40 protein-coding genes (2 of these 40 running past the window's edge) are annotated in these 57,671 nt (G+C 69.6%); 15 read left to right on the top strand and 25 right to left on the bottom strand.

Annotated features, from left to right (window positions below; genetic code table 11):
• Together ygiD and EAT51_RS09490 are read right to left on the bottom strand one after the other, a co-directional pair.
• Positions 1-600 carry the 5' portion of a 4,5-DOPA-extradiol-dioxygenase gene (gene ygiD, locus EAT51_RS09495; protein ID WP_130517298.1) on the bottom strand. 192 nt of this gene lie to the left of the window's left edge, so only the first 600 of its 792 coding nucleotides appear in the window; the start codon lies at positions 598-600; the stop codon falls past the left edge of the window.
• On the bottom strand, positions 597-1,799 hold the full coding sequence (locus tag EAT51_RS09490; protein ID WP_130517296.1) for an aromatic ring-hydroxylating oxygenase subunit alpha: 1,203 nt from the start codon (positions 1,797-1,799) through the stop codon (positions 597-599). The genes ygiD and EAT51_RS09490 overlap by 4 nt, the downstream gene beginning before the upstream one ends.
• A gap of 345 nt (positions 1,800-2,144) precedes the next feature.
• On the opposite strand from EAT51_RS09490, the gene EAT51_RS09485 reads away from it, so the two are divergent.
• Both EAT51_RS09485 and EAT51_RS09480 read left to right on the top strand, forming a co-directional pair.
• Complete coding sequence (locus EAT51_RS09485; protein WP_130517294.1) at positions 2,145-3,440, top strand: MFS transporter; 1,296 nt, start codon at positions 2,145-2,147, stop codon at positions 3,438-3,440.
• Positions 3,441-4,772 (top strand): zinc-binding metallopeptidase family protein, encoded by a 1,332-nt coding sequence (locus EAT51_RS09480; protein ID WP_130517292.1) that lies wholly within the window; start codon positions 3,441-3,443, stop codon positions 4,770-4,772.
• A 49-nt stretch (positions 4,773-4,821) separates the two neighbouring features.
• On the opposite strand, the gene EAT51_RS09475 is transcribed toward EAT51_RS09480, so the two are convergent.
• The 3 genes from EAT51_RS09475 to EAT51_RS09465 all read right to left on the bottom strand — a co-directional run bounded on the left by EAT51_RS09475 (position 4,822) and on the right by EAT51_RS09465 (position 7,391).
• On the bottom strand, positions 4,822-5,472 hold the full coding sequence (locus EAT51_RS09475; protein WP_205953515.1) for a cysteine hydrolase family protein: 651 nt from the start codon (positions 5,470-5,472) through the stop codon (positions 4,822-4,824).
• Positions 5,473-5,620: 148 nt separating this feature from the next.
• Positions 5,621-6,493 (bottom strand): oxidoreductase, encoded by an 873-nt coding sequence (locus EAT51_RS09470; protein WP_130517288.1) that lies wholly within the window; start codon positions 6,491-6,493, stop codon positions 5,621-5,623.
• An 85-nt stretch (positions 6,494-6,578) separates the two neighbouring features.
• Positions 6,579-7,391 (bottom strand): TauD/TfdA dioxygenase family protein, encoded by an 813-nt coding sequence (locus EAT51_RS09465; protein ID WP_130517286.1) that lies wholly within the window; start codon positions 7,389-7,391, stop codon positions 6,579-6,581.
• 330 nt (positions 7,392-7,721) lie between these two features.
• Here EAT51_RS09465 and EAT51_RS09460 point away from each other — a divergent pair, with 330 nt between their 5' ends.
• Both EAT51_RS09460 and EAT51_RS09455 read left to right on the top strand, forming a co-directional pair.
• Positions 7,722-10,070: an acetamidase/formamidase family protein gene (locus EAT51_RS09460; protein ID WP_205953514.1), complete on the top strand. Its 2,349-nt coding sequence runs from the start codon at positions 7,722-7,724 to the stop codon at positions 10,068-10,070.
• A gap of 110 nt (positions 10,071-10,180) precedes the next feature.
• Positions 10,181-10,711 carry a flavin reductase family protein gene (locus tag EAT51_RS09455; protein ID WP_130517282.1) on the top strand — a complete coding sequence of 177 codons (531 nt, stop codon included), beginning with the start codon at positions 10,181-10,183 and terminating at the stop codon, positions 10,709-10,711.
• A gap of 209 nt (positions 10,712-10,920) precedes the next feature.
• Here EAT51_RS09455 and EAT51_RS09450 read toward each other — a convergent pair whose 3' ends face one another.
• The 7 genes from EAT51_RS09450 to olsF all read right to left on the bottom strand — a co-directional run bounded on the left by EAT51_RS09450 (position 10,921) and on the right by olsF (position 21,826).
• The gene (locus tag EAT51_RS09450) at positions 10,921-12,009 is read right to left on the bottom strand and encodes a TauD/TfdA family dioxygenase (protein WP_130517280.1); all 1,089 of its coding nucleotides are present in this window, start codon (positions 12,007-12,009) and stop codon (positions 10,921-10,923) included.
• 115 nt (positions 12,010-12,124) lie between these two features.
• Complete coding sequence (locus tag EAT51_RS09445) at positions 12,125-14,482, bottom strand: TonB-dependent receptor (protein WP_205965172.1); 2,358 nt, start codon at positions 14,480-14,482, stop codon at positions 12,125-12,127.
• Between the two features lie 272 nt (positions 14,483-14,754).
• Positions 14,755-15,726: a PDR/VanB family oxidoreductase gene (locus EAT51_RS09440; protein ID WP_130561552.1), complete on the bottom strand. Its 972-nt coding sequence runs from the start codon at positions 15,724-15,726 to the stop codon at positions 14,755-14,757.
• A 128-nt stretch (positions 15,727-15,854) separates the two neighbouring features.
• Positions 15,855-16,949, bottom strand: a complete 1,095-nt coding sequence (locus EAT51_RS09435) for a metal-dependent hydrolase (RefSeq protein ID WP_130517276.1) — start codon at positions 16,947-16,949, stop codon at positions 15,855-15,857.
• A gap of 220 nt (positions 16,950-17,169) precedes the next feature.
• On the bottom strand, positions 17,170-19,248 hold the full coding sequence (locus tag EAT51_RS09430) for a hypothetical protein (protein ID WP_130554013.1): 2,079 nt from the start codon (positions 19,246-19,248) through the stop codon (positions 17,170-17,172).
• 77 nt (positions 19,249-19,325) lie between these two features.
• The gene (locus EAT51_RS09425) at positions 19,326-20,123 is read right to left on the bottom strand and encodes a UDP-2,3-diacylglucosamine diphosphatase (RefSeq protein ID WP_130517272.1); all 798 of its coding nucleotides are present in this window, start codon (positions 20,121-20,123) and stop codon (positions 19,326-19,328) included.
• Positions 20,120-21,826, bottom strand: a complete 1,707-nt coding sequence (gene olsF, locus EAT51_RS09420) for a bifunctional ornithine lipid synthase OlsF (protein ID WP_130517270.1) — start codon at positions 21,824-21,826, stop codon at positions 20,120-20,122. The genes EAT51_RS09425 and olsF overlap by 4 nt, the downstream gene beginning before the upstream one ends.
• A 225-nt stretch (positions 21,827-22,051) precedes the next feature.
• Between olsF and metK the strand changes: the two genes are divergently transcribed.
• Positions 22,052-23,263, top strand: a complete 1,212-nt coding sequence (gene metK, locus EAT51_RS09415; protein ID WP_130517268.1) for a methionine adenosyltransferase — start codon at positions 22,052-22,054, stop codon at positions 23,261-23,263.
• Positions 23,264-24,327: 1,064 nt separating this feature from the next.
• Here the strand turns inward: metK and bla are convergent.
• Positions 24,328-25,248, bottom strand: coding sequence for a class A beta-lactamase (gene bla / locus EAT51_RS09410; RefSeq protein ID WP_130517266.1), 921 nt, complete (start codon positions 25,246-25,248; stop codon positions 24,328-24,330).
• 168 nt (positions 25,249-25,416) lie between these two features.
• On the opposite strand from bla, the gene EAT51_RS09405 reads away from it, so the two are divergent.
• Positions 25,417-26,304, top strand: a complete 888-nt coding sequence (locus tag EAT51_RS09405; RefSeq protein WP_130517264.1) for a LysR family transcriptional regulator — start codon at positions 25,417-25,419, stop codon at positions 26,302-26,304.
• A gap of 9 nt (positions 26,305-26,313) precedes the next feature.
• Here the strand turns inward: EAT51_RS09405 and EAT51_RS09400 are convergent, their stop codons facing one another.
• Entirely contained in the window at positions 26,314-28,176 is a 1,863-nt protein-coding gene (locus EAT51_RS09400) for an ABC-F family ATP-binding cassette domain-containing protein (RefSeq protein WP_130517261.1), read from the bottom strand.
• A gap of 279 nt (positions 28,177-28,455) precedes the next feature.
• On the opposite strand from EAT51_RS09400, the gene EAT51_RS09395 reads away from it, so the two are divergent.
• The 4 genes from EAT51_RS09395 (at position 28,456) to ybaL (ending at position 35,583) form a co-directional block, all read left to right on the top strand.
• Positions 28,456-30,873, top strand: coding sequence for a TonB-dependent receptor plug domain-containing protein (locus EAT51_RS09395; RefSeq protein WP_130561551.1), 2,418 nt, complete (start codon positions 28,456-28,458; stop codon positions 30,871-30,873).
• A 769-nt stretch (positions 30,874-31,642) separates the two neighbouring features.
• Complete coding sequence (locus EAT51_RS09390) at positions 31,643-32,470, top strand: AraC family transcriptional regulator (protein WP_130517257.1); 828 nt, start codon at positions 31,643-31,645, stop codon at positions 32,468-32,470.
• 102 nt (positions 32,471-32,572) lie between these two features.
• The gene (locus tag EAT51_RS09385) at positions 32,573-33,529 is read left to right on the top strand and encodes a DMT family transporter (RefSeq protein ID WP_130517255.1); all 957 of its coding nucleotides are present in this window, start codon (positions 32,573-32,575) and stop codon (positions 33,527-33,529) included.
• A gap of 326 nt (positions 33,530-33,855) precedes the next feature.
• Positions 33,856-35,583 (top strand): YbaL family putative K(+) efflux transporter, encoded by a 1,728-nt coding sequence (ybaL, locus tag EAT51_RS09380; protein ID WP_130561550.1) that lies wholly within the window; start codon positions 33,856-33,858, stop codon positions 35,581-35,583.
• 36 nt (positions 35,584-35,619) lie between these two features.
• On the opposite strand, the gene EAT51_RS09375 is transcribed toward ybaL, so the two are convergent.
• Together EAT51_RS09375 and clpB are read right to left on the bottom strand one after the other, a co-directional pair.
• A complete protein-coding gene (locus tag EAT51_RS09375) occupies positions 35,620-36,720 on the bottom strand; it encodes a sterol desaturase family protein (protein ID WP_130517251.1) in 1,101 nt (366 codons plus the stop codon).
• A 196-nt stretch (positions 36,721-36,916) separates the two neighbouring features.
• The gene (gene clpB / locus EAT51_RS09370) at positions 36,917-39,502 is read right to left on the bottom strand and encodes an ATP-dependent chaperone ClpB (protein ID WP_130517250.1); all 2,586 of its coding nucleotides are present in this window, start codon (positions 39,500-39,502) and stop codon (positions 36,917-36,919) included.
• Between the two features lie 119 nt (positions 39,503-39,621).
• Here clpB and EAT51_RS09365 point away from each other — a divergent pair, with 119 nt between their 5' ends.
• The 3 genes from EAT51_RS09365 (at position 39,622) to EAT51_RS09355 (ending at position 42,330) form a co-directional block, all read left to right on the top strand.
• Positions 39,622-39,879, top strand: coding sequence for a GIY-YIG nuclease family protein (locus EAT51_RS09365; RefSeq protein ID WP_130561549.1), 258 nt, complete (start codon positions 39,622-39,624; stop codon positions 39,877-39,879).
• A gap of 259 nt (positions 39,880-40,138) precedes the next feature.
• The gene (locus EAT51_RS09360) at positions 40,139-41,446 is read left to right on the top strand and encodes a discoidin domain-containing protein (RefSeq protein ID WP_130561548.1); all 1,308 of its coding nucleotides are present in this window, start codon (positions 40,139-40,141) and stop codon (positions 41,444-41,446) included.
• Positions 41,447-41,622: 176 nt separating this feature from the next.
• Positions 41,623-42,330 (top strand): glutathione S-transferase, encoded by a 708-nt coding sequence (locus EAT51_RS09355; protein ID WP_130535219.1) that lies wholly within the window; start codon positions 41,623-41,625, stop codon positions 42,328-42,330.
• A 29-nt stretch (positions 42,331-42,359) separates the two neighbouring features.
• On the opposite strand, the gene EAT51_RS09350 is transcribed toward EAT51_RS09355, so the two are convergent.
• The 7 genes from EAT51_RS09350 to EAT51_RS09320 form a co-directional block, all read right to left on the bottom strand.
• On the bottom strand, positions 42,360-43,190 hold the full coding sequence (locus EAT51_RS09350; RefSeq protein ID WP_130561547.1) for a DUF3014 domain-containing protein: 831 nt from the start codon (positions 43,188-43,190) through the stop codon (positions 42,360-42,362).
• Positions 43,191-43,328: 138 nt separating this feature from the next.
• Entirely contained in the window at positions 43,329-45,626 is a 2,298-nt protein-coding gene (locus tag EAT51_RS09345; protein ID WP_130561546.1) for a xanthine dehydrogenase family protein molybdopterin-binding subunit, read from the bottom strand.
• The gene (locus EAT51_RS09340) at positions 45,619-46,119 is read right to left on the bottom strand and encodes a (2Fe-2S)-binding protein (protein WP_130528474.1); all 501 of its coding nucleotides are present in this window, start codon (positions 46,117-46,119) and stop codon (positions 45,619-45,621) included. Before EAT51_RS09340 ends, EAT51_RS09345 begins: the two co-directional genes overlap by 8 nt.
• Position 46,120: 1 nt before the next feature.
• Positions 46,121-47,452, bottom strand: coding sequence for a cytochrome c (locus EAT51_RS09335; protein WP_130561545.1), 1,332 nt, complete (start codon positions 47,450-47,452; stop codon positions 46,121-46,123).
• 158 nt (positions 47,453-47,610) lie between these two features.
• Positions 47,611-48,555, bottom strand: coding sequence for an alpha/beta fold hydrolase (locus EAT51_RS09330; protein WP_130561544.1), 945 nt, complete (start codon positions 48,553-48,555; stop codon positions 47,611-47,613).
• Positions 48,556-48,640: 85 nt separating this feature from the next.
• Positions 48,641-50,233, bottom strand: coding sequence for a hypothetical protein (locus EAT51_RS09325; RefSeq protein ID WP_130517234.1), 1,593 nt, complete (start codon positions 50,231-50,233; stop codon positions 48,641-48,643).
• 277 nt (positions 50,234-50,510) lie between these two features.
• Complete coding sequence (locus tag EAT51_RS09320) at positions 50,511-52,232, bottom strand: thiamine pyrophosphate-dependent enzyme (RefSeq protein WP_130561543.1); 1,722 nt, start codon at positions 52,230-52,232, stop codon at positions 50,511-50,513.
• Positions 52,233-52,914: 682 nt separating this feature from the next.
• Here EAT51_RS09320 and EAT51_RS09315 point away from each other — a divergent pair.
• Positions 52,915-55,938 (top strand): TonB-dependent receptor, encoded by a 3,024-nt coding sequence (locus EAT51_RS09315; RefSeq protein ID WP_130517230.1) that lies wholly within the window; start codon positions 52,915-52,917, stop codon positions 55,936-55,938.
• Positions 55,939-55,989: 51 nt separating this feature from the next.
• Here the strand turns inward: EAT51_RS09315 and EAT51_RS09310 are convergent, their stop codons facing one another.
• Complete coding sequence (locus EAT51_RS09310; RefSeq protein ID WP_228257871.1) at positions 55,990-56,451, bottom strand: GNAT family N-acetyltransferase; 462 nt, start codon at positions 56,449-56,451, stop codon at positions 55,990-55,992.
• Between the two features lie 5 nt (positions 56,452-56,456).
• A complete protein-coding gene (locus EAT51_RS09305) occupies positions 56,457-56,933 on the bottom strand; it encodes a DUF3574 domain-containing protein (protein ID WP_130517227.1) in 477 nt (158 codons plus the stop codon).
• Between the two features lie 250 nt (positions 56,934-57,183).
• Here EAT51_RS09305 and EAT51_RS09300 point away from each other — a divergent pair, with 250 nt between their 5' ends.
• Positions 57,184-57,671, top strand: the 5' portion of a protein-coding gene (locus EAT51_RS09300) for a TonB-dependent receptor plug domain-containing protein (protein ID WP_130517225.1). The gene runs 1,948 nt beyond the window's last position; only the first 488 of its 2,436 coding nucleotides appear in the window; the start codon lies at positions 57,184-57,186; its stop codon lies beyond the right edge, outside the window.

Raw genomic sequence — 57,671 nt, 5'->3', positions numbered from 1 at the left:
CTGGCGCACGGCATCGCCGATGTAGTCATGGAAACGCTGCGCCCACGGGTAGGCCGGGGCATCGGCCGACGACCAGTTCATCCGCGGCAGGTTGTGGACCACGTTGCCGGTGCCGACGATCAGCACGCCTTCCTCGCGCAGCGGCGCCAGGCGCTGGCCGATGGCGTAGCGCTCGGCCGGGTCGATGCCCGCGTCCATGCTCAGCTGCACCACCGGCACCGAGGCCTCGGGATAGGCATGCACCAGCACCGACCAGGTGCCGTGGTCCAGGCCCCACTGGCCCTGGTCGGCGAACACCTGGCGCGGCGCCAGCAGGTCGGCGACCCGCGCGGCCAGCGACGGGCTGCCCGGCGCCGGATAGCGCACGTCGAACAAGGCCTGCGGGAAGGCGCCGAAGTCGTGGATGGTGCGCGGCGCCTCGGTCGAGGTCACGGCGGTGCCGCGGGTGAGCCAGTGCGCCGACACGCACAGGATGGCCTTCGGCCGCGGCAGCGTGCGGCCCATGTCTCGCCAGACCCGGGTCAGCGCGCTGTCCTCGAGCGCGTTCATCGGGCTGCCGTGGCCGAAGAACACCATCGGCATGCGCGGCGCCTGGCTCATGCGGCCACCGCGGCGCGCGCCTGCTTCATGCGCTCCCAGCAGGCGCGGTAGCGCGGCACCAGCCAGGTGTTGAACTGGCGCTGCGCGCCCTCCTGCCAGGAGTAGCGCCCGCGCGGGGCGAAGCGCGAGCGCAGGCCCACCTGCACCAGCTCGTCCACGTGCACGTCCTGGGCATTGATCTGCAGGGCGCGCTCCATGATCTGCTCCATCTTGCGGTCGAACTCCGGGTCCTGCAGCGCGCCGGGCGCGAACAAGATGCCCAGGTCCAGCTTGTGGCTCTCCGGGCCGTCCGCGCGCAGGATCAGATAGATCACCGCGTCGGCGGTCAGCACCAGCGACAGGGTCGGCGGCAGGTTGGCGAAGGCCATGCGGTCGCGCTCCTGCTCCGACAGCCCGGCGAACACCGGCATCAGGGCGCGCTGGGTCGGGTTGAAGCTGGCATCGCGGTGCAGGGTGCCGTTGAGCCGGTAGTAGCCGGCGGTCTCGGCCGGCAGGTCGTCGGGGAACCAGGCCAGCTCGCTGGGCACGTAGTCGTGGAACTCGCCATGGTGCAGGCGGTTGGCGTGATAACCGTCGTTGTTGTTCTCGAACATCACCTTCCAGTTGAACGGATACGGCGTGCCGATCTCGGGCGCCGGACCCTCGGCTTCGGGAATGCCATACCCGGCCAGGATCGGATCCAGGTGCTTCAGGCGCGGCGCCAGCGGCGCGGCGTTGTCGTCGAAGTTGATGAAGACGAAACCCTGCCAGGTCTCCAGGCGAAAGTTGGGCAGGCGGATGTCCTCCTTCTGGAACTGGCAGGTGCGCTCCATCGCCGGGGCGCCGCGCAGGCGGCCGTCCAGGCCGTAGACCCAGTGGTGGTAGGGACAGGTGAAGGTGCGCGTATTGCCGGCGCCCTCGGCCACCAGCATGGCCCGGTGCTGGCACACCGAGGACATCGCCCGCAGCTGGCCGTCGCGGTCGCGGACCACCACGATCGGCTCGTCGACGATGGCGGTGGTGAAGTAGTCGCCCGGCTTGGCAGCCCAGGATTCGCGCCCCACGCACAGCCATTCCCGAGCGAACAGGGCGTCCTTCTCGAACTCGTAGAAGTCCCGGTCGGTGTAGCACAGCGGCGGCAGCGATTCGGCCATCTCCACCGGCAGGATCGAGCTCTCCATGCTGTCGAAGAATGCGTCGTTGCGAAAACCGTCTTTCATGCGAGGCTCCGGCTGGGCTGGGTCGTGCGTGGCGGCGGATGACGGCGCGTGTTGCACGCGCGGTGCCTGCAGGATGCTAGGACAAAGCTCGCCGGCCGGATTGATCGCAGGCGCACTCGCGCGTGTCCTCAATCACCGTCCCACGGCCGGTCCGCACGATGGCTCGACGGCCTTCGCCGGCCGGGTTCACCTTCGGGCGCGCACGCGAACGCAGGCGGATCGACCTCCAAGCAACTTTTAGGGCGCGGCCGATCAAGATGGACAACGGCCCGGGCCACACTGTGTCCTGGCCTGCCGTGCCCGGCGGTGCCCCCTCCCCCCAAACGCGTACGCAGGACTCCGCAGATGCAGCGCAGACACGCGATCATGCTGGCGGTTTCGCTGGCTTTCTTCTTCGTGACCGCCACGACGTTCACCTCGCTGGCGGTGGTGCTCTACACCATGGTCGGCCAGCTGCACTGGTCGCAGGCGGCCGCCGGCTTCAGCTTCTCCCTGCTGGGCCTGGCCTGCGGCCTGTCCAGTCCGCTGCCGGCCCTGACCATGAAATGGATCGGCTCGCGCTGGACCATGTGCATCGGCGCGCTGGTGCTGGCGGCGGGCTTCGCGCTGGCCTCGGTCTCGCAGGGGATCGGGCTGTTCTTCTTCAGCACCAGCCTGATGGGCGTGGGCTTCACCCTGCTGGCGCCAGCGCCGGCGGTGTACCTGCTGGCCAACTGGTTCCCGCATAACTGCGCGCGGATGATGGGCTACTACTTCATGATCGGCGCCTTCGGCGGCGTGGTCGGTCCGCCGGCGGTGCGCGCCATCGTGGCGCTGAGCGGGGACTGGCAGACCTACTGGCGGATCATCGCCGCCGCGGCGGTCGTGCTGGCCGTGGTCTGTCTGGCGTGCGTGCGCGACGTGGCGCGCATCCGCTCGGTCGAGGAGGTCCGCAACGCCGGGGCGTCGCTGGAGCCGCAGGCGCAGGTGCCCGCGCCCACGGCCTGGACCGTGCCGCAGGCGCTGAGCAGCCGGCAGTTCGCGGTCATCGCCCTGGCGATGATGGTGGTGCAGACGGTGGTGACCACCATGCACTCGACCCTGGTGACCCAGCTGACCTTCGTCAACGCCAGCCAGACCGCCGGCGCCCTGGCGATGAGCATGCTGGCCCTGAGCGGCACCATCACCAAGGGCGTGGCCGGGCGCATCGCCGAGCGCCGCGACTCCCGCGGGCTGCTGATCCTGGGGCTGAGCCTGCAATGCGTCGGCTTCGTCCTGCTGGCGGCGGTGCCCACGGCCTGGGCCGCGTTCGTCTTCGCGCTGCTGTTCGGCGTCGGCTGGGGCCTGAGCTGGCTGTGCGCCCACGTGCTGATCCTGCGTTACTTCGGCAGCGCCATCTCCGGCACGATGGTGGCCATGGCCACGATGATGACCACCGTGGCCGTGGTCGGGCCCTGGGCGGCCGGCGTGGTCGCCGACCATCTGGGCCGCTACACGCCGCTGTACGCGGTCTTCGCCGGGCTGCTGGCCCTGGTCACGCTGTCGACCTGGCTGTTCCTGCGCCCGCCGCAGACGCGCGACGACCAGGTGCGAGAGCGCGCCGAAGACCCGCCGGCCGCCCCGGACGCCGCGCCGCTGCGCCTGGCCTCCGGAGTGGAATGAATGACGTCTTGCCCCCCGCCCTTTCCGGCCTGCCACCAGGTCACCGCGCAGGAGCGCGAGGCGATCCGCCGCGGCATCGACCGTGACGAACTGGTCCAGCGCATCCTGGAGCTGTGCAACATCCCCAGCCCGATGCGCGGCGAGCGCGCGGCCGGCGAGTACGTGCACGCCTGGATGCGCGAGGAAGGCTTCGCGCCGCGCAAGGTCGGCCTGGTGGAGGACCGGTTCAACGTGGTCGGCCGCTACGGCGGGCACGGCGACGGCCCCAACCTGCTGTTCACCAGCCACCTGGACACCGAGAGTCCGTTCTACTCGGCGGTGGACCGGCACACCTACCGGCCCGGCGGCGTGGACCGGCGCGAGTGGCTGGAGGCCTGGCTGGAGGGCGAGCGCTTCCACGGCTACGCAGTGGCCAACGACCGCGGCCCGATGGCCTGTTTCCTGCTGGCGGCCACCGCGCTCAAGCGCGCCGGAATCGAACTGGACGGCACGCTGTACCTGACCGCCTGCCCGGGCGAGATCGGACCGGAGCCCGAACCCACCGAAGGCCACGAAGGCATCGCCCACACCGGGCGCGAACTGGGCGCGGCCTATCTGCTGGCCCACGGCGGGGTGGCGCCGGATTTCGCCATCGCCGCAGAGGGCACCGACTTCGGCCTGAACTGGGCCGCCTGCGGCTATTGCTACTACCGCATCACCCTGTACGGGGAGGCGATCTTCACCCCGATCCTGGAACACGCCCGCACCCCGCGCGACAACCCGATCGTGCGCATGGGCCAGGCCATCGCCGCGATCACCGCCTGGGCCGCGCGCTACGAAGTCGAGCACACCTATCACAGCCCCGGCGGCGGCACGGTGGTGCCCAAGGTCCAGATCGGCGCGATCCGCGGCGGCAATCCGCAGGCCATCGGCGCCAGCAGCGAAGCCTGCTCGCTCTATCTGGAGATCATCACCGGACCGCGTCAGCGCGTCGGCGATGTGGACCGCGAACTGAAACGCGTGCTGCGCGCCGCCGGCATCGACGACTGCGAGGTGGAGCCCTATGCCGTGCGCACCGGCTTCGAGGCCGACCCGCAGGCGGTGCAACCGCTGCGCCAGGCCATCGACCTGGCTCACCAGCAGGTCCGCGGCGGGCCGGTCCAGGTGGGCCATCCGGTGTTCTCCAGCATGTGGCGCGACCACAACGTGTTCAACATGAACCGCGTCCCCGCGGTCACCCTTGGCCCGGTGCGCTGGCTGCCGAGCATCGAGGACCTGTACCAGTGCACCGAGCTGTACGCCCTGACCGCGCTGGCGCTGTGCGGCCGCCATCGCAGCGGACAGCCCGGCTGAGCCCAGGCCGGGCAGCTCGATCGGCGCCATCCCCGGGGCGGTCGTCGCCCTACCGCCCCGGGGCCCTGGCCAGCAGCGCGATGATCTCCTCGGTGCCGCGCACGTCGGCGAACAGCACCGCCAGGTTCAGCAGCGCCGCGTTGTGCTCGGCGTCGGTGACGGCGGCCGTGGCGTCGGCGGCGAACAGCACCCGGTAGCCCAGCATGAAGGCATCGCGCGCGCTGCTCTCGCAGCAGCAGTTGGTCAGGGTGCCGGCGATGATCAGGGTGTCCACGCCACGCGCCTGCAGCCGCGCATGCAGGTCGCAGAAGCCGGGCAGGAAGGCGCTGTAGCGGAACTTGTCGATCACCGCGTCGGCCTGATCCAGCGCGATGTCCGGATGCAGGGCATGGCCCGACGAACCGGCGCGCAGCGCCGCCTTGGCGGCGTCCACCGCGGCATCGCCCGCCAACCGCCGCCAGTGCGGGTCGGCGCGGTGTGGATCGTCTTCGTCCACCGTCTGCCGGGTCCACCACACCCCGACGCCCGCCGCGCGGCAGGCGCGGGCCAGGCGGTTGACGTTGCCGATGATGTCCAACGCATGCGGATTGGCGAACACCTGACCTTCCGCGATGAAGGCCTGCTGCATGTCGATGCCCACCAGCGCGGTGCGCGCCGGATCCAGGCGATCCAGCGCCTGGATCGGGCGACCCCGCGCCATGGCCCAGTCGGGAAGCTCGATGCGATGCACGGCGGCTACCGGGTCGGGAACGGTGCGAGGGCGATCGCCTCGCGCCTCTCCGGACGCGCGACCGCGAATGACTTGCCCGGGCATCGCGGCGCCATCCCGATTGCGGATGCGATGCGGCTCACGGCACGTGATCCGTCGAGGTCGTCAGCGCCAGCCAGCGCGCCAGTTCGGCCTGCTGGTCGGCCTGCTTGCCCAACACATAGCCCAGCGCGTCGGCGCCCAGCAGCAGCCGCAGCGGCGGCGCCTCGGCTTCCACCGCCTGGCAGATGGCCGCGGCGGCGCGCGCAGGATCGCCGCGCTCGTGGCCGGCGTGTTCGTCCAGCGTGCGCTTGCACGCGCCCAGCGCGCCGTCGAGGTAACCGGGATCGGCGATGACCTGCGTGGCCCGCACCCGCGAGCGTCCGGCGAAATCGGTACGCAAGCCGCCCGGTTCCACCATCATCACCCGGATGCCCAGGCCCGCCACCTCCTGCGCCAGCGTCTCGCTGATGCCCTCCAGGGCGAACTTGCTGCCCGAGTAGATGCCCAGGCTGGGCCAGCCGACCAGGCCGGAGACCGAGGTGATGTTGACCAGCGTGCCGGCGTGGCGGCGGCGCATCGCCGGCAGGACCGCCTGCATCATCGCCAGCGCGCCTAACACGTTGACCTCGAACTGCGCCCGCGCCTCGTCCAGGCTGGCCTCCTCGACCCCGGCCACCAGGCCATAGCCGGCGTTGTTCACCAGCACGTCGATGCGCCCGAAGCGGGCCTCCACCGCCGCCACCACGGTGCGCACGCCCTCGGTGTCGGTCACGTCCAGGCGCAGCGCCATGACCCGGCCCGGTGCCAGGGCCTCCAGCGCCTGCGCGTCGGCCGGGCGGCGCACGGTTCCGGCCACGCAATGTCCACGCGCCAGCACGGCGTCCACCAGGGCGCGGCCCAGGCCCGAGCCGGCGCCGGTGATCAGCCAGACCTGGGGCGCGGTCGATGTGTTGGTGTCGTGGCTGGACATGCCGGGTTCCTTGCTAAGCGCCTGTTACGGGCGACGAATGCCCGCTTCGGGCTTCGCTCACGCCTCACTTTTCCGCACTCACTCCTCAGAACGTCGGTCGCTCCCCCTTGAGCGTCACCCGGAAGCCCGACCGGGTCTGCGGGTAGTAGTCCCAGATGGCCAGGTGGTGGGTACAGCGGTTGTCCCAGAACGCCACCGAATGCGGCCGCCAACGGAAGCGCACCTGGAACCGGGCATCGGCGCAGTGCGCGGTCAGGAAGTCGTACAGCATCCGGCTTTCCGCGTCCGAGACGCCGTTGAAGTGCGAGACGTACTGCGGGTTGAAGAACAGCGCCTTGCGCCCGCTCTCCGGATGGGTGATCACCACCGGGTGGTCGTTGCGCGGATAGGCCTTGTCGTAGTCGTGGTACAGCGCGTGGTAGACGTGGTTGGCATCGTGCTGCGCGGTCAGGCCGTCCAGATAGGCCTTCATCCGCTCGGGCAAGGCCTCGTAGGCCGAGTACATGTCCGCCCACAGCGTATCCCCGCCCACCGGCGGCACCGTATGCAGGTACAGGATGCTGCCCATCGGCGGCTCGGCGTTGCACGACAGGTCCGAATGCCACTGCTCGCCGGCCACATAGGTGGAGTTGGCATCGCCGTGGATGGCCACGATCAGCGGAAACCCCTCGATGCCGGGCGCGCCGGGGTGGACGATCAGCTCGCCGAAGCAGCGGCCGAAACGCATATGGTCCTCGTGGCCCATCGGCTGGTCGCGGAAGAAGATCACGCCGAACTGGAGCAGCGCGCGCCGGATCTCCTCCACCTGCTCCGGCCCCAGCGCGGCGGTCAGGTCCACCCCCGAGATCTCCGCGCCGATGCGCGCCGTGCAGGGGCTGACCTGGATATGCCTGTACATGCCGTGTCACCTTGAGGATGTGTCGCGCCACCCGACGCCGATGCTCCGATGGTGCGGAGCGGCGCGTCGGTCATCTTGCGCGGGTGCGCCCTATTCCTTGGCCGCTTCAGGCCGGCGGAGACCGGGCGCTTGACAGCGCTCGCCGGGCTGTATATCTCGATTGTGCATGTGCAGCAAACCGCGGGTTTGGTTGCGCCGCTAGGGACAACGACGTACGACAGGTGCCGGCCGCGGCGGCCTGTGCGTGGTCGCGGCGAAGACAGGGCCATCGGGCCCGACAACCATTCCGGCGGTGTCCTTCCACGTTCGGGAACCGATGGCATCGCCGCCTTGACCAAGCCGTCCTTCTTCACCGCCGAGTCCTACCCTTCCAGCCATCGCCAGGAGGCCTGGCAGCAGGCGCTGGAACGGATCTCGGTGCGCACGCGCATCACCGCCCCGCAGCTGTTCGGCACCCTGACCACGCTCGAATCGCAGCAGGGGATGAGCTTTTCGCTGGTGTCCTCCTGCCCGCAGGAGATCTTCTACAAGGACCCTGTCCAGGCCGGCTCGATCCAGCTGGCCCTGCACGTGGAAGGAACGGCCTCGCTGCTCGACCGCACCCACCAGACCCGCCTGCGCCCCGGCGACATCGTCTACAACATCGCCGACGCGGTCGGCACCATCGCCCTGCAGAGCAACTTCCGCCACCTGCTGGTGCGGATCCCGCGCTCGGTGTTCCGCGCGCGCCTGCCGATCCCGCTGTCCTCGCGCATGGGCGTGCTGTCCGGGCATTCGGGCATCGGCCACGTGTTCTCCGGCCTGCTGGGCGCGGTGGCCGACACCATCCAGGACCTCGGCCCGGACCAGTTGCGGCCGATCGAGACCTCGCTGTCCGAGCTGCTGATCACCAGCCTGACCGACGACGAGTTCGCCAACGCCATCACCGGCTCGACCAGCACCCAGACCGCGCTGCTGCACCGGATCAGCCAGCTGATCGAGGCGCGCCTGACCGAGGCCGACCTGAGCATCGGCCAGATCGCGCAGCAGGCCGGAGTCTCTCCGCGCTATCTGCAGAAGCTGTTCGAGTCGGCCAACGACAACTTCAGCCACTACGTCCGCGTGCGCCGGCTGGAGCGATGTCGCGCCGACCTGATCAATCCGCTCTACGCCAAGCTGTCGATCTCGGACATCTGCTTTCGCTGGAGCTTCAACGACTCGGCCCATTTCAGCCGCGCGTTCAAGGAGCAGTACGGGGTCTCGCCGCGCCGCTACCGGCGCGAGATCAGCGAGGCGCTGTCCGAGGACCTGCTGAGCCGCTTCAGCCGCGGCTGGCCGGAACTCAACGAGGAAGCCGCCAAGAACCTCAAGGCCAGGCCCAGCCCGCCGGCCAGCCCGCCCGGCCTGCCGACCGCCAGCGCGGTCAACCCGCATCTGCACTACCTGCCGGTCAACGCGCAGACCGTGCACTGGGGCTACTTCAGCTCCGCCCTCAAGCCGGTGCTGGAGGTGGACTCGGGCGACACGGTCGCCATCGAGACCCTCACCCACCACGCCTACGACGACTACGACCGCATGATCAAGGACGATCCGGGCGCCGAAAGCGTGTTCCACTGGACCGCGCAGGGCAAGAACGTGGATCGCCGCGGCTCCGGCCCGGCGGACGCCTCGATCTACGGGCGCGGCGCCGGCGAGGGCTTCGGCGTGCATGTATGCACCGGACCGGTGGCCGTGCGCGGCGCCGAGCCGGGCGACGTGCTGGAGATCCGCATTCTCGACGTCACGCCGCGCGCCGCGGCCGACCCGCGCTTCCATAGCCACACCTATGGCAGCAACGCGGCCACCTGGTGGGGATTCCACTACGACGAGATGCTGACCGAGCCCAAGCAGCGCGAGGTCATCACGATCTACGAGTTGGACTGGGGCACCCAGAAGCAGTACGCGCGCGCCGTCTACAACTTCCGCTGGACTCCGCAGACCGATCCCTTCGGCGTGGTCCACCACACCATCGACTATCCCGGCGTGCCGGTGGATCACCGCACGGTGGTGGAGAACCACGACATCCTGCGCAACGTGCGGGTGCCCGTGCAGCCGCACTTCGGCGTGCTGGCCGTAGCCCCGCGCGAGGCGGAGATGGTCGATTCCATCCCGCCCTCCTACTTCGGCGGCAACATCGACAACAAGCGTGCCGGCAAGGGCGCCACGCTGTACCTGCCGGTCAGCGTGGCCGGCGCGCTGTTCTCGGTGGGCGATCCGCACGCCTCGCAGGGCGACTCGGAGCTGTGCGGCACGGCCATCGAGTGCTCGATGACCGGGCTGTTCCAGCTGGTGCTGCACAAGCGGCGCGACCTGCCGGGCAAGCCCTACTTCGACCTCAACTATCCCCTGCTGGAGACCCGCGACGAGTGGGTGATCCACGGCTTCAGCTACGCCAACTACCTGGCCGAGCTGGGCGAGAAGGCGCAGAGCGAGATCTACAAGAAATCCTCGCTGGACCTGGCGATGAAGGACGCCTTCCGCAAGATGCGCCGCTTCCTGATGACCTACAAGGGCCTGAGCGAGGACGAGGCGCTGTCGCTGATCTCGGTGGCGGTGGACTTCGGCGTGACCCAGGTAGTGGACGGCAACTGGTGCGTCCACGGCATCCTGCGCAAGGAGATCTTCACCGAGGAGGCCGCCTCGGCACGTCCCACGCCGTAGGACGCGCATGCCGCGAAGGTGGTCCGGGCGGTGGCCGCCATGCCGCGGTCCGCAAGAATTGATGCATCCGCCGACAAGATGCCCGCGCGCCCGCGATCCAAGCTGGCGCCATGAGTGCACAAGCCGCCGCCCTGCCCGCGCCCGAAACGCAGGAATCCCCGTTCGATGCCCGCCGCCTGCGCGACGCGTTCGGGCATTTCGCCACCGGCGTGGCCATCGTCACCGCCCGCGGCAGCGACGACCAGCGCCTGGGCATGACCATCAACAGCCTGGCCTCGCTGTCGCTGCAGCCGGCGCTGCTGCTGTGGAGCATCGCCTGCAGCTCGCGCAGCCACGATCGGTTCGCCGGGGAGGTCGGCCACTTCGCCATCCACGTCCTGGGCGAACACCAGCGCGCGCTGAGCCGGCAGTTCCAGCAGTCCGCGCAGGATCGCTTCGCCGGCCTGGCGGTGGTGGACAACGCCCACGGCGTGCCGCTGCTGTCCGGCTGCCTGGTGCGCTTCGAATGCGCGACCGAGCGCATCGTCCCGGCCGGCGATCACAGCATCGTCATCGGCCGCGTCCAGCACATCCAGGAACATCCCGGCGAACCGCTGCTGTTCCATCGCGGCCGGTTCGGCCATTTCCAGGACGCTTCCTGAGCGATTCCGGGGCGGGATGCCGCGCGGTGCTGCGCCAGCATTCACCCGGCTGAAAAGCGCGGGTAGGCCGGCGAGTGAATTTCGGGGATGGTTTGACTGGTGATGGGAGCCACGACGGCGATCACCCGGCGCCGACCGTCCGACGGGTCCGTTGACGAACATCAGAGGCCGCTGCCCGGCGCCTGAGGCGCAGCCTCAATCGCCTCAGGTCACACGCCTTCCACCCTGGGCACCGCGGCGATCCCGATCCGGAAGCGGCCGCCCTCGCTGCCGCCAACGCCGTCGGGATTGGCGATGCTGGCCCGGTCCTCGACCACCGCGTTCTTGCCGAAGCCGTCGATCACCGGCCGATCGCCCGTGCGGCGCAGCCACAGCCGCAGCAGGTGGCGCCGGCGCTGCGGCTCCTCGTAGTCGCTGAAGAAGGTGCGCGAGTGCAGCGCGGCGTAGTTGGACAGCCACTGGATATCGCCCGGGCGGAAATCCATCTCGATGGCCATGCCCGGCTCGTAGGTGATGTCGTCGAACAGCTTGAGCAGCTCGATCTGCTGTGGGCTCAGCCGCGGCACTTCCGGGTAGTCCTGCGCGGTGAAGATGTAAAGCGCGCCGGCATACATGCTGAAGACCCCGTCGGTCAGGTCGATGATCGGCGAGGTGTAGGTGTTGGCCGGGGCGTTGTGGTCCTGGCGCTTCCAGTCCCAGTGGAACGGCTCGAACAGCAGCGGCGCCAGGTCCGGGCGGCGCTTGAGGATCTCGTTGTAGATCTGCGCGCCGGAGACCAGGCACGAGGCGCCGCCCTGCTTGGACGGCCGCAGGCACATCAGCGCCACCACGTCCGAGCTGTCCGAGTGGAACGGCAGCGCGTCGCGGATGCTGGCCGACAGCGCGGTGGGATCGTCCAGCGTCTTGTCCGAGGTCGCGTAGACGTGGCCGACCAGGTCGCCCAGCCGGTTCTGCCGCATCGGCTCGCCCAGGTGCAGGCCCAGGATGTAGTAGATCGCCGCCGACAGCGCGTCCGAGTACAGATGGGTGCGCAGGCCGCGCACCAGCACGAAGCCGCGCCCGGTATCGATATCGCGCCCCCAGGAGGCTACCGCGCCGGCGCAGGCGTCCAGCGGATAGTCGGCAGCCTGGACCAGACGCAGGTCCGGATCGTCCTCCACCAGGCGCGTGCCCAGCGCCTCCAGCTCGGCCACCTGGGCATCGGAGAGCAGGTAGATCCATTCGGCGCGGGTGGCAAGCACATCGCCACGCCAGGCGGCCTCGGTGGTGACGGGTTCAAGCTCGAGGATTTCGGTCATGGCACGCTCGCGGGGTCGATACGTCGGCATCTGAAGTGGCAGTGTCCCTCCCGCGCACCTGGACGGCTTGCGCCCAGATGCACGGATCGTTGCCCGCGCCGGCTGGGCGGCCGGATCAGAACGAATACTGCACCGAGAAGATGTACTGCCGCGGGGCGATGAAGGTCTGGGTGACCTGGGCGCTGCCGTAGGGGTCGCTGAAGCGCGAGTTCACCCCGTTGCGGTTCTGCAGGTTGGTCACCGACAGCGCGTAGTCCCAGTGCGAGTCGTCCGGCGCGTAGCTGAGGAACAGGTTGACCTGGTCGTAGGACGGCACCTTGTCGTCGGCGGCATTGTTGTAGAGCCGGTACTGGTAGGAGCCCCGGTGCAGCAGCTCGGCCCTGGCGGTGAACAGCCCGCTGCCGATCTCATTGGTATAGGTCGCGCTGACGTTGCCCTGGAAGCCGGGGATCTTGGGCACGGTGTTGCCGTTGATGTTCTGCGAGGCGCTCGCGCGCGCGGCGACGGCGGCGGCGAAATTCGCCCAGTACAGCCAGCCCGGGTAGCCGGCGGCGATCTGGGCCGCCGAGGCCGAGGCCGGGTCCAGCGCCTCGTAGTCCTTGTTGAACTTGCCGTGCAGCAGCGCCAGGGATGCGTCGAAGCGCCAGTTCTGCGTGGCCAGCCATTTGCTCTCCAGCTCCAGGCCATAGATCCTGGCGCTGGGGGCATTGCTGGTGCCCTCGCCGTACAGCATGGGGTCCTCGTTGAGGAACTGCATGTTCTTGTAGTCGTACAGAAACGAGGACGCGTTGAGCTGCAGCGAGTTGTCCAGGAACCGGTTCTTGCTGCCGACCTCGAAGGCGTTGACCGTCTCGGGCAGGTAGTGCGGCCCGATCACCGCGGCGGCGCCATTGGCCGTGGACGAGCCGTTGAGCCCACCGGGCTTGTAGCCGCGGGTGAAGCTCAGATAGCCCAGGCTGGCCGGCGTGAACTGGTAATCCAGCGAGAGCTTGCCGGTGGTCTCGTTGCTCTTGTAGCCGGGCGCGGTCTGCGGCTGCAGGTAGGGACCGGAGGTCCACTTGGAGGCGCCACCGCTCATGCTGTTGGCCTCGCCCTCGTACTTGTCGGCGTTGTAGCGTGCGCCTGCGGTGAGGCTGAGCTTGTCGGTCAGCGCGTAGGTGCCCTGGAAATAGGCGGCCCCGGAGCGGCGGGTGTACTCCTCCAGGTCGGCGTAGGTGACCTTGGCCACCTCGGGCGCGTTCCACGCGGTGTCGGCCGGAATCGCTGGGCGGACCAGATTGGTGTCGCTGCCGCGGTACTCGACGATGTATTGCTTGTTGGTGGACTTCAGGAACACCGCGCCGGTGATCCACTGGAACCTGCCATCGCCATTGGAGGCCAGATTGAACTCCTGCGAGTAGGACTTGACGTCGCTCTGCCACTTCGCCGTGTGGTCGTACGTGTAGCCGCTATAGGTCAGCGGGCTGTAGGTCTGCGCCCAGAACAGCTTGGCGGTGAGGGCGTCAGAGTCCCAGGACTGGTTGGAATGCAGCTTCTGGTAGGCGGAGATCGACTTGAAGGTGGCCCAGTCCAGGTTCCACTTGAGGACCGCCGAGTACAGGTCGAAGTCGACCACCGAGATGCCCGGATAGTCCGAGCTGATCACGCGCGGATTGGCGATCGGGTCCAGGATGTTCTTCTGCGCCGGGGCGTTGGTGTCGCTCCGGTAGGTGATCGCGCTCAGGGTCGCCTCGAAGCTGTCGCTGGGCTTCCACAGCGCCATGATCTTGCCGCCCAGGTCGTCGGCCTGATCGGCCTGGTAGCCGTACTTGCCGTAGACGTCGGTCAGCTTGGCGTAGCCGTCGTGGCGGTACTCCTGCCCGGCCACGCGCACGGCGAAGGTCTGGCCCACCGGCAGGTTGATTGAAGCATTGCTCTTGGTCAGATCGTAGTTGCCCACGCCCAGCTTGACCTGTCCGCCCAGGTAGCCCAGCTCGGGCTGCTTGCTGACCACGTTGACGGTGCCGCCGGTGGAACCCTGGCCGAACATGGTGCCCTGCGGGCCGCGCAGCACCTCGACCTGGGCCGGGTCGATGAAGGCGGCGTTGGCGGCGATCGAGTTGAAGATGTACACCCCGTCCACGTGCAGCGACACGCCGGGCTGGGTGTTGGTGTTCTCCGGCGTCTCCGAGCCGATGCCGCGGATCGACATCACCCGCTCGGCGCCGCCGCTCCTGGCCACCACCAGACCGGGCACGCTGCCGTTCAACCCGGTGACGTCGTTGATGTTGGCCTGGTCCAGCTGCTCGGCCGAGATCGTGCTGACCGACAGCGGCGCCTTCTGCTGGTCCACGCTGCGCCGCTCGGCGGTGACGGTGACGGTGGACAGCTGCTTGGTGCCGGTCTGATCGGCCGGAGCGGCCGGCTCCTCGGCCGGCGCGTCCGCCGCCAGGACCGGCCGGCCCAGGGACATACCGAGGACGACGAGGGACACCGCCAACGCCAGACTGCCTCGTGCCGGCCTACTCTTGGAGCTACGCATCGGAGTTACCTCAGTCGATCATGGCTGGATGGGCCGGGCGCTCGGGCAACCCGGGATGACGGCTCCACGATTGTTCACGCGCCTGTCACCTTCTTGATTTGCAGCGCCCTTTTTGTTGTTGCGCTGCAGTAACGGCGTCTGTGCGCGTTCGCCTGCGGCAGACGCCGGCCACGGCGTGGCCTCCCGCTCGGGCCTGATCGCGTCCGCCCACGGTGCGCAAGGTCCTACAGGTCCAGCACCAGCCGCGTTCCCCGGCAGCCGGAACAACAGATCATCATCGAGGCGTTGGTCGCGCGCTCGGCTTCGGTCAGCACGTCGTCGCGGTGTTCCGGGACGCCTTCGAGCACGCGCACCTCGCAGTCGCCGCAGATGCCCTCACGGCAGGTGTAGGCGACCCGGATCCCGGCGCCCTCCAGTGCATCCAGAATCGTCTGCCCGGCGCCGACGTCCACCTGCCGACCGCTGCGCGCGAGCATGACCGCATAGCCGCCGGCGGTGGCCGCCGCCTGGGTGGGCTGGAAGTGTTCCAGGTGGACGTGGGAGGCAGGCCGCGACCGGGTGAGCGCCTTGTATTCCTCCAGCATCGCCTTGCCGCCGCAGCAGTAGAGATGCGCCTGCGTCGGCGCCTGCCGGATCACCGAGCCCAGCGCCATGCGGCCGCCGCCGGCGGCACGACTGAAGTACAGGCGAACCCGTCCATGGCGCGCTCGCGCCGCGAACGGTTCGATCTGTGCCAGCAGCGCCGCGTCCTCGCGGTCGCTCGCGCCGTAGTGCAGTTCCCACGGCCGTCCCTGCGCCTCAAGGGCCTGGGCCATGGCCCACAGCGGCGTGATGCCGATCCCGCCGGCGATCAGGACGCTAGGGGCCGGGTCCGGGGCGAGCGCGAAGTGGTTGCGCGGCGCGCTGGCGGCGAGCACGTCGCCGGGCCGCACCCGCTCGTGCAGGAAGTGGGAACCGCCTCGGCTCTGCGCATCCAGGGCCACGGCGATGCAATAGCGATCGGTCTGCCCGGGCGCGTTGAACAGCGAGTACTGGCGCACGCCGGCCTCGCCCACGGCCAGGTCGATATGGCTGCCGGCCTCGAAGTCCGGCAGCGGCGCGCCATCGACGTGGCGCAGGTCGAACACGCGCACGCCCCGCGCCTGGTCGTCCACGGCGTGGACGCGCACTTGGATCTCCAGTTCGCTGGCCTGCATCGGCACCCTAGTTCCGCCTCGCGCCCGTGCCGCCTTCGCATGCGCATGGCGGCCTCTGCCCTGGAGCTTACGGAATGCGGAGGACTGCGTTTGCCTGGATGCGCCCCAATCCTTGTCGGCGCCTTCGTTCAGCGCTGTGCGCCGCGGCCCGCTGAAGCGGGCTGCGGTTCGTCCAGCACGCGCTCCCGCAGCGGCGTGTCGTCCTCCTGCCAGGTGCGCTGCCACACCGCGCCGATCAATCGCCTGAAGCCGTCAACGCCTGAAATCGGCAGCGGCGCCTGGATCTGCTGCGGCTCCATCGCCTGCCAGTCCTCATCGCGCAGCTCGGCCACGGCGAAATTGAAGGTGTAGTCCGGATCCAGGCCCATGCGCAGGTCCGACAGCACCAGCCGCCCGTCCTGCACCTGGGCGCGCATGAAGCCGTGGTTGAACCAGTCCAGCCGCGTCACCGCCGGGATGCCGATCCGCATCGCCTGCGCCAGCGCCTGGGTGTTGGAGGGATGGCCGCGGAACACCATCGGCCCCCGATCGAACACCGAGCGTTCGGCATCGACATAGCCGGACGGCGTCATCGCCACTACCCGCCACAGCAGGGTGGAGAACGGCATCGGCGTGGAGAAGCGCGGCGCATCGTCCAACCCCATCGCCGCCAGGGTGCGCTCGGCCTCGCGATCGACCCTCGCCTTGGCCAGGCCGGCCACGCCCAGCACGCCGGCGGCCAGCACCAGGCCGGCGATCGCGCCGCGCTGGCCCAACGGCTTGCGCGGCACGCACCAGGCGATGACGCAGCCCAGCAGCAGCCACAGGGTGAAGGCCGGTTCGATGATGAAGAACAGCGACCACATCGTCGGTGGCACATCCAGCGGCCACAGCAGCGAGGTGCCGTAGACCGTGCAGGCATCCATCAGCGGATGGCTGAGCAGGCAGGCCTGGATCAGCCAGAACCAGCGCGCCGGCGCCGAATTGACCCGGGTGCCGCGCACCCGGCACACCCACCATACCAGCGCGCCGATCAGCGGCAGCACGAATACCGAATGCAGGAAGCTGCGATGCCAGGTCATCAGCATCACCGGGTCGTCGGTGAACCACGGCAGCAGCGGCACGTCCAGGTCCGGCAAGGTGTTGAGCGCCGCGCCGGCCAGGATGGCGGCCCGGCGCTGACCCGCCGGGGCGAGGGCCGCGCCGATGGCGCCGCCAAGCAGAAGATGAGTGACCGAATCCATGCCCCATCATGCCTGCTTGGTCGGGGCTGCGGGCTCTATGTGCCGCCGCTTCCATGCCGAGCCGCCAGCGGGCGATCGCGCCGTGCACTGCATTGCACGAGCGGCCCGATGAGATTGCCGATCAAGCCGCCCTGCCCGGATGCCACGCACGCACGGCCCGGTCCCTTGGCTTCAGGCCCAACGCATGCCGATGCCCGCGATCAACACCGGACGAGGCCCCTCACTCCAGGCTCGGATTGCGCACCGGCCGCCAGTTGGCCGGAAGACGATCGCCTTCGCTGGCCTTGACCAGCGCGCGCAGCTGCAAGCCGATGGGATCGTCTGGCGCAAGCTGATCGGCCCCGCCCGCCCAGGCCTTGCGCGCACAGGCGACATCGCCCAGCCGCGCCAGCGCATTGCCGCGCTCGACGTAGCAGCCGGTGGCGAACGGCACCGCCTCGAGGATCTCCGCGCAGCGCGTGGCCACCTGCCGCCAGTCGGGCGAGGGCGTGCGATAGACCTCCTTAAGCACCTCGCGATACAGGCCGCGCACGCGCAGGCGCTTGTCGTCCATCCGGCCCTGCCAGATGCCCAGCACGCCGATCCGCCCGACCTGGTGCAGGTTGCGCATGGTGACGGCCGGATTCCAGTTGTACTCGGGCTCGGGAATGGTGCTGCTCAACCGCATCACGAACAGACCGGCGTAGCGCCCGGCGAGATTGGTGTCGTCCACGCTCTCCACGTATTCGCGCAGCGGCGAGCCGCTGCCGCGCACCCATTCGGGCATGTACATATAACTGTTGTAGAGCGTGGTTCCCGGCGGCTGGTGGGTCTGCATCCAGCGGCTGATCTCGGGCAGGCGCTGGCCAAGGTCCACGCCTTCATCGGAGAAGTTGCGCCAGCCGTCCGCGCTGCCGCCGCCCAGCTCGTTGAAGTACTCCCACAGCCGCGGCTCGCGTGCGGTCATCACCAGCGCCAGCGCGGTGGGCGCGAAGGCCAGCGGCAGCAGCCAGCGCCGCCGTACCGACACCGAGGCACGCCAGGCCAGCGCGCCGGCCAACGTGGCCAGCGGCAGGAACAGCAGCAGCGCATGGCGCACGCCTGCATAGGTACCGCGCGAGCCGAGCAGGCTGGCCCAGTACGCCGCGCCGAGCGCGCCCATGGTCAGCAGCAGGTGCTTCTGCCCGCTCGACAGCGGCGCGCGCCACAGCGCCAGCAGGCCCAGCAGCGCGCCGGCCAACAGCGGCAGCGGCAGCTTGGCCGCCAGCTCGCCGGGCCAGAAGAACCACGGCGGCGCGCCCTTGAAGTCGTGGCCGAACAGCTTGTGTTCGCGCTGGCCGCGGCCTTCCACGCCGGCGCGCAGCGTGTCGGCCATGCCCCACAGATAGGCCCGCGGCAGCAGGCGCGCGTCGTCCAGCGCATGCAGCACCCGGCGCTGCACGGGCGAGGCCAGGTCGTCGATCTTGGGCGCCATCGGCCGGTTGAAGGCGTCGCTGCCATCGCGCCCGGCATGGAAGCGGAATCCGTACAGCGACCACAGCACGGCCACCGCGACCAGGGCGGCCAGTGCGACCGCCGCCCACCGCGCCAGCAGGGTCGCGCCGCGCTCGTGCGCGCCGGGCAGCGCGTCCCGACGGCTGCGCCAGTGCCGCCAGGCCGCGGCCAGCAGCAGCGCCACGCCGATGCCGGCCACAGCGCCGGGCGCCGAGTGCTTGGAGCCGAGCGCCAGCCCCGCCGACAACGCGAAGGCCAGCCAGGCCGGCCAGCGCCAGGTGCTGGCCAGCCAGGCCGCGCTGGCCGCGCTCATGCCCAGGGCGAGGGCCACCGGCAGGTCGGTCATCAGCACCGGCAGGTGCGCGCCGACGGTGGGATCCACCGCCAGCCAGGCCAGCAGCCCGGCCGCCCACCACAGGCCCGCCACCTTCCACACCAGCAGCGCCAGCGCGGCCAGCAGGAGCAGGTTGAGCGCGAACATCGCCACGCGGATGTGGTGCTGGGAATCGGCCGGCGCGTTGTCCAGGTAGGCCATGGACTGGGTGTAGATGCGCTCGTCGTCCTTCTCGTGCAGCGCGCGCAGCGGCGGCAGCACCACCGAGGCAGGCGCCAGCCAGCCGGTCCACAGCTTGGCCAGCGGCGGATGCTCGGGATTGATCCGGTAGTCGCCGAGCCGCGCGTAGGACACACCGGCGGCGTAGTGGTAGGGCTCGTCGAGGGTCAGGCCATCGCGGGCGGTGCCGACCATCGCGCGCGCAAGCGCCAACGCCAGCAGGGCCGCGATCAGCAGCAGTCCGGGGAATGATGCGCGCAGTCTTGGCTCCATGCCCAGCACACGCAGCCCACGGCGCCACCCGGACAGGCGATGCGCGGAACGAAAGCGCGGCTACATCGAGCGCGCGCTCAGGCCGCCTGCGGCAGCGCCGGCTCGTCCGGTACCAGGCGCAGGCGCGCCGGCAGTTCGCTCAGCACCTGGCCGGCGTGGGACACCAGCTGCAGGCTGCCGTCGGCGGTCTCGCACAGCGCGGTGAGGCTCTCGACCCAGTCGCCATCGTTGGCGTACACCAAGCCGTCGCGTCGGATCAGCGCGGCGCGATGGATGTGGCCGCAGACGATGCCGTCCAGGCCGCGCCGGCGCGCGTCAGCCAGGCCGGCCTCGACGAAGCGGGCGATGTAGCGCTCGGCCGCCGCGCTCTTGCGCTTGAGGTATTCGGCCAGGGACCAGTAGCGCAGGCCGAAGCGCCGCCGCATGCGGTTGACCAACTTGTTGCCGGTGAGGATGCGGTAGTACAGCCAGTCGCCGAACTGCTCCTGCAGCCCGCCGAAGTGCGTGGCCGCATCGTAGTCGTCGCCGTGCACCACCAGCAGGCGGCGGCCGTCGGCGGTGGTGTGGATCACGCGGCGACGCACCTGCATGGCCGGCAGCATCAGCCCGCAGAAACGGCGCGCGGCGCGGTCGTGGTTGCCGGGCACGTAGATCAGCTCGGTGCCGTTGCGCGCCAGCGCGTGCAGCGCCTCGACCACGCGCTGGTGGGCGGCGTCCCAACGCGCGCGGCGCCGCGACATCCACCACAGATCGACGATGTCGCCGACCAGATAGAGCTGTCTGCACTTGAGCCGGGTCAGGAAGTCGGCGAACTCGGCGGCATGGCAATGGGTGGAACCCAGATGCACGTCGGAGACGAACACGGCGCGGTTCATGCGGCTTGCTCCTGCGTGGGGGTGTGCAGATAACGCTGGCGCTTGCGCGTGTGCATGCGCTCCAGGTCCAGTTCGATCAGCCCGTCGACGCAGCCGGCGAAGTCGGCGTCCACGCCGAAGGCCAGAAAGCGCGCGCCGCCCGGTTCGCACAGCTCGGTGTACTGGCGGAACAGCATCGGCACCTGGGCGCCGAGCGCGGCGAGGTTCTCGCGCAGCACGGCGAAGGCCGCCTGCGCATCCAGCGTCTCGAACGCCGCCGGCACCGCCTGCAGTACGAAGGGATGGCGCGCGGTGGCGCCGGCGTCCTGGCCGTGGAAGCGCTGGTAATAGGCCACGATCTGCTCGCGCGCGGCCTGCGGCAACGCCGCGCTCATCGACACCGCGCCGAACAGATAGCGCACCTGCGGATGGGCCACCAGGTAGGCGCCGATGCCCTGCCACAGCTGGTCGATGCTGCGGCTGTTCCAGTAGTCGGGCGCGACGAAGCTGCGGCCCAGCTCCATGCCCTGGGCGATGCGCGGCAGCGCGCCCTCGGACCAGTCGAACAGGCTGGCCGTGTACAGTCCGGCCAACCCACGCCTGGCCAGCACCTGCGCCCCGCGCGCCACGCGGTAGGCGCCGGCGACCGCGCCGGCCTCCTCGTCCCACAGCACGATGTGGTCGTACCAGGTGTCGTAGTCGTCCACGTCCAGCGCCCGGCCCGTGCCCTCGCCCACCTTGCGGAAGGTCAGCTCGCGCAGGCGGCCGATCTCGCGCAGCAGCGGCGAGTCGGCGGCCAGCGGCCCGGCGACGATGCGCCGGCCCTCGCTGGTGCGGCCGAAGCTCGGCAACGCCGCGATCGCCGCGCGCAGCTGCGCCACCGGCACCGGCGCAACCAGCGCGGCCGGAGATTCGGCCCCGGCATCGGCGCGGCTGCCGAGCGAGTACAGCGCGCGCCGCAGCTGGCGCAGCACGGTGGTCTCGTCGGCGTGCGTGGCCAGGGCCTGCGCCTGGCCCACGTACAGGCGCAGCGGCTGCTGGCGGCGCGCGAACATCTCGCGCGGCAGCAGCACCGTGCCGGCCGGCTTGAACACCGCAGAGGCGCCATAGAACAGCGCCGAGTTGCGCGCCTGCACGCGCACCGGCAGCACCTGGGCGCCGCTGGCCCGGGCGAAGCGCACGAAGCCCGGCCGCCAGCGCGTATCGCGCACGCCCAGCGGCGACAGGCGCGACACCTCGCCGGCCGGGAACACGATCACGCACTGCCCGGCATCCAGCGCCGCGCGCACCGCGCGCAGGCTGCCGGCGGCCGAGCTGCCGCCGAATACGCGCACCGGCAGCAGCAGCGGGCGCAGCGGCGCGATGTGGGTCAGCACCGCGTTGGCGACGATGCGCACGTCGCGCCGCACCTGGCCGACCAGATGCAGCAGCGCCATCGCATCGCGCGCGCCGGAAGGATGGTTGGCGACCACCAGCAGCGGGCCGCTGGCGGGAATGCGCGCCAAGGCCTGCGCATCGAAGCTGCCGTCCAGCTGCAGGAAGTCCTGCGCGGCGGCGACGAAGTCCCAGGGCGTGCTGTCCCGGTGCGCGTTCAGGAAGGCCAGCGCCTGGTCCAGTCCGGACCAGTGGCCGTAGCGGCGCAACAGCGGCCGGGTCAGCAGGCCACGGCGGCCGCCGAACCAGCGCGGATAACGTTCGAGCAGGGTGTCTTCCAGAGGGCGCATGGTCGGGTCCCATCCCGGTCAGCGGCGGATCTGGAACGCCAGACTGGGCCGCGATGGCGTCAGCCGCGTTGCACGCGTGCGGCACGGCGATGACACCGCCCGGCCGCGGGCCGGGGCGCGGAAAGTAACGTCCCGGCAACACGGGGCACGCCACCATGCGCGGCCGGCGCCGCGCGTGTATCATGCGCGGCCATCTTTTCATCCGAATCAAAGGATATAAGCCTGATGTCCAGCTACCTGTTCACTTCCGAATCGGTCTCCGAGGGCCATCCGGACAAGATCGCAGACCAGATCTCCGACGCCGTCCTGGACGCGATCCTGGCCCAGGACAAGCGCGCCCGCGTGGCCTGCGAGACGCTGGTCAAGACCGGCGTGGCGATCGTGGCCGGCGAAGTGACCACCAGCGCCTGGATCGATCTGGAAGCCCTGACCCGCAAGGTCATCCTGGACATCGGCTACAACAGCTCCGAGGTCGGCTTCGACGGCGAGACCTGCGGCGTGCTCAACCTGATCGGCAAGCAGTCGCCGGACATCAACCAGGGCGTGGACCGCAAGAAGCCCGAGGAACAGGGCGCCGGCGACCAGGGCCTGATGTTCGGCTACGCCACCAACGAGACCGACAGCTACATGCCGGCGGCGATCCACCTCTCGCACCGGCTGGTCGAGCGCCAGGCGCAGATCCGCAAGAAGAAGAACTCGCCGCTGTCCTGGCTGCGCCCCGACGCCAAGTCGCAGGTCACCCTGCGCTACGAGGACGGCGTGGCCACGGCCATCGACGCGGTGGTCCTATCGACCCAGCACGATCCGGGCATCAAGCAGAAGGACCTGATCGAGGCGGTGCGCGAGGAGATCATCAAGCCGGTGCTGCCGTCCAAGTGGCTGCACAAGGGCACCAAGTTCCACATCAACCCGACCGGCAAGTTCATCATCGGCGGCCCCGTGGGCGACTGCGGCCTGACCGGGCGCAAGATCATCGTCGACACCTACGGCGGCTGGGCCCGCCACGGCGGCGGCGCGTTCTCGGGCAAGGATCCGTCCAAGGTCGACCGCTCGGCCGCCTACGCCGCGCGCTACGTGGCCAAGAACGTGGTCGCCGCCGGCCTGGCCGACCGCTGCGAGGTGCAGGTCTCCTACGCCATCGGCGTGGCCGAGCCGACCTCGATCTCGGTCACCACCTTCGGCACCGGCAAGATCGCCGACGAGAAGATCGAGAAGCTGATCCGCAAGCATTTCGACCTGCGTCCGTACGGCATCATCCAGATGCTCGACCTGATCCACCCGATGTACCAGCCGACCGCCTCCTACGGTCACTTCGGCCGCAAGCCGAAGGAATTCACCTACACCGACGGCGCCGGCACGCAGCACACCGCCACCGCCTTCTCGTGGGAGAAGACCGACAAGGCCGACGCCCTGCGCGCCGACGCCAAGCTGAAGTAAGCCTGCCGCGCACCCGCGCCGCAGACTGCAAGAAGGCCGCTGAGAAGCGGCCTTTTTGTTTGTTGGTTCTTCGCCGAGATTCTGGCCGCTGCAAAAGCGGACGTCGCCGCCCAGCCGCGATCCGGCCGGGCGCGGCTCCTCGGCTCGATCCGCCAACGACAGCGGACGCCGGGATGAAAAGGATTGACAGCGCTGCATGCTCTTGTGGGAGCAGCTGTCCCTCAAATCTAGCAGCCGCCAGTCTGTAGAGCGGAGCTCGCTCCGCTGCTCTTCGTTCGGTTCGTAGGGAGAGCCCCAGCGGAGCAAGCTCCGCTCTACAAGTGGGAGGCATGGCGGCTCCCACATGGGATCAGCACCGACCGGTGGAAGCCCCACTGTGGATGGATCAGGACGTCTTTCAACTCGAAGGCATCGAGCAGCGCTCTGCCCCCTCCCTTTCGCCGCAGGCGAAGGGGAGCTCGAAGTCGCGAACTAGCGACTGAGGGGGTGGGGTGCTTTTGCTCTTCGCTTCGGTGGCTTGACCGGGAAAGCCTCGACCCCTCCCCATCCCTCCCCTGCGCTGCGCGCAAGGGAGGGGGCCTCAAGTCGATCATTTCCCGCCACTGATCGCGTTGCGCGCGAGGGAGGGGATTCAAACGGCTGCGCAAACCGAAGCCCTATGACCTAACGCGCGCGGCGGCGGCCGGCGGGCGGGGGCCGCGGCTAGCGAGGCAGGAGCCGAGCGCCCGAATCAGGGCAGGACGCCCTGTTTGAGGGATAAGCGGCCCCCGCCCGCCGGACCGCTGCCCTTCCGAAGCCGGAAGCACCGCTCCTCCGAAGTCACAACGCACAGTTGCAACGTGACCTCAGGATCGTGGGAAGAACCTGGTCTTGGTGCTCCGAGCGAAAGTCCCTGGGTTCCCGCGTTCGCGGGAACGACGATAGACACATAAGGCGCGGCAGATGACCCCACCGAGGGACAAGCGAACACCGTCGGCCGTAGCGCTGCTCTTCGAAGCCGAACGCCCAAACGCCAAGATCATGCAATCGGAAGAACCGGCAACATGCGAAACGCAGCCTCGCCCTCAACCGATCATCTGATCCGCCAGCGCACCCACGCGCGCCAGCACCGCGTCGCGCTGATCCGCATCGACCCGGGCGCCTTGCAGCAGCGCCACCAGCACCCACGGGGTGCCGCCCGCGAGCGGCCACAGCACCGCCAGATCGTTGCGCGTGTCGCGGCCGTTGCTGCCCGTCCTGTCGCCCACGCGCCAGCGCTTGCCCAGGCCGGCGCGCAGACAGGCGTCGCCGGTCTGGTTGTCGATCAGCCAGTCCGCGTACTGCGCACGCGACGCCTTGGACAGGCCATCGCCCACCGCGAAGCGCGCCAGGCTGGCGGCCACCGCCGCAGGGCTGGTGGTGTCGCGCGGATCGTCGGGTGCGAAGTTGTTCATCTCCGGCTCGTAGCGATCGCTGCGGGTCACCGCGTCGCCCTGCTTGCGCAGGAACGCCGTCAGCGCCGGCGGCCCACCGGTCCGCGCCAGCAGCAGATTGGCCGCGGTGTTGTCGCTGTTGGTGACGACCGCGCGGCAGAGATCGCGCACGGTGAGGTCCTTGCCCACGTGCCGCTCCGACTCCGGCGCCCAGGACAGCAGCTGCGCCTGGCGGATCGGGAGGCGCTCATCCAGCGACAGCGCCCCGGCGTCGGCCAGGCTCAGGACGTGCGCGGCCAGCAGCGCCTTGAAGGTGCTGCACATCGGGAAGCGCTCGTCCTGGCGGCGGCCCATCCGGCGGCCGGTGCCGACCTCCAGCAGGGTCACGCCCAGCCGTCCCCCGCTGACCTGCTCCAGCGCGGCAAAGTCCCTGGCCCCGGCGATGGCCGCGGCCACGCCGCCCTTTGCGGCGGCGGCAGGGGCCACCGGCGCGACGGCGGCCGCCCAGGGCGCGGCGAAGGCGGTGAGCAGCGCGGTCCCGCTGCGCTGGAGGAATCGACGACGGTCAGACATGGCGGCACTCCGAACGGTTGGTCCCCAGGATTATTGGAAGGCCGCCCCGCGGCCACCAGCGCGAAGTTTCAGGGGCAGCCATAAGCTGGATCGATGGCTTGGGCTACAGTGCCCGTCGCACGATGCCCCGCCGGCGTGCCTGCATCCTCTCCCTCCCGTACGGCCGTCATGCTCCGATCCGCCCTGCCGCTCAATGCCTTGCGCGCCTTCGAGGCCGCCGCACGCCACTTGAACTTCACCCGCGCCGCGCTGGAGCTGCACATCAGCCAGGCCGCGCTGAGCCATCAGATCCGTGTATTGGAATCGCGCCTGCAGGTGGTGCTGTTCCATCGGCTGGCGCGCGGGGTGGCGCTGACCGACGAGGGCGCGGCGCTGTACCCGATGCTCAACGAAAGCTTCGACCGCATCGCCGCCACGCTGGATCGCTTCACCGATGGCCGCTATCGCGAGACCTTGAACGTGGGCGTGGTCGGCACCTTCGCCATCGGCTGGCTGCTGCCGCGCCTGGCGCAGTTCGGCGCGGCGCATCCGGCCATCGACCTGCGCCTGCAGACCCACAACAACCGCGTCGATCTGGCCGGCGAGGGGCTGGAGCTGGCGATCCGCTTCGGCGAGGGCGACTGGCCTGGCCAGCACAGCACCCCGGTGATGGCGGTGCGCTTCGCGCCGCTGTGCGCCCCGGCCCTGGCCAGGACCCTGCACCGCCCGGAGGACCTGGCCGCGCACACGCTGCTGCGCACCTACCGGCAGGACGAATGGTCGCGCTGGTGCGCGGCGGCCGGCATCGCGCCGCTGGATGCGCGCGGTCCGGTGTTCGACACGTCGCTGGCGATGGCCGCGGCCGCCACCGCGGGCGCCGGCGTGGCGCTGCTGCCGGTGGAGCTGTTCCAGCAGGCGCTGGACAGCGGCCAGCTCGTGCGACCGTTCGATCGGCACATCGCGCTGGGTCGCTACTGGCTCACCCGGCTGCGCTCGCGGCCCGAGAGCCCGGCCGCGCAGCAGTTCCGGCGCTGGCTCGAACAGCGCGTGGCGCAGGACGCCGCGCCGGCGGACTGACGCCCCGGCTCAGGCCGCGTCGTCGTACAGCGCCATCCAGGCGGCCTCGGCCTTGGCCAGGTCGCCGGCGGCCTGCTCGCGCTGGCGGCCGAGCGCGGCCAGCCGGCTGCCGTCGGCGGCATTGGCCGGGTCGGCCAGCTGCGCGTCGATCGCGGCCACGGCCGCCTCCAGCTGCGCCACCTTGTCCTCGGCCGCCTTGAGCTTGTGCGGGTTCGGTGGCTTCTTCTGCACCAGCGGCGGGGTCGGCGGCGGTGGCGTGGGCGCGGCCTGGGCCAGCTTCTGCTTGGTGCCCTGCGCGGCCGGGCGCGTGCGCAGCCAGGCGGCGTAGTCGTCCAGGTCGCCGGAGAACGGTTCGACCACGCCGTCGGCCACGCGCCAGAAGGTGTCGCAGACCAGGCCGATTAGATGGCGATCGTGGCTGACCATCACGATGGCGCCTTCGAAGATGCTCAGCGCTTCGGCCAGCGCCTCGCGCATCTCAAGATCCAGATGGTTGGTCGGCTCGTCGAGCAGCAGCACGTTGGGCTGCTGCCAGGCGATCAGCGCCAGCGCCAGGCGCGCGCGCTCGCCGCCGGAGAAACCATCGACCACCTCGAAGGCGCGATCGCCGGGGAAGTTCCACTTGCCCAGGAAGTCGCGGAACGACTGGGTGGACGCATCCGGGGAGATCTCGCGGAAGTGGTCGATGGGCGACTGCCCCTCGTGCAGCGACTCGACCGTGTGCTGGGCGAAGTAGCCGATGCACAGGTCCGGGTGCGCACTGCGCTCGCCATGCACCGGCGCCAGCTCGCCGACCAGGGTCTTGACCAGGGTGGACTTGCCCGCGCCGTTGGGGCCGAGCAGGCCGATGCGGTCGCCCGCCTCCAGGCCGAAGCCGACCTTGTGCAGAATCACCGTGTCCTCGCCGTAGCCGGCCTCGACATGGTTGAGGCGGATCAGCGAATACGGCAGGCGCGCCGGCGCGGCGAACTCGATGCGGAACTCGCGCTCGGCACGCACCGCCTCGGTGCCGGCCATCTTGGCCAGGCGCTTGATGCGGCTCTGCGCCTGGCTGGCCTTGCTGGCCTGCGCCTTGAAGCGGTCGATGAAGCTCTGCAGATGCGCGCGCTCGGCCTCGGCCTTCTCGTGCTGGATCTGCTGCTGGCGCAGGTGCTCGGTGCGCTGGCGTTCGAAGTCGGTATACCCGCCGACATAGAGCTTGGCGCCGCCGCCATGCAGGTGCAGGGTGTGGGTGGCCACGTTGTCCAGGAACTCGCGGTCGTGGCTGATCAGCAGCAGCGTGCCGGGATACTTCAGCAGCCACTGCTCCAGCCAGAACACCGCGTCCAGGTCGAGGTGGTTGGTCGGTTCGTCCAGCAGCAGCAGATCGCTGGGCATCATCAGCGCACGCGCCAGGTTCAGGCGCACGCGCCAGCCGCCGGAGAAGTCCTTGACCGCGCGCTGGTGGGTGTCGGCCGGAAAGCCCAGGCCGTGCAGCAGCTTGCCGGCGCGCGCCTGGGCGTCGTAGCCGCCGACTTCCTCCATGCGGATGTGCACGGCGGCCACCGCTTCCCAGTCCTCCGCGGCCATGGCATCGGCCTCGGCCTTGAGCACGGCGGCCACCTCGGTGTCGCCGCCCAGCACGAAGTCCAGCGCCGCATCGGGCAGGGCCGGCGTCTCCTGCGCCACGCTGGCGATGCGCACCTTGCCGGGCAGCTCGACATCGCCCTTGTCGGCCTCCAGCTCGCCCTTCACCGCGGCGAACAGGCTGGACTTGCCAGTGCCGTTGCGCCCGACCACGCCGACCCGGTAGCCGGCGTGCATGGCCAGGTCGACATTGGACAACAGCAGGCGTTCGCCGCGACGGAGGGCGAAATTACGCAACGAAATCATGGGGGTTTTCCGAAATAACCGAAGGGCATGAGGAGATGAGGACCCTTCCTGCGACGCCATTCTAACGTTAACGAATACTTGACTCGGAGCCTGCGCGGGGCGCCGCAAGCGCGGATTTTCCGGCGCGCGGCGCGCACAGCCAAAGCGATTTCAGCCGAAACCGGGTTTGACACATCAGTTAGAAAAGCGTTAATTCGAAAGTGCATCGCGACCTCGCCCCCTGTTCAGGTGACGAGCCCTCCCCCAGCGATGCGAGCCTTTATTACCGGAGTTGCACAGATGAACCGCAAGACCAGTCCCCTCGCCGCCGCCGTGGCTCTCGCCCTGGCCGCCGCCCCCGCCTTCGCCCAGGACGCCGCCTCTTCGGCGCCCGTCAAAGCCAGCACGCTGGATACCGTGATCGTCACCGGTACGCATGTGGCCGACCGCACCGTGGCCGAATCCCAGTCGCCGATCGACATCATCTCGCCCGAGACCCTGCAGGCCACCGGCACCACCGAACTGGCCACCGCGCTCTCGCGCGCCCTGCCCTCGCTCAACTTCCCGCGCCCGGCGCTGGTGGACGGCACCAGCGGCGTGCGCCCGGCGCAGCTGCGCGGGCTCTCGCCCGACCAGGTGCTGGTGCTGGTCAACGGCAAGCGCTACCACAGCTCGGCCGCGATCAACCTCAACGGCAGCATCGGCCGCGGCTCCTCGGCGGTGGACCTCAACAGCATTCCGGTCGCGGCCATCGAGCGCGTGGAAGTGCTGCGCGACGGCGCCTCGGCGCAGTACGGTTCGGACGCCATCGCCGGCGTGGTCAACATCGTGCTCAAGGGCGCCGGCAGCGGCGGCAGCCTGGCGGTGAACTACGGCAAGTACGCCAAGGGCGATGGCGAGCAGTACCAGCTCTCCGGCGATGCGGGCGTGGGCTTCGCCGACGGTCGCGGCAAGCTGCACGTGGCCGGCCAGGTCGGCTACCAGGATCCGACCAACCGCTCCGGCGCCTACGCCGGCAGCACGCCCAACACCGGCAACTTCCCCTCGGTGGGCCAGAAGGCCTTCGTGATCGGCGACCCGGACGTGAACGCCGGCGCGGTGTCGGCCAACACCAGCTTCGACTTCAGCGACCACCTCAGCGCCTACGCCACGGCGATCGCCAGCAACCGCGACATCGATTCCTACGCCTTCTACCGCTCGAAGAACCACAACAACCAGAGCGCGCTGCTGGCGCAGTTCTACCCGGACGGCTACGTGCCGGTGATCAACCAGTACTCCAAGGACCGCTCGCTGATCGCCGGGCTCAAGGGCAACACCGACGGCGGCTTCACCTGGGACGTCAGCTACAACTACGGCTACAACAAGATCGACTACCACACCCGCAACACCATCAACTACACGCTCGGTGCGGCCAGCCCGACCAGCTTCTACGATGGTGCGCTGGAGTACACCCAGAACATCTTCAACGCCGACTTCACCCAGGCGCTGGACTGGGGCCTGGCCTATCCGGTGACCTGGTCCTTCGGCGCCGAGTACCGCGGCGAGAAGTGGAACCAGTCGCCGGGCGAGTACGGCTCCTACGCCAACGCGGGCCAGGGCATCGCCGGCTCCCAATCCGGCGCGCAGGGCTTCGGCGGCTTCACCCCCGCCAATGCCGTGCATGCCGACCGCCACAGCTACGCGGTCTACACCGGGCTGGAAGCCGACTTCACCGACAAGTTCTCCGCTGGCCTGACCGGTCGCTACGAGGACTACTCGGACTTCGGCAGCAAGGTCTCCGGCAAGCTGTCGGCGCGCTACGCCTTCACCGACCGCGTGGCCCTGCGCGCCACGGCGTCCAACGGCTTCCGCGCCCCGTCGCTGGCCCAGCAGAGCTTCCAGGCCATCTCCAGCACGATCAACAACGGCGTGTTCTTCCAGTCCGGCACCTTCCCGGCCGACACCGCCGTGGCCCAGGCCCTGGGCGCCAAGCCGCTCAAGGCCGAGACCTCGACCTCCTACAGCGTGGGCCTGGTGCTGCAGCCGACCGATGCGTTCTCGCTGACGGTCGACGCCTACCAGATCAAGATCGACGACCGCATCCTGCTGTCCTCCAACGTCAACACCACCCCGGCCGCGCGCGCGCTGCTGACCAGCCTGGGCCAGGACCAGGTGACCCAGTTCCGCTACTTCACCAACGCCGCCGACACCCGCACCCGCGGCGTGGACGTGGTGGGCACCTATGCGATCCCGTTCGCCACCAGCGGCCTGGACCTGACCGCCAGCTACAGCTACGGCAAGACCGAAGTGACCCGCCTGGACGCCTCGCCGGCCGTGCTGACCGGCCTGGGCATCACCACCGGCCTGGTCGGGCGCGACGAGATCGGCCGACTGGAAGACAGCTTCCCCAAGAGCAAGGCGATCGTCGGCGGCACCTGGCATAGCGACCACTGGAGCGTGGGCCTGACCGGCACGCGCTACGGCAGCGTCACCGTGCGCAACTCGACCACGCCGGCCAACGACCAGACCTTCGACGCCAAGTGGCTGGTCGACGTCAACGCCAGCTACAAGCCGACCTCGCAGTGGACGCTGACCGTGGGCGCGGACAACGTGCTGGACACCTATCCGCAGGAAAACACCTACGCCAACTCGACCAGCGGCGTGTTCCCGTACAGCAACTACTCGCCGTTCGGCTTCAACGGCGCCTACGTGTACGGCCGCATCGCCTACACCTGGTAAGCCGCCCCAGCGTCATCGCGTGAACCCAAAGCCCCGGCCGATCTGGCCGGGGCTTTTTTCTTGCGCCCAGGCACAGGGTCGGTGGGCGCACTTTGCCCACCAGCCTCGATCCGGCGGGGCAAGGCTCCTCGGCTCACCAACTCTCCCAGGCTCAGCCTTGGACCGGAGAGGATTGAGACTCCGCACCCTGCCTGGTGGGAGCCGCCATGGCGGCGATGGGGCTTTCCCGGTAGAGCCTCATCGCCGCCATGGCGGCTCCCACGATGGGGTCCGACAACGCATCTGTCGTCGGCATTCCGCAAGGACGCATCGCACCCACGCGCCGTCGCGAGCCATCATGGCCCGCTTTCCGCATGGCCCGATCGGGTCGAGCCTTGGGGCAGATGGATCGAGACTTCCTTCAACCCGAAGCCCTTCAACCAAACGCACGCAGCAGCGGGCCGGCGGGCGGTGGCCGCGCCTAGCGAGGCAGGACGCCGAGCGCCCGAGTCAGGGCAGGATGCCCTGACCGAGGGAAAAGCGGACACCGCCCGCCGGACCGCCGCCCACCCGAAGCCAAAACAACAACCACGCGCCGCGATACCTCAATCAGGCAAAGAGCGCTTTTTGTTCTTCGACAGAACTAGAACACCCGGCCCATGGAACGACGAAGCCGGAACATTGCGGCACTGAGCTCCAAACGCGAATGACGCTGCAACAAGTAGCAGATCGGTCAAAAGCCAGACTCAAGCACCGCCACCAGGACGCGCATCGCTCTTAGACTCTCGGCATGCCCCACCTGCCAGAGCCCCTGACCGCCTCCGAAGACCACGCCGAATTTCGGAACGTGGCGGGCCGGCCGGGCGCCGAGCTCTACCGCGCAAGCATCGTGCAGCACGCCTTCGAGCCGCACACGCACCAGGCATACGGACTGGGCATCATCGAAACCGGCGTCGAACGGTTCCGCTACCGCGGCGCCGACCACCTCGCCACCCCACAATCCCTCGTCCTGATGCACCCCGACGTACCGCATACCGGCCGCGCGGAAACCGCGGGTGGCTGGCGCTACCGCATGCTGTATCTGGATCCGGCCCTGGTCAGCGCCCTCAGCGGCGAAGCGCACTGGTGGTTCGGCGACGTGGTGGAATCGCGCCATCCCGAACTCGCGCAGCGCCTGACCTCCCTGCATCAGCACCTGTGGCAATGCAGCGATGCCCTGCAGGCCGATGGCCTGCTGCTGGAATTCATCGCCAGCCTGCGCCCCCTGGCGCGGACCGCCACGCGCGAGCTCCGCGATGGCGCCACCGCACGCCTCGCGCCCGTCATCGACGCCATGCGCGCCGCGCTGCACGAGCCGCTGGCGCTGGCCGACCTGGCCGCCGTGGCGAACCTGAGCCCCTTCCACTTCCTGCGCAAGTTCAAGGCGCAGTACCACCTCACTCCCCACCAGATGCTGATGGCCTTGCGCCTGGCCGAAGCCAAGCGCCTGCTGGCCCGCGGCATGCGCCCGGCCGAGGTCGCCGCGGCCACCGGCCTGACCGACCAGGCCCATCTGACCCGCGCCTTCGCACGCCGCTACGGCGTCACCCCGGCGCGCTATCAACGCCAGATCCGCTGAACGCCTCCGCCCCACCGCAAGCGCAAGCTGGTACAAGACGACGGCCGCGCCCACGCGCCACCCTGCGGCCTGACGTGACGGCATCGCAGGGGAACACCGACCATGGGCGCAGGCGTGGCATTCGCCTTGATGGCAGGCTTGATGTGGGGCCTGGTCTTCGTCGGGCCGCTGCTGCTGCCCGAGTACCCGCCCATCCTCCACACCCTGGGCCGCTACCTGGCGTTCGGCCTGATCACGCTGCCGCTGGCCTGGTGGGACCGCGCCGAACTGCGGCGGCTCACGCGCGCCGACTGGACCGAAGCGCTCAAGCTCTCGGTGGTCGGCAACTTCCTGTACTACCTGTGTCTTTCCAGCGCCATCCAGCGCGCCGGCGCGCCCTTGCCGACCATGATCATCGGCACCCTGCCCGTGGTCATCGCCATCGCCGCCAACCTGCGCAACCACGCCCGCGACGGGCGTCTGCCCTGGCCCCGCCTCGCCCCCGCCCTGCTGGTGATCCTGGCCGGCATCGCCTGCGTCAACCAGGTCGAGATGGCCACGCTCGCCCACGCCTCTGCGGCCCAGCGCAGCCGCTACCTGTGGGGCGCGATCCTGGCGATCGGCGCCGTCGCCTGCTGGACCTGGTATCCCCTGCGCAACGGCGACTGGATGCGCGCCCATCCGAACCGCAAGGCGCGCGCCTGGGCCACGGCCCAGGGCTTGGCGACTCTGCCGATCGCCCTGCTCGGCTATGCGGCCTATCTGGCCTGGCGCTACGCAACGGCGGGCGCGGCGGCCGATGTGGCGCCGCTGGGTCCGCGCCCCTGGGCCTTCGTCGGCCTCATGGGCGCCATCGGCCTGCTGTCTTCCTGGGCCGGCACGCTGTGCTGGAATGCCGCCAGCCAACGCCTGCCCACCGCGCTGGTGGGCCAGCTCATCGTGTTCGAGACCCTGGCCGCCCTGCTCTACGCCTTCCTGCTGCGCGGCAGCTGGCCCGGCGGCGTGATGCTGCTCGGGATCGGGCTGCTGATCGCGGGCGTGCTGGTGGCCGTGCGTATCCGGCCGGAAGTGCATCCATAGCGCGCTGTGCGGCGCCGGGTGCCGCCACCTTGGCGTTTCGCGCGTGATCGCCAAAATCCACGGATAGTCAGACATGCGTCTGCCGAAAGGCACTTCCCGCGTTCGCGGGAAAGACGGCGGTTGGGGGCGTGTGGCGCCGAGCGGGGCGCGCAGCCACCACAAGATCGCATCGGCATGAAGCGAACGGCGATGGGCGTAAGGTCGGGGCATCGCAGCTGTCGGTTCGGTCATGAGCGATAGGCTGCATGAACCGTTCGGTCATTTTCGATTTGCGCAGCCTGTTCATGCTGAGCCAAACTCGACGGCTCGCAACACGAAGGACGCCCATGCATCACGACACCAGCCTGATCGACATCATCGCCGTCGGCCTGGCCGTGGCCTTCGTGTTGGGCGCGCTGGCCAACAAGCTCAAGCTCTCGCCGCTGGTGGGCTACCTGGTGGCCGGCATGATCGTCGGGCCGTTCACCCCCGGCTTCGTCGCCAACCAGGACCTGGCCACGCAGCTGTCCGAGCTGGGCGTGATGCTGCTGATGTTCGGCGTGGGCCTGCACTTCTCGCTCGAAGACCTGATGTCGGTCAAGAAGATCGCCATCCCCGGCGCGGTCGTGCAGATCACCGTGGCCACGCTGCTGGGCTTCGGGCTGGCCTGGTGGATGGGCTGGAACCCGATGCAGGGCTTCGTCTTCGGCCTGGCGCTGTCGGTGGCCAGTACCGTGGTGCTGCTGCGGGCGATGGAGGAGCGGCGCATGCTCGACACCAGCCGCGGCCGCATCGCGGTGGGCTGGCTGATCGTGGAGGACCTGGCCATGGTCCTGGCGCTGGTGCTGCTGCCGGCGCTGGCCGGCGCGCTGGGCGAAGGCGAGGCCGGCGCCCGGGCCGGCGGCGGCGCGTGGATGGAGATCGCCAAGGCGATGGGCGCCACGCTGCTGCAGGTGGCCGCGTTCGTGGCGGTGATGCTGCTGGTCGGGCGCCGGGTCATCCCCTGGACGCTGGAGCGCGTCGCGGCGACCGGCTCGCGCGAACTGTTCACCCTGTCGGTGCTGGCGATCGCGCTGGGCGTGGCGTTCGGCTCGGCCAAGCTGTTCGGCGTGAGCTTCGCCCTGGGCGCGTTCTTCGCCGGCATGCTGCTCAACGAGTCCGAGCTCAGCCACAAGGCGGCCAACGATTCGCTGCCGCTGCGCGATGCGTTCGCGGTGCTGTTCTTCGTCTCGGTCGGCATGCTGTTCGACCCGACCATCGTGGTGAAGTACCCGCTGCAGGTGCTGGCCACCTTCCTGATCATCGTGGTCGGCAAGTCGCTGGCGGCCTATGCCATCGTGCGCAGCTTCGGCTATCCCAAGGGCACGGCGCTGACCATCTCGGCCAGCCTGGCGCAGATCGGCGAGTTCTCCTTCATCCTGGCCGGCCTGGGCCTGGCCCTGAAGATCCTGCCGCAGGAGGGCCACGACCTGATCCTGGCCGGCGCGCTGCTGTCGATCGTGGCCAACCCCTTCCTGTTCACCGCGCTGGACCGCTGGCTGCGGCGCCATCCGCAGGATGCCCCCGGCATTCCGGCGGTCGAGCCCGAGCCCCTGCCCGGCCCGCCGCTGCGCGCCGGCGAGCACGCCATCGTGATCGGCTATGGCCGGGTCGGCAGCAACTTGGTGCACGTGCTGCACGAGCGCGGCGTGCCGGTGGTGGTGATCGACGACAGCCGCGACAACGTCGACAAGGCGCATGCGGCCGGCATTTCCGCCATCCGCGGCAGCGCCGCGGCCGATGCGGTGCTGTCCGAGGCCCAGCCGGACAAGGCGCGCATCGCGGTGCTGGCCATCCCGCAGCCGCTGGAGGCCGGCGAGGCCATCGCCAAGCTGCGCGCACTCAATCCCGAGCTGACCGTGCTGGCGCGCGCGCACAGCGAGGCCGAGGTCGAACACCTGCTCGAACACGGCGCCGATGCCGCCGTGCTGGCCGAGCGCGAACTGGCGTTCTCGCTGGCCGAGATGATCATGGCCATGCCGCCCTACCGCCAGGGCCGCCCGCCCGCTGCCGAGCCGGCCGCAACGTCTGCCTGAGGCGGCCGCACGCCCGCCCCGGCGCCGCGGGCCGGATCAGCAGCGGACGCGCTCGCCCTCCAGCGCCGGCACGCCCTGCGCACCGTGTGCCGGCACCGGCGCATGCGCCTCGTGCTGCACCGGCACCGGCCGATAGTGCGCATCGAAGGCCACGTCCCCCGGCGTCCAGCCCGCGCGGCAGCGCACCGCGCCCCAGAAGCGCTTGAGCGTCTCCCACTGCATCGCCACCAGGCCCAGCTCGTTGTCGCGGTCGACCATCGGGTCGGCCACGCCGGTGGGCCGCACCGGCTTGCCGTAGAGCGCGGTGCCGAACAGCACGTCCCACACCGCCAGCACCTGGCCGAAGTTGCAGTTGTGCAGGTTGGGCCGCTGCGGATCGACGACCATGTGGTGCAGGCGATGGAAGGTGGGATCCACCAGCACCTTGCCCAGCACCGGGCCGAAGCCGATGCGCACGTTGGCATGGGAGAAGTTCTGCACCAGCTCGCCCAGCAGCATCATCCAGGCGAACTCGTCGGCGCGGATGCCGAAGGCCACGCCCACCCCGGCCAGCACGAAGGACTGCAGCGCCCCGTCCAGGTAATGGCTGCGGTCGTTGGCCCAGCAGCTGAGCTGGCGCTGGCTGTGGTGCATCGAATGCATCGCCCACCACCACGGCATCCAGTGCTGCACGCGGTGCATCCAGTAGTAGGTGAAGTCGTAGACCACGTAATAGGCGACGAACAGCACCGCAGGATGGCGGTCCAGCCATGGCCAGGCGTCGCGCAGGCCGTGCCCGGCGGAGCCGGCATCGGCGCCGCCGCCGGCCAGGTTCGCCAGCGGCGTCAGCACCAGGAACGAGAACAGCGGGAACACCCCGACCAGCATCACCCAGGTGTAGTGGAAGTCGATCCGCGCCAGCCGCCGATCTTCCCAGCGTTCGGCCGGCCACAGGCTCTCCAGCGGGCGGAAGACCAGGCCGATGATCGCCAGCTGCAGCGCGGCGATCAGCAGCGAGGCGGCGATGTCGTGCGGGTCGTCGCTGAGGCCACGCAGGTGCAGCGCGTCCAGCAGCGGCGCTACGGCATGCCGCGAGAGCAGGTCGACCAGCGTGGACCAGGCATGGGCGACGGACGACACCAGGGCGAAACCAGACATGCGAAGACGGCGAAGAGGGGCACGAGGCCGGCCCCCACAGCATCACGCCGCTGGCTTTCGCCAAGCTGTCCTCGACGGCTGTTGCCGTCGGGGATTGGGGATTCGAGATTGGGGATTGGTCAGAGCGGGCGAGGCCGGGATCGAAGGACCGCTCCTGCGAATCCCCAATCCCGAGTCCCCAATCCCGCCCCCCGGATCACGCCTTGCTGAAGACCAGCTGCCCGCCCTGCGCATCGACCTGAATCGTGTCGCCGCTGACGAATTCGCCGGCCAGGATCTTTTGCGCCAGCGGGTTCTCCAGCTGCGCCTGGATCGCGCGACGCAGCGGACGCGCGCCGTAGACCGGGTCGAAGCCGACGTTGCCGAGCAGCTCGAAGGCCTTGTCCGACACCTCCAGCTTCAGCCCGCGCTCGGCTAGGCGCTTCTCCAGCCCGCTCATCTGGATGCGCGCGATCTGCTTGATCTGCGCCTTGTCCAGCGGGTGGAACACGACGATGTCGTCCAGCCGGTTGATGAACTCCGGGCGGAAGTGCGCCTGCACCACGCCCATCACCGCCGCCTTCATCTGCGTATAGGCCTCCGGCGAGTCGTCGCCGGACAGCTCCTGGATCTGGTGCGAGCCCAGGTTGGAGGTCATCACGATGACGGTGTTGCGGAAGTCCACGGTGCGGCCCTGACCATCGGTCAGGCGGCCGTCGTCGAGCACCTGCAGCAGGATGTTGAACACGTCCGGATGGGCCTTCTCGACCTCGTCCAGCAGGATCAGCGAATACGGCCGGCGGCGCACGGCCTCGGTCAGGTAGCCGCCTTCCTCATAGCCCACGTAGCCCGGAGGCGCGCCGACCAGCCGCGCCACGGCGTGCTTCTCCATGAACTCGCTCATGTCGATGCGCACCATGGCATCGGAGCTGTCGAACAGGAACTCGGCCAGCGCCTTGCACAGCTCGGTCTTGCCCACGCCGGTCGGCCCCAGGAACAGGAACGAGCCGCTGGGCTTGTCCGGATCGGCCAGGCCGGCGCGCGAGCGGCGCACCGCGTCGGACACCACGCGGATGGCCTCTTCCTGGCCGACCACGCGCTGGTGCAGCACGTCCTCCATGCGCAGCAGCTTCTCGCGCTCGCCCTCGAGCATGCGGTTGACCGGGATGCCGGTCCAGCGGCTGACCACCTCGGCGATCTCCTCGGCGGTGACGCGGTCCTGCACCAGCTTGAACTCGGTGTGCTCGGCCTCGGCGGCGGCGGCCAGCTGCTTCTCCAGCTGGGGCAGCACGCCGTACTGGATCTCGCTCATCTTGGCGTAGTCCTGGCGGCGCTGGGCCGCTTCCAGGTCCAGCTTGGCCTGTTCGATCTGCTCCTTGATCTTGGTCGTGCCCTGCAGGGCGGCCTTCTCCGACTTCCAGATCTCTTCCAGATCGGAGAACTCGCGCTCCAGCGCCTCGATGTCGCTCTCCAGATCGGCCAGGCGCTTGCGCGAGGCCTCGTCCTTCTCCTTCTTGAGCATCTCGCGCTGGATCTTGAGCTGGATCAGCCGGCGCTCCATGCGGTCCAGCTCCTCCGGCTTGGAGTCGATCTCCATGCGGATGCGGCTGGCCGCCTCGTCCATCAGGTCGATGGCCTTGTCGGGCAGCTGGCGGTCGGTGATGTAGCGGTGCGAGAGCGTGGCGGCCGCGACGATGGCCGGGTCGGTGATCTCCACGCCATGGTGCAGCGCATAGCGCTCCTTGAGCCCGCGCAGGATGGCGATGGTGTCCTCGACGCTGGGCTCGCCCACGTAGACCTTCTGGAAGCGGCGCTCCAGCGCGGCGTCCTTCTCGATGTACTTGCGGTACTCGTCCAGCGTGGTGGCGCCGATGCAGTGCAGCTCGCCGCGCGCCAGCGCCGGCTTGAGCATGTTGCCCGCATCCATCGCGCCGTCGGCCTTGCCGGCGCCGACCATGGTGTGCAGCTCATCGATGAACAGGATGATCTGGCCCTCGCTCTTGGCCAGGTCGTTGAGTACGCCCTTCAAGCGCTCCTCGAACTCGCCGCGGAACTTGGCGCCGGCGATCAGCGCGCCCATGTCCAGGCTCAGCACGCGCTTGTTGCGTAGGTTCTCGGGCACCTCGCCGTTGACGATGCGCTGGGCCAGGCCCTCGACGATGGCGGTCTTGCCCACGCCGGGCTCGCCGATCAGCACCGGGTTGTTCTTGGTGCGGCGCTGCAGGACCTGGATGGTGCGACGCACTTCCTCGTCGCGGCCGATCACCGGATCCAGCTTGCCGGCCTCGGCGCGCGCGGTCAGGTCGATGGTGTACTTCTCCAGCGCCTGGCGCTGGTCCTCGGCATTCTCGCTCTGCACGCTCTCGCCGCCGCGGATCTTGTCGATGGCGGCGCTGATCCGCGCCTTGTCGGCGCCGGCGTTGCGCAGCATCAGGCCGAGCGGGCCGCTGTCCTCGACCGCGGCCAGGACGAACCATTCGCTGGCGATGAAGGCATCGCCATGCTGCTGGGCGAGCTTGTCGGTGACGTTCAACAGGCGGCTGAGGTCGTTGCCGACCGACAGGTTGCCGGCTTGCCCGGTGACCTTGGGCAGCGCATCGAGTGCCTCGCCCAGCCGCTCGCGCAGCAGCGGCACGTTGACGCCGGCCTGCTGCAGCAGGGCCTTGGTGCTGCCGCCGGTCTGGTCGATCAGCGCCACCATCAGGTGCACCGGCTCGATGAAGTTGTTGTCGCGGCCGACGGCCAGCGACTGCGCATCCGCCAGTGCCTGCTGAAAGCGCGAAGTCAGCTTGTCCATTCGCATGGGAACATCCTCGAAGAAAGGGGGCCGGCGATACCGGCAATGTCTTCCACATGGCGTTCAGCCAGCGTGTTTCAAGGGGTGGTGAGACGCAGTGCTCAGGCGCTGCATAATTCCCGCCGATGCCTGCGCCTGCGCCCTGGTTCGTCTATCTGCTCGAATGCCGCAATGGCAGCTATTACTGCGGCATCACCACCGATGTGGCCGCGCGCTTCGCCGCCCATCAGCAGGGCCGCGGCGCGCGCTATACCCGCGCCCATCCGCCGCTGCGCATCCTGGCCAGCCGCGCCTACCCCGACCGCGCCAGCGCCGCGCGCGCCGAATGGCAGGTCAAGCAGCTGCCGCGCGCCCGCAAGCAGGCCTGGCTGACGGGAGCCTAGCCCCGCGTCATGACACGCAGGCGCACGGCAGGCCGGCGATCGGCGCATGCCTTCGCGCAAAACCGCTGCTGCGGCGCAATAGCAGCCTTTGGATCGATCTAATCTCCGACTTTTCCAGGGCGTCGCAGGCGCACCCAACTGCGTTGTAGGTCACACATCGACGCAGGCGGCGGGCCGCAACCGTTTTCCGCGAATTGACGGCGCCCACCGCCCTGCCGAGCGTCGGCGTCCCCCGCCTTCGCCAACCAGGAGCTGGACCATGCACCGCACGACCCGTCTCTCGCTCTGCCTGCTGCTCGCTGCGCTGTTCCCCGGCCAGGCCCGTGCCGACTCCGCCATCTACGGCGGCGGCCCGTTCTACTCCGGCGGCACCACCGTCATCGACGATCTGCGCGCCTCGGGCTTCACCACCGTCATGCTCTGGAGCGTGCACGTCCAGTCCAACGGCGACCTGTACCTCAACGACAAGCTGATCGTGTCCAACGGCAGCTACGTGGGCGACAGCGGCTGGCCCAGCCGCCTGACCCGCCTCAAGGCCGCGCCGACCTCGGTGACGCGCATCGAGCTGTCCGTCGGCTCGGCGGGCGCCACCGATTTCGAGAACATCAAAGCGCTGATCAACAGCCAGGGCACCGGGTCGGACAGCATCCTGTACCGCAACTTCCAGGCGCTGAAGAACGCCACCGGCGCCAACGCCGTCAACTTCGACGACGAGTCGGCCTACGACCTGGCCTCGGCCACCGCCTTCGGCAAGATGCTCTACGACAGCCTGGGCCTGGCGATCACCTTCGCGCCGTATACGCAGGTGACGTTCTGGAAGACGCTCAAGACCAACCTGGGCGATCGGGTCGACGGGGTCTATCTGCAGGTCTACGACGGCGGCGCCGGCAACGATCCCAAGTCTTGGTCCGACAGCCTGGGCATCACCGTCGATCCGGGGCTGTGGAGCCGACACGGCAGCAACTGCGCCAGCGGCGACAGCCCGGCCAGCGTCAACAGTCGCATGAGCGCCTGGAAGTCCTCGGCCGGCATCGCCGGCGGCTTCATCTGGCTCTACGACGATATCCAGGCCTGCGCCGCGCAGGGCACCGCGGCCGACTATGCGGGCGCCATCAACCAGGCGGTGAGCAGCGGCATCGGCACCGCCTCGCCGAACCTGGCCTATGCCAAGACCGCCACCGGAAGCAGCGCCTGCAACGCCAACGAGACGCCGGCCAAGGCGGTCAACGGCAGCGTCTCGGGCGGCACCAGCGACAAGTTCTGTTCCCTGGTCAGCGGCGCGTGGCTGCGGGTCGATCTGGGCAGCGCCAAGAGCGTCAAGCGCGTGATCGTGCGACACGCCGGCGCCGGCGGCGAGAACAGCGCGTTGAACACCCGTGCCTACACGCTGCAGGTGTCCTCCGACGCCAGCACCTGGTCCACCGTGGCCAGCGCCAGCAGCAACACCGCCAACGTCAGCACGCACGACATCAATCCGGTCACGGCGCGCTACGTGCAGCTCAAGATCAACACGCCGACGCAGAACGGCGACCCGGCCACGCGCATCTACGAGCTGGAGGTCTACTGAGACAGCGGCGACGCCGGCGCCTGGCGACTGGCCGGGCGCTGGTGTGCGGGACTCAGGGGCGCACGCCGACGATCCGCGACAGTTGGGCAATGGTGCGAACCGCACCGGGCGCGCATCACGCCTCCCTCGCCACGGCTCGACTAACCTGACGCGCTCCCCCGGACGCGGAGCGCGCGATGCATTACGAGCTGTACTACTGGAGCGGCATTCAGGGGCGCGGCGAGTTCGTGCGGCTGGCGCTGGAAGATGCCGGCGCCGACTACACCGACGTGGTCCGCGAGCAGGGCGATGCGGCGATGGAGCCGTTCCTGTCCGGCCAGCAGGATGGCGCGCGGCCGTTCGCGCCGCCCTTCCTCAAGGCCGGGCGTCTGGTGCTGGCCCAGGTGAGCGCGATCCTGCATTACCTGGGCCCGACGCTGGAGCTGGTGCCCGAGGCCGAGTCGCGCCGCCTGCAGGCCCTGCAGCTGCAGCTGACCATCGCCGACCTGGTCGCCGAGGTGCACGACACCCACCACCCCATCGCCTCCTCGCTGTACTACCAGGACCAGCAGGCCGAGGCGCAGCGGCGCGCCGCGGACCTGCGCGCGCAGCGCCTGCCCAAGTTCCTGGGCTACTTCGAACAGGTGCTCGCGCAGGCCGATGGCCGGCATGCGCTGCGCCAGCATTCCTACGTCGACCTGTCGCTGTTCCAGCTGATGAGCGGGCTGCAGTACATGTTCCCGCGGCGCATGGCCGCGCTGGCGCCGGAGCTGCCGCTGCTGCACGGCCTGCAGGAGCGCGTGGCGCAGCGCCCGCGCATCGCGGCCTATCTCGCCTCGGAGCGGCGGCTGCCGTTCAACACCAACGGCATCTTCCGCCACTACCCGGAGCTGGACGCGGCCTGAGACGCCCTGCCCTTCGTTTTCGGGCAGGCCTAGTCCATGCGCGTCAGCGCGGTGCGGATGGCGCGCAGCTGTTGCTTCACCGCGGGCTCCTGCTGCGGGCCCAGACGCACCAGCGCCTTCTGCCCCACCGACAGGCGCTCCAGCGCCGGATCGGTGAAGCGCAGGCGGCCCTTGCCGTCGGGTTCGACGCTCAGCGGCCCGCTGGGATCCGGCGCCTGCAGCAGATGGTCGATCACCTCCACCAGGCGGTCGTTGAAGTAGGCATTGGGTTTGCCCAATTCCAGGTAGGCCTGCTGGAACAGCGGATAGAAGCGCCGATACGCCTGCACCAGCGTGGCGGGGTCGGCATGGGTGAAGGCCGCGACATACGGCGCATAGCGCTGCGCATTGGCCGGATCGATCTCCATCGCCGTCTCGCCTTCCCTGACCTGCAGCGTGCCTTCCACCGGCTTCACCGCCAACGCATTGCGCGTGAGGCTGGGCTGGGTGAGGTTGTCGATCATCACCACCAGGCGCTGGATCAGATGCTCGCGCAGCACGATGCCGAGTGCTGCGTCGTTGCCGAACGCGCCGGACAAGGCCTGCCAGGCCGCGTCGTCGCTGGCGGCCAGCGCCGGCAGTGCGGCATCGGCCGCATCGCCGGGCACCGGATGCTGGATGGCCGGGGCGGCCTGGGGCTGGGATCCGGCGGGCGGCGTCGAGGCGGCCGAGCCTTGCGGCTGCGCTGCGGTCGCCGCGTCGGTGTCAGGGGCTGACTGCGGCGCCTCGCGCTGGCCGAACAGCCACCAGCCGGCGGCGGCGACCAGGACCACGACGATGACCCAGGGCCAGCGCGGCGTCGAAGAAGGAGATGACGGCATCAGGCGCGACGCCTCTGTTGCGAAGGGAGACCGGTGTGACCGCCTGCCTGCGGAAGCGGTTCCCCATCGGCATCCGCCGCTTGGCCACGAGTCAGGTCCAGGCCTGCCGCGATGGCCTGTCCCGCGGCAGGCGCCAGGTCAGGCCGGCGCCTTGGCCTGGGCCGCCGGCAGCGCCGCCAGCACCTGCGCCGGCGTGATCGGCAGATGGCGCACCCGCGCGCCGACCGCACGGAAGATGGCGTTGCCGATCGCCGGCGCCACCACCGTGGTGGCTGGCTCGCCCAGGCCGACGGCGGCCTGGGTGCTGGCGACGAACTCGATCTGCAGCTCCGGCACGTCGGCCATGCGCAGCGGCGTGTAGGCATTGAGGTTGTGGTCGCGCACCTGGCCATGCTCGAAGGTCGTGCCCTCGTACAGCGCCATGCTCAGGCCCCACAGGCAGGCGCCCTCGGTCTGGGCGAGCGCGCCGTCGGGATGGACCACGGTGCCGCAGTCGGTCACCACCCACAGCTTCTCCACCTTGACCTCGCCGCTGGCGCGATCAACGTGGACCCGCGCCGCGCAGGCCACCCAGGTGGGCATGTCGCGCTCCTGGCCGAACGAGGTGGCCAGGCCCAGCCCGGTGTCGGCCGGCAAGGCCTGTCCCCAGCCGCAGAGGCCGGCCAGGTGACGCAGCACGCCGGCCTGGCGGCTGGCGCCGCCGACCGCGTTGGGCGCGCTGCCGGCGTTGTCGCCGGCGCCGTCGAGCAGGCCCAGGCGGAACTGCAGCGGATCGGTGCCCAGCGCGTGCGCCGCCTCGTCCATGAAGCTCTCCAGCGCCCAGTTGGTCCAGCCCGGTCCGACCGACCGCAGCCAGCCAGGGCGGAAGGCGCGATTGGCCAGATCGTTGGTGATCGCCCGCACCCGGTGCGCGCCGACCGTGTACCAGTGGTCGGCCCCGGAGATGGCGAACGGATCGTAGGCCACACCGTTCTTGGCCTTGGGCATCAGCGCCGGCGCCATCACCTGGGTCGGCCAGCCGGCGCAGGCATCGTGCTGCATCGCCAGCACCTTGCCCTGCGCATCGAAGCCCATGCGCAGGCGCTGCAGCGAAGGCGAGCGGAACGAATCGAAGCGCGCATCGTCGGGCCGGGCGAAGGTCAGCTTGACCGGCTTGCCCAGCGCCTTGGCCGCCAGCGCCGCGGGCACCGCGTAGTCGCCGTTGAGACGACGGCCGAAGCCGCCGCCCAGCAGATAGGTGCGCAGGACCACCTTGTCCTCGCCCACGCCCAGCGCCTTGGCCAGGGTGGGCAGGATCAGCGACTGCCACTGATTGCCGGTGTGGATCTCCCACACGCCGTCCTTGAGCAACGCCGTGGCATTGAGCGGTTCGAGCTGGAAGTGCAGCACGCTGGCGGTGGTGTAGTCGGCCTGGATCGTCCGCGCGGCCTTGGCGAAGGCGTCCTCGACCGGCCCTTCCACGACCCGCGCGCCGGCCTTGGCATCGTCGATCAGGCGGGCGGCATGGGCCTGCAGATCCTGCTCGGACACCTTGGCGGTGTCGTCGCTGGTCCACTGCACCTTCAACAGCGCCGCCGCCTGGAAAGCGGTCCAGGTGGAATCGGCCACCGCCAGCACCCAGCCGGGCACCGTGCCCGAGGGGTCGTCCAGGACCAGATGGCCCTGGTAGCCCTTGAGCTGCTTGGCGGCTGCATCGTCCACCGAGGCGACCTTGGAGCCGTTGCGCGTGGGCGGCACGACCGGCGCGGCATGGACCATGCCCTCGATCCGGGCATCGATTCCGTACACCCCCTTGCCGTCGGTCTTGCCGGGGATGTCCAGCGCCCGGGTGTCCACACCGACCAGCCGGCGCTGGTCCGGCGGCTTGATCGGCAGGGCCTTGAGCGCCTCGGCGCTCCAGCTGCGCCGCAGGTCGCCGCGCTGGACGATCTCGGCATAGCCGATCGATCGTCCGCCACCGCTGACCACGCTGTTGCGTGCGCTCAGCTGCGCGACGGGCACGTGCAGCAGCTTGGACGCCTCCTCGATCAGCGTGATGCGCCCGGCCGCGCCGGCCTGGCTGAGCTGCGGGAAGCTCTGCCACACCGACCAGCTGCCGCCGGTGACCATCATCCCCCACTTGGGATCGCTGTCCACATGCTCGACCTGGACCTTGGCCCAGTCCGCCTCCAGCTCGTCGGCCAGAATGCGGGCCAGCGCGGTGCCCACGTGCTGCCCCATCTCGGCGCGGATCACATGCACCGTCACCGTGCCGTCGGGCGCCAGGTGGAACCACAGGTCCGGGTCGTAGCCGCCTTCGGCGACCACCTGCTGCGCCTGCTCGGGCAGGAACACCGCGGCGCGCGCGAAGGCCATGACAAAGCCGGTGCCGGCCGCGCCGATCAGGAAGCTGCGGCGGCTCAGGCGCAGCCCGCGCGGCGGGGTCATCTCATTCATGGCCGGCCTCGCTGGCGGGAGCGGTCTGGGCCTGCGCGGCCTGCAGCTGGCCGGCGGCCAGCTTGATCGCCTTGCGGATGCGCACATAGGCCATGCACCGGCACAGGCTGCCGCCCATCACCGCGTTGATCTGCGCGTCGGTGGGATCGGGGAAGTCGGCCAGCAGGGTCGCGGCCTGCATGATCTGGCCGGGCTGGCAGTAGCCGCACTGCGGTGCCTGCGCCTCCACCCAGGCCTGCTGCAGCACGTGCTGGCCATCCGGGGACAGGCCCTCGATGGTGGTCACCTGCTGCCCGGCGACCGCGCCGACCGGGGTGATGCACGAGCGGATGGCGCGGCCGTTGACGTGCACCGTGCAGGCCCCGCACATGCCGATGCCGCAGCCGAACTTGGCACCAGTCAAATGAAGCTGATCGCGGATCACCCACAGCAGCGGGGTGTCGTCCTGGGCATCCACTTCGACCGGCGCACCGTTGACGAAGAGCTGGGTCATCTCACTGGTCTCCGGTGGTGCCGGCCTGCGGGCCGGGCGGTGTCTTGGCATGCAGTTCGGCGACGCGCTGCTCCAGGTCCGGCCACGGCGGGCGGTCGGTGCGGGTGCGGCGCAGCCACGCCGCCAGCGCGACGATCTGCGCGTCGCTGAAGCTGTGCGCGAAACCGGGCATCAGCACGCCGGCCTGCCCCTCCTGCGTGCCGATGCCATGCAGCAGCACCTGGATCAAGGTGTCGGGCTCGTCGGCGGTGAGCGCGTTGTTGAGGCCCAGCTCGGGCCGCGCCAGCTGCGGATGGGGCGCGGTGTTGTAGTGGCACGAGGCGCAGGCGGCGTTGTACAGGTTGGCGGCCTGATCCAGCTGGTGCGCGGGGCTGAGCGCGTCGCCGGCCATGGTCTTCTCCAGCACCGCGGCGGACGGTGCGGCGGCCTGGCCGCGGGTGCCGAAGCGCTCGGCATAGTAGGCGGCGATGGCCTGCACGTCCTCGTCGGACAGCGCCGACAGCCCGTGATGCACGACCGGCGACATCGGCCCGGCGGCGCTGCCGTGCAGCGCGGTGGCGCCGGTGCGCAGGTAGGTGTACAGCTCGTCCTGCGTCCAGGGCACCGGCGCGCGGTTGGTCGCGTTGAGCGGCGGTGCGTACCAGCCGTCGATGCGCGCGCCGTCGTAACGCGCAGCGCCGGTCTTCTCCGCACCCAGCGCGTTGCGCGGGCTGTGGCAGGCCGAACAATGCGCCAGCCCCTCGGCCAGATAGGCGCCGCGATTCCACTGCGCGTCCTTGCCGGTGACCGGGCCGTACTGGCCGTGGCGGAAGAACAGCAGCTTCCAGCCGGCCTGCAGCGCGCGCCAGTTCAAGGGGAAGGGCAGCTCGTTCTCGCGCTTCTCCTGGTGCACCGGCGGGCGGGTCATCAGGAAGGCATACAGCGCATGCAGGTCCTCGTCGCTGACCAGTTCGAAATGCTGGTAGGGGAAGGCCGGGAACAGCTGCGCCCCATCCCGCGCCACGCCCTGGCGCATGGCCCGCACGAAGGCCGCCTGCGACCAGCGCCCGATGCCGGTGTCCGGATCGGGCGTGATGTTGCTGGAGTAGAGCGTGCCGAACGCGGTCTCCATCGCGTAGTTGCCCGCGTACGGCGCGCCGCCCTTGGCGGTATGGCAGGTGGCGCAGTAGCCGGCGCCGGCGAGCACCTGGCCACGCTGTACCAGCTCGGCCGGGAAGCTGGCCGCGGCCGGCGGCGCGATGGGGTCGATGGAAGGTCGCCAGGCCAGCAGCCAGAGGCCGACCACCGCCAGGACCAGCAGTCCCAGCACACCCAGGGCAAGTCGCTTCAACATCGCCGATCCCGCAATGAAGACGGCCGCCAGTCCTCTTCCGGGTCGCTACGGTGGCGGCGGCTGCCGTAGCGGGTGGAGTGTAAGCCTGCTTCCGCTTGAAGTGGGAGCGGGTCAGGATCGGCCCACGCCGCCCGGCAGGAGTGCCGGGCTGTCGAAGCTCAACGCCCTTGCAGGAACGGCAGGGCCGCTTCGAGGAAGCGCTGCGGCTGTTCGACCGCCGGCGCGTGGCCGGCCTGATCGATCGTCACCAGGCGCGCATGCGGAATCCAGGCGGCGAAGTCCTTGCCGTTGGCCGGAGGCACCAGCCGATCCTGCGCGCCCCAGACCACCAGCACCGGCAGGTCGAGCCGCGCCAGCGCGGCCTGGTCGAGGAACACGCTGGCATCGGCGCCCAGGCCCTGGCGGAAGCTGTCCTGGGTGTACTGGCTGCCCTCGGCCAGGCGCATGGCGAAGGCCTGTTCGGCGATCTGCGCGGTGACCTTGTTCGGGTCGTGGAAGACGAACCGCGCCAGACCCTCGCGCGTGCCGGCGATGGACAGCGGCGGCCACGAGGCCGGGCCGCCGGACTTGCCGGGGATGGGCTTCATCGAGGGGTGGCCGCCGGCGTCGACCAGGATCAGGCGCGTGGGCATGGGCAGGCCGGCCTGGCTGGCGCGCACGGTGTAGAGGCCGGCGATCCAGCCGCCGAGCGATTCGCCGGCCAGGGAGAACTCCTGCACGTCGCGGTCGCGCAGGAACCCGCCCAGCATGTCCACCCAGGTGGTCACGCCATAGGCGATCGACGGCTTGGCGGACTGGCCGAAGCCGAGCTGATCCGGCGCCAGCACGCGGTAGTGCTTGGCCAGTTCGGGGATCACCGCGCCCCAGTCGAAGCCGGCGTTGCTGCCCAGGCCGTGCAGCAGCACCAGGGTCGGGCCGCTGCCCACGTCGTAGTAGCGGAGGGTCTGGCCATAGACCGTGGTGTGCTTCATCGGCGGCAGGCCGGTCCACCACGGCGCGGAGTTCGGCGGCGCGGCCTGCGCGGTCGTGGCGGTGACCAGGGACAGCAGGGCCAGCAGGGTCACACGCCGCAGGCAGCGGACCATCAGGGAGGCGGGCGTCATCGGGAGCTCACGGCACGGGGGGAGAAGCGGCGATGGTCGAAGGCGCCGCGAACGCCCGTCAAGGGCCGCCGCCGTGCCCTTCCCTTCAGGGCGCCGGACGCCGCTGCAGCGCCAGCACGCCCATCAACACCGCCAACGCCAGGTAGGCGCCGGTGAACTGCCAGCAGATCGTCGCGGCCAGGTCCCCGAGCTGCCACGGCACATAGATGCCGCCGCTGGGGATCACCGAGTGGATCACGCCGAACAGCGTGAACAGCGCCGCCACCAGCCAGAACGCCGCCGCGCGCCGCAGCACGCCGTCGATCATCGCCACCACCGCGCCGGTCCACAGCATCGCGGTGATGATGAAGCCGTTGCCCAGCACCGCGATCACCGCCATCTCCGGCAGGCCGTGGCCATCGAGCGTGCTGGCCATCGCGGCGAAGGCCTCCGGCGCGATCCAGCCATGCGCCTTGATCAGCAGCAGATAGGCCACCGACGGCAGGAAGCCCAGCACCATCGCGCCGGCATGCCGCTGCGGCGTGGCCTGGAAGGCCTGGGTGGTGATGTCGATGGCCACGTACACGATGATCGGCGAGAGCACCGCCAGCGGCAGCCACTGCACCAGCATCGAGACGATGCCCAGCATGCCGCCGATGCCGATGAACAGGCCGGTGAGCAGCGTGTAGCCGCTGCGCGCGCCCATGTGCTTGTAGGCCGGCTGGCCGATGTAGGGGGTGGTCTGCGCCACGCCGCCGCACACGCCCGCCACCAGTGTGGCGATGGCCTCGACCAGCAGGATGTCGCGGGTGCGGTAGTCGTCGCCCGCCGCGCGCGCGCTCTCGGACACGTTGATGCCGCCGACCACCATCAACAGGCCGAACGGCAGCAGCAGCGGCAGATACGGCACCGCGTAGGAGAGCCCCTGCACGAAGCCCAGCGACGGCCACGGCAGCGCGATATGAGGCGCCACCAGCGCCGGCAGCTGGAAGCCCGGCGCCCCCAGCCCCGCGAGACCGAGCGCGTAATACAGCACCGTGCCGACGACGAAGGCCACCAGCACCCCGGGCAGGCGGATCGGCAGCCGCCCCTTGGCGATCAGCACGTACAGCAGCAGGCCGAGGGTGAGCAGGCCGACCACGGGCGACTTGAGCGTCTCCAGCAGCGGCAGCAGGCCCATCAGCACCAGCGCGATGCCGGCGATCGAGCCCAGCAGCGCCGCACGCGGCAGCGCGCGCGTGACCGCCTCGCCGAAGAAGGACAGCACCAGCTTGAACAGCCCCATCACCACCAGCGCGCCCATGCCCAGCTGCCAGGTGGCGATCGCCGCGGCGTCCGGCGCCATGCCACCGCTCTTGAAGCCGACGAAGGCCGGGCCCAGCACCAGCAGCGCCATGCCGATGCTGGTCGGCGCGTCCAGGCCCAGCGGCATGGCGGTGACGTCCTCGCGCCCGGTGCGCTGCGCCAGCCGCCGCGCCATCACCGTATAGGCCAGGTTGCCGACCAGCACGCCGAACGCAGTGCCGGGGAACATGCGCCCGAACACCACCTCGGCCGGGAACTGGAAGATCCCCACCAGCGCCATCGCGATAAAGCCCAGGATCGACAGGTTGTCGACGACCAGGCCGAAGAAGCCGTTGAGGTCGCCGGCGACGAACCAGCGCGGGCGCACCGGCGCCGGCGAAGCGGATGAGGACATGCGGGAGGGCCAAGCGTGGGGACCGCGCGATGGTACGACGCCCGCGCGCCCCTGACAGCGCGATGCCATGCACAAAGCGTCCTGCCCGAGTCGGTGGGAGCCACTGTCTACCAGACCAAGTGGCGACCTCCTTGTAGAGCGGAGCTTGCTCCGCTGCTCTTCGTTCGGTTCGTGGGGAAGGCCCCAGCGGAGCAAGCTCCGCTGCTCTTCGTTCGGTTCGTGGGGAAAGCCTCAGCGGAGCAAGCTCCGCTCTACAGGTCGGCCCCGTGCGGGGCGACTACTTCTTGTTGAGGAAGTTGGTGGTCAGCAGTTCCTTGACGTCGCCCAGGCGCCCGCTCAGCACGGCCTTGGCCGCATACAGCGCGGTGCCGGCCACCTGCCCGGCCTCGATCTGCGGCGGCATAACCAGCTCGGTCGGGCTGGTGTGCACGTCCAGCAGCGCCGGGCCGGGATGGGCCAGGAAGTCGCGCACCGCCTGCTCCAGGTCGGCGCTGCGGGTCACGGTGCGGCCGTAGTAGCCGATCACCTCGGCCAGCCGGCCGAAGTCCGGGTTCTTCAGATCGGTGTAGTTGTCCAGCAGGCCTTCGACCTTCTGCTCCAGCTCGACGAAGTTGAGCGAGCTGTTGTTGTAGACCACCACCTTGATCGGCAGGTCTTCCTGGATGGCGGTGAGCAGATCGCCCAGCAGCATGGCGATCCCGCCATCGCCGGACAGCGAGATCACCTGCCGCTGCGGGAAGGCCTTCTGCAGGCCCAGCGCCTGCGGCATCGCATTGGCCATCGTGCCGTGCAGCAGGCTGGGCAGCGTGCGGCGGCGGCCGTTGACGCGGATATGGCGCAGCACCCACACCATCGGCGAGCCGCCGTCGGCGGTGAACAGCGCATCGTCATCGGCGTAGCGGTCCAGCAGCGCGGTCAGGTGCTGAGGATGGATGAGCTCGCCCTCGCCCGGCTGCTCCTCCTCGGCGCGCTTGGCCATGGCCTTGTCGCGGTGCGCGATGCACTCGTCCAGGAAGCCGCTGTCCTCGCGCTGGGTCAACAGCGGCAGCAGCGCCTCCAGGGTGGGGCCGATGTCGCCGACCACGCCCAGATCGATCGGATGGCGCCGACCCAGATGGCTGCCGTCCCGATCCACCTGCACGATCGTGGCCTTGTCCGGATAGAACTGGCCCCACGCGAAGTCCGCGCCTAGCAGCAGCAGCGTGTCGCAGGCCATCAGCGTGTGATAACCGGACTCGATGCCGAAGATGCCGGTCATGCCCATGTTGTAGGGGTTGTCGTATTCGACGAAGTCCTTGGCGCGCGAGGTGTGCGCGATCGGCGCCTTGAGCCGTGCGCCCAGCGCGACCAGCGCATCGTGCGCGCCCTCGCAGCCGGCGCCGGCGTAGATGCCGATCTTGGTACCGCGGTCGAGCAGCTCGGCCATGCGCTGCAGCTCGCCGTCGTTGGGCCGCAGCACCGGCGCGGCGTGGTGCACGGCAAAGGACACGTCGTGCTTGACCTGTGCCTGGCTGATGTCGGCCGGCAGGATCACCACCGCCACGCCGCGTCGGCTGATCGCCGCTTGGCAGGCCAGCGCGACCACGCGCCGCGCCTGCTCCGGGCTGTGCACCTGTTCGCAGAACACGCTGCAGCTGCTGTAGACCGCCTTGAAGTCCACTTCCTGCGGAAACTCCATGCCCAGCTCGGGCGTGACGATCTGGCTGGCGATCAGCACCATCGGTGCGCGGTTGCGGTTGCTCTCGAACACGCCGTTGATGAAGTGCAGGCTGCCCGGCCCGCACGAGCCCGCGCAGGCGGTCAGCTGGCCGCTGATCAGCGAGTCGGCACCGGCGGCGAAGGCGCCGGCCTCCTCGTGGCGCATGTGCACCCACTGGATCGAACTGCGGTGGATAGCGTCGGTGACATGGTTGAGGGTGTCGCCGACGATGCCGTAGCAATGCCGAACGCCCGCCGCCTCCAGGGTCTCGACGACGATCTCTGCAACGCGCTTGCTCATGGGGATGACCTTCGAACATGGGGTCCTGGAGGCTAGCCAGCGCGCGGTGAGGCTCACGTGCGCTTCGTGCGACATTCGATTGCAGCGCGGCGTCGCGCGCACCAAAGGCACGCCTCGCGTGCCTTTGGTGCGCGTTGGTGATCGATGCAGGCGCCAGGGGCTTTCGCCCTCCGCATGGAAGTCGTTGTTTAACCGCTTTCGCGGGAACGACGATGCGAGGCTTGCTCGCGGTTTTGCACTGCAAACGCAAAGCTCGTCATCCCCGCGAACGCGGGGATCCATGGACTTTAATCCAGGCCTCGCGTTGCGATACGGCGCCCACCACGCGATGCACAAGACCTACGCCAAAGCGGAAAAGTCAGACACGCACGGCCGGCCCCCGACGGCTTCAACCCATCGCACCGACGGTTTCGGCCGCAACCACCGTCGATCGCGCTGAAACGTAGACGGGGCGGTCTTTCTGTCGATTTTGTCAGTGGGTTGTGAAACCGATTACAGAATGGTAAAAAACGCTTGGCGGACGCGCTCCGCCAGGGGATTCCTCGTAGTCGCAGTGTCCGTTCGCCACGTCCGCACAGGACGCGTTGCCGTGGCCGCAGTTCTTGCCATCCGCGATCCGCATGTCTCATTGGTCCTCCCGGCCGGTGCGGACGCGCTCAACCACGCCCCGGAGACCCGATCCATGTCGTTTTCCCGCTCCCTCCTGTTCCACGCCCTGGCGGCCGCGCTCGCGCTGTCGGCCAGCCCCTCTGCCTTCGCCCAATCCACGACCGGCACGCTGTACGGCCAGGCCGAGGCCGGCAGCACCATCCGCATCCAGAGCGCCACGGGCACCACCCGCGAGATCCAGGTCGGTGCCGATGGCCAGTACCGCAGCCCGGCCCTGCCGGTGGGCGAATACACCCTGAGCGCGGTCCGCGACGGCCAGCCGCTCGGCGCCGACGCCCACGTGCTGGTGAAGGTCGGCGTGGCCTCGGAAGTGTCCTTCGCCGCGCCCGCGGCGACGGCAGGCGCCACCAACCTGGGCGCCGTCAAGGTGTCGGCCTCGGCGGTGCCGAGCATCGACGCCTCCGCGGTGGACTCGCGCACGGTCATCACCGCCAGCCAACTGGCGCGCCTGCCGCTGGCCCGCAACGCCGAGGACATCGCCAAGCTGGCACCGGGCGTGGTCGCCAACAGCGGCGGCTTCCACAGCGACACGGGCAAGGAGCTGGTGAGCTTCGGCGGCTCCTCGCCGACCGAGAACGCCTACTACATCAACGGCTTCAACACGACCGACCCGCTCAACACCGCCGGCGGCCTGACCCTGCCCTACGGCGCCATCGACCAGCAGGAGATCTACACCGGCGGCTACAGCGCGCAGTTCGGCCGCTCCGACGGCGGTGTGATCAACGCGGTCGGCAAGCACGGCACCAACCAGTGGCACTACGGCGCGCAGGTGCTTTGGCAGCCGGACTGGGGCCGGGCCGAGGCCAAGAATTCCCACTACGCCAACGGCCTGCCGGATTCGCCGCTGGCCGGCGACCTGTATCACTACAACGGCGCCAACCGCACCGACAGCTACACCGTCTCGGCCTACGCCGGCGGCCCGATCATCCGCGACCGGCTGTTCTTCTTCGCCGCCGGCGAGTTCCAGCGCGACTGGACCGATTCCACCAACACGCTGGACAGCGGCGGCAACTACGTCAGCCAGACCAGCAAGATGCCGCGCGCCTACGTCAAGCTCAACTGGAACATCAACGACAACAACCTGCTGGAGCTGACCGGCGTGCGCGACCGGCTGGATAGCTCCAGCAACGTCTACGGCTACGACTACAAGACCCTGACGCGCAGCGGCTTTCTGTACGCCAACGGCGACAGCCAGTACGGCGGCGACATGTGGGTGGCCCGCTATACCGGCTACCTGACCGACACGCTCACCCTCTCGGCCACCTACGGCGAGATGGACACCAAGATGTACAACGCGCAGCCGCCCAACTACGACCCCACCCTGGTGCGCGTGGACAACTGGACCTACCAGAACCCGGCGCTCAACGGCGGCACGCCGCGCTACAACAACCAGATCCAGGGCGACCTCAGCGAACCGGACCGCGGCAACCATTCCAGCAACCTGCGCGTGGACCTGGCCTGGACCCTGGGCAACCACACCCTCAGCGCCGGCATCGACAACATCCGCTCGCAGGCCCTGGACCAGGGTGGCCATGCGCCGGGCCCGGGCTATGTCTGGTCCTACCAGCGCGCCGACGATCCCAGCCTGCCGCTGGACGCCTCGCACGGCATCGGCCCGGTGGCCGGCTTCCCCAACGGCGCTGCGGGCTACTACGTCCAGCGCAACACCTGGAGCGGCATCACCACCATCAGCTCCTCGCAGAAGGCGCAGTACATCGAGGACAAGTGGCAGGTGGCCGACAACCTGCTGCTGAGCATCGGCCTGCGCAACGACCAGTTCACCAACTTCAACTCCGACGGCGTGCCCTACATCCGCCAGACCAAGCCGCAATGGGCGCCGCGCCTGGGCGCGGCCTGGGACGTGCACGGCGATTCGAGCTTCAAGGTCTACGCCAACGCCGGACGCTACTACCTGGGCCTGCCGCTCAACCCCGGCCTGATCGTCGCCGCCGGCTTCTACAACACCACCCACCTGTACACCTACTCGGGCATCGCCGCCGATGGTTCGCCCACCGGGCTGACCGATATCTCCGGCGAGTACTCGGCGCTCAACCAGTTCGGACAGGCGCCCGATCCCAAGACCGCCACCGCGCGCACGCTGGAGCCGGAATACCAGGATGAGTTCATCCTGGGCTTCGAACACACGCTGGGCGATGCCTGGGTGTGGGGCCTGAAGAGCACCTACCGCAATCTGCGCAACGCGATCGACGACTTCTGCTCGATGTCGCAGGTCGCCGCCGCGGCCAATGCCGCCGGGCACGATGTGGCCAACTTCAACACCTGCTATCTGATCAATCCCGGCCGCACCAACGTCTTCACCATGATCGATGGGGACGGCTCGTACTTCGACTTCCCGATGAGCATGCAGGACCTGGGCTTCAAGCAGAAGCTGATCCGCAAGTACTACGGCCTGGAGGCGGTGCTCGAGCATCCGGTCGCCGACAACTGGTACGGCAAGGCCAGCTATGTGTTCTCGCGCAGCTACGGCAACACCGAGGGCCAGGTGCGTTCGGATGCCAGCCAGGGCGGCACCTCCACCAGCTACGACTGGGACAACTGGACGATCATGGAGAACGCCAACGGACCGCAGAACAACGACCACACCCATCAGCTCAAGCTCTACGGCTACTACACCTTCTCGCCGGAGTGGCTGGTGTCGGCCAACTTCGCGGCCGTGTCGGGCACGCCGCGCCACTGCCTGAGCTTCTACGGCCAGCAGCAGCTCGATCCGCTGGGCTATGGCAGCGTCTACCACTTCTGCAACGGTGAACCCTCGCCTCCGGGCAAGCAGGGCCGCATGCCGTGGATGACCCAGCTGGACCTGGGCGTGACCTGGACGCCGGACTTCGGCGATCACCGCCTGGCCTTCACCGGCAGCATCTTCAACGTGCTCGACAGCCAGGTCGCGCTGCAGCGCTACGCCTTCGCCCAGACCACGCCCAGCACCGACGCCAGTCCCAACAACCCGCTGTTCCAGACCGTCACCATCCGCCAGCCACCGCGCTCGATCCGGCTGTCGGTGTCCTACGACTTCTGACGTGGGGCCTGGTGCAGGCGGGCGATGTCCTCGCCCGCCTGCACCGATGCTTCAAAGCGGCAAGTGCAGGAACTGGTTGAAATCGCTGGCGACATAGTCGCCGAACGCCGGCCCGTTGCTGAAGCCGCGCTTGCGGTACAGGGCCAGCGCCGGCTCGAAGGCCTCGCCCGACCCGGTTTCCAGGCTCAGGCGGCGCAGGCCGCGGGCCTTCGCCACCTCGATGATGTGGTCCAGCACGGCGGCCGCCGCGCCCTGGCGCAGACGGTCCGGATGGGTGCGCATGGACTTGAGCTCGCCGGTGCCCTCGCCCCAGTCCTTGAGCGCGCCGATGGCGACCAGCGCCTGCCCACGCCAGGCGCTCCACACCGTCATGCCCGGCGCCTGCAGGCCGCTCAGATCCAGCGCGAACACGCTGCCCGGCGGCGAATTGGCGTGCATCTGGCGCAGGTGGTACTCGAGCAGCGCGCGGATCTGCGCGCCGCTCAGATCGTCGATGCGGATCTGGAAAGGCAAGGCGCTCAGAACGACACCTCCACCGGCTGACGCGACCACAGCACCGACTGGTGGCCGGTGGCCTGCTTCCACGCCAGGCGGATGGCCTCGATGTCGGCGCGGCGCTGAGGCGTGTCCTCGTGCAAGATCACCAGCACCTTGGTCTTCAGCCGCTCCGGCGCCGCGGCGCCGCGGAACAGCCACTGGCCGTAGCCATCCAGCACGGTCAAACCATCCGGGAAACGCGCGGTGACCTCCTTGTCGAGGAAGGCGCGCCACTGCGCCTCGCTGATCGGCTGGTCCTCGTGCCGCCCGCCCGGCCCTTCCTCCACGCCCACGCCGAAGTACAACTCGCTGCGCACCCAGCCGCTGGCCTGCGCCGGCCGCAAGGCATCGCCCTGCAGGGTCGCGCTGACGGCGGCGGGCGCGGGGTGCGAAGGCGCGACGCTGGCACAGGCGCTCAAGGTGAACAGAACGGCGATCAACGGGGCACGCAGCAGCATCGGCAGGGTCTCGGTGGGGGGCGGAAACGGGCAAGGAGAACACGATCGAAAGGCCGACGCGGCGCGATGACGAATAACCGCCCGGCATGAGCTCATGCCGCACGGCACCGAGCCACGGCTCGCGCGTCGCCTTTACGTCAAGTTAATATATCGCTTCATCCGGATGGATGCAGCAATCCTTGCCGACCCCAGTCGCCGCCACGGCCGGCGCGACCGGTCGCGACCGTTATCGCTTCAGGAGAGAACCGCCATGTCGTCCCCGTTCGTCAGGCCGCTGAGCCTGGCCATCGCCCTGGCCCTGTCGGCCCCCGCCTTCGCCCAGGACGCCGCCCCGGCCACCGCCACCAACCTGGACACGGTGATCGTCACCGGCACCCGCGCCAGCAACCGCACGGTGCTCGAGTCCACCGCGCCGGTGGATGTGCTCACCGCCGAGGACATCCGCAAGGCCGGCGTAGTCAATGGCGAACTGGGCAGCGCGCTGCAGGCGCTGCTGCCCTCGTTCAACTTCCCGCGTCAGTCCAACTCCGGCGGCGCCGACCACGTGCGCGCCGCGCAGCTGCGCGGGCTTTCGCCCGACCAGGTGCTGGTGCTGGTCAACGGCAAGCGCCGCCACACCTCGGCCCTGGTCAACACCGACAGCAAGATCGGCAAGGGCACCACGCCGGTCGATTTCAACGCCATCCCGATCAGCGCGATCAAGCGCATCGAGGTGCTGCGCGACGGCGCCGGCGCGCA

Origin of the sequence: Pseudoxanthomonas winnipegensis (genome assembly GCF_004283755.1) — a bacterium.
Taxonomy (GTDB): domain Bacteria; phylum Pseudomonadota; class Gammaproteobacteria; order Xanthomonadales; family Xanthomonadaceae; genus Pseudoxanthomonas_A; species Pseudoxanthomonas_A winnipegensis.
The sequence above is the reverse complement of the archived record's forward strand: the minus strand, read 5'-3'. Positions and strand labels throughout refer to the sequence as shown.

What these genes read in the sequence shown, in the direction of transcription:
- EAT51_RS09490 (WP_130517296.1), bottom strand. Translation starts at nt 1,799, where the DNA reads ATGAAAGACGGTTTTCGCAACGACGCATTCTTCGACAGCATGGAGAGC.
- EAT51_RS09485 (WP_130517294.1), top strand. Translation starts at nt 2,145, where the DNA reads ATGCAGCGCAGACACGCGATCATGCTGGCGGTTTCGCTGGCTTTCTTC.
- EAT51_RS09480 (WP_130517292.1), top strand. Translation starts at nt 3,441, where the DNA reads ATGACGTCTTGCCCCCCGCCCTTTCCGGCCTGCCACCAGGTCACCGCG.
- EAT51_RS09475 (WP_205953515.1), bottom strand. Translation starts at nt 5,472, where the DNA reads ATGGCGCGGGGTCGCCCGATCCAGGCGCTGGATCGCCTGGATCCGGCG.
- EAT51_RS09470 (WP_130517288.1), bottom strand. Translation starts at nt 6,493, where the DNA reads ATGTCCAGCCACGACACCAACACATCGACCGCGCCCCAGGTCTGGCTG.
- EAT51_RS09465 (WP_130517286.1), bottom strand. Translation starts at nt 7,391, where the DNA reads ATGTACAGGCATATCCAGGTCAGCCCCTGCACGGCGCGCATCGGCGCG.
- EAT51_RS09455 (WP_130517282.1), top strand. Translation starts at nt 10,181, where the DNA reads ATGAGTGCACAAGCCGCCGCCCTGCCCGCGCCCGAAACGCAGGAATCC.
- EAT51_RS09450 (WP_130517280.1), bottom strand. Translation starts at nt 12,009, where the DNA reads ATGACCGAAATCCTCGAGCTTGAACCCGTCACCACCGAGGCCGCCTGG.
- EAT51_RS09440 (WP_130561552.1), bottom strand. Translation starts at nt 15,726, where the DNA reads ATGCAGGCCAGCGAACTGGAGATCCAAGTGCGCGTCCACGCCGTGGAC.
- EAT51_RS09435 (WP_130517276.1), bottom strand. Translation starts at nt 16,949, where the DNA reads ATGGATTCGGTCACTCATCTTCTGCTTGGCGGCGCCATCGGCGCGGCC.
- EAT51_RS09430 (WP_130554013.1), bottom strand. Translation starts at nt 19,248, where the DNA reads ATGGAGCCAAGACTGCGCGCATCATTCCCCGGACTGCTGCTGATCGCG.
- EAT51_RS09425 (WP_130517272.1), bottom strand. Translation starts at nt 20,123, where the DNA reads ATGAACCGCGCCGTGTTCGTCTCCGACGTGCATCTGGGTTCCACCCAT.
- olsF (WP_130517270.1), bottom strand. Translation starts at nt 21,826, where the DNA reads ATGCGCCCTCTGGAAGACACCCTGCTCGAACGTTATCCGCGCTGGTTC.
- metK (WP_130517268.1), top strand. Translation starts at nt 22,052, where the DNA reads ATGTCCAGCTACCTGTTCACTTCCGAATCGGTCTCCGAGGGCCATCCG.
- bla (WP_130517266.1), bottom strand. Translation starts at nt 25,248, where the DNA reads ATGTCTGACCGTCGTCGATTCCTCCAGCGCAGCGGGACCGCGCTGCTC.
- EAT51_RS09405 (WP_130517264.1), top strand. Translation starts at nt 25,417, where the DNA reads ATGCTCCGATCCGCCCTGCCGCTCAATGCCTTGCGCGCCTTCGAGGCC.
- EAT51_RS09400 (WP_130517261.1), bottom strand. Translation starts at nt 28,176, where the DNA reads ATGATTTCGTTGCGTAATTTCGCCCTCCGTCGCGGCGAACGCCTGCTG.
- EAT51_RS09395 (WP_130561551.1), top strand. Translation starts at nt 28,456, where the DNA reads ATGAACCGCAAGACCAGTCCCCTCGCCGCCGCCGTGGCTCTCGCCCTG.
- EAT51_RS09390 (WP_130517257.1), top strand. Translation starts at nt 31,643, where the DNA reads ATGCCCCACCTGCCAGAGCCCCTGACCGCCTCCGAAGACCACGCCGAA.
- EAT51_RS09385 (WP_130517255.1), top strand. Translation starts at nt 32,573, where the DNA reads ATGGGCGCAGGCGTGGCATTCGCCTTGATGGCAGGCTTGATGTGGGGC.
- ybaL (WP_130561550.1), top strand. Translation starts at nt 33,856, where the DNA reads ATGCATCACGACACCAGCCTGATCGACATCATCGCCGTCGGCCTGGCC.
- EAT51_RS09375 (WP_130517251.1), bottom strand. Translation starts at nt 36,720, where the DNA reads ATGTCTGGTTTCGCCCTGGTGTCGTCCGTCGCCCATGCCTGGTCCACG.
- clpB (WP_130517250.1), bottom strand. Translation starts at nt 39,502, where the DNA reads ATGCGAATGGACAAGCTGACTTCGCGCTTTCAGCAGGCACTGGCGGAT.
- EAT51_RS09365 (WP_130561549.1), top strand. Translation starts at nt 39,622, where the DNA reads ATGCCTGCGCCTGCGCCCTGGTTCGTCTATCTGCTCGAATGCCGCAAT.
- EAT51_RS09360 (WP_130561548.1), top strand. Translation starts at nt 40,139, where the DNA reads ATGCACCGCACGACCCGTCTCTCGCTCTGCCTGCTGCTCGCTGCGCTG.
- EAT51_RS09355 (WP_130535219.1), top strand. Translation starts at nt 41,623, where the DNA reads ATGCATTACGAGCTGTACTACTGGAGCGGCATTCAGGGGCGCGGCGAG.
- EAT51_RS09350 (WP_130561547.1), bottom strand. Translation starts at nt 43,190, where the DNA reads ATGCCGTCATCTCCTTCTTCGACGCCGCGCTGGCCCTGGGTCATCGTC.
- EAT51_RS09345 (WP_130561546.1), bottom strand. Translation starts at nt 45,626, where the DNA reads ATGAATGAGATGACCCCGCCGCGCGGGCTGCGCCTGAGCCGCCGCAGC.
- EAT51_RS09340 (WP_130528474.1), bottom strand. Translation starts at nt 46,119, where the DNA reads ATGACCCAGCTCTTCGTCAACGGTGCGCCGGTCGAAGTGGATGCCCAG.
- EAT51_RS09335 (WP_130561545.1), bottom strand. Translation starts at nt 47,452, where the DNA reads ATGTTGAAGCGACTTGCCCTGGGTGTGCTGGGACTGCTGGTCCTGGCG.
- EAT51_RS09330 (WP_130561544.1), bottom strand. Translation starts at nt 48,555, where the DNA reads ATGACGCCCGCCTCCCTGATGGTCCGCTGCCTGCGGCGTGTGACCCTG.
- EAT51_RS09325 (WP_130517234.1), bottom strand. Translation starts at nt 50,233, where the DNA reads ATGTCCTCATCCGCTTCGCCGGCGCCGGTGCGCCCGCGCTGGTTCGTC.
- EAT51_RS09320 (WP_130561543.1), bottom strand. Translation starts at nt 52,232, where the DNA reads ATGAGCAAGCGCGTTGCAGAGATCGTCGTCGAGACCCTGGAGGCGGCG.
- EAT51_RS09315 (WP_130517230.1), top strand. Translation starts at nt 52,915, where the DNA reads ATGTCGTTTTCCCGCTCCCTCCTGTTCCACGCCCTGGCGGCCGCGCTC.
- EAT51_RS09305 (WP_130517227.1), bottom strand. Translation starts at nt 56,933, where the DNA reads ATGCTGCTGCGTGCCCCGTTGATCGCCGTTCTGTTCACCTTGAGCGCC.